A 56,569-nucleotide genomic window follows, 5' to 3' on the forward strand; every position below is an offset into this window, starting at 1 on the left:
GGGTGCCGGGGTGGATCTCGATCCAGTCGGGGCCGGTGTGGACGGTGATGCCCAGGCGCCGGAGGTTCTCGGCACAGGCGTCGAGCCGGTCGCACTCCTTGACCCGGGTGTTGGCGACGTCCTCGATGCGGACCGGGCCGTCGGCGAAGGGGGCGATCGCGGCGAGGGTCGGCATGGTGTCGGAGATGTCCCGCATGTTGACGGTGAGGCCGCGCAGGGTGCCGGTGGAGCGGACGGTGGTGCCGGTGGCGGTGGTCTCGACCTCGGCGCCCATCCGGCGCAGCACGTCGACGAAGGCCAGGTCGCCCTGGAGGGCTCCGGTGCCGAGGCCGGGGACCGTGACGGAGCGCCCCGGTTCGAGGGCCGCGGCGGCGAAGAAGTAGCTGGCGGTGGAGGCGTCGGGCTCGATCGCGTAGGTGTGCGCGCGGTAGCCGGTGGGGGCGACGCGGTAGGTCCGTCCGTCCCGGGTGACCTCGGCCCCGAAGGACCGCATCATCGCGAGGGTGATCTCGACGTACGGCTCCGAGACCAGGTCGGTGACGGTGATGTCGAGGCCCTCGGCGGTGAGCGGCCCCAGCATGAGCAGGGCGGTCAGGTACTGGGAGGACTGTCCGGCGTCGAGGGTGAGCGAGCCGCCCTTCACCCCGTCGGCGTGGACGGTGAGCGGGTGGTGGCCGTCCTTCTCGCCGTGCCGGAGGTCCACGCCGAGCTCGCGCAGGGCGGTGCTGAGCGGGCCGAGGGGACGGCGGCGCATCTGGGCGGAGGCGTCGAAGCGGTAGGTGCCGTGGCCGGCGGCCACCAGGGTGGGCAGGAAACGGGCGGTGGTGGCGCCGTCCCGGCAGTAGACCTCGGCACCGTCCGTGCCGGGACCGGCGGGGCGGCCTTCGACGTGCCAGGCGTCGGGCTCTCGCCGGATCGCGTAACCGAGGGAGGCGAGGCCCTCGGCGAAGCCCTCGGTGTCGTCGGAGACGAGCGGGCGCACGAGGGTCGTGGTGCCTCCGGCCGCTGCGGCGAGGAAGAGCGCCCGGGCGGTGACGGACTTGGAGCCGGGGATGTCGATGACGGTCACGGCCCCATCCTGCCGCTTCGTCCGGCCGTGCGGGTCGGCGGTCCGGCACGTGGACGGCACGTCCGGTCCCGGTGCGGGGACCGGACGTGCCGCGCCCTACGGGATCGTGCGGTGGACGTCCTCCCGCTCGGACGGTCCGGGCGTCGCGTCCGCGATCCAGGGACCTTCGCCGCTCGGGTCCACGATGCCGGCCTCCAGCCAGGTGTGGCGGCCGGCGAGCACCGCGTCGACGACCCGGCGGTCCAGGTCGTCCGTGTTGGACCAGAGGCGGTCGAAGAGCTCCTCGGTCCGCAGTCGGGCCTGCCGGCAGAAGGCGTCCGCCAGCTGGTGGGCCTCACGGCCGTGGTCCGTGGTGGTGCGCAGCAGTTCGGCCCGGACGCACGCGGCGCTCATCGCGAAGAGTTCGGCCCCGATGTCGACGATCCGCCCGAGGAAGGCCTGTTTGAGCTCCATGCGGCCCTGCCAGCGGGACATCGCGTAGAAGGTGGAGCGGGCCAGCCTGCGGGAGGTCCGCTCGACGTACCGGAGGTGGCCGGCGAGCCCACCGAACTCCCGGTACGCGCCCGGTAGCTGGCCGGGGCCGGTGACGAGTCCCGGTAGCCAGCGGGCGTAGAAGCCGCCGGCCCGGGCGCCGGCCTTCGCCTTGTCGGCGAGCGACGCCTCGGGGTCGATGAGGTCCCCGGCGACGGAGAGGTGGGCGTCGACGGCCTCCCGGGCGATCAACAGGTGCATGATCTCGGTGGAGCCCTCGAAGATCCGGTTGATCCGCAGGTCGCGCAGGACCTGCTCGGCGGGAACGGCGCGTTCGCCCCGCGCGGCGAGCGAGTCGGCGGTCTCGTAACCGCGACCGCCGCGGATCTGGACGAGTTCGTCGGCGATCAACCAGGCCTTCTCGGAGCCGTACAACTTGGCGAGGGCGGCCTCGATGCGGATGTCGTTGCGGTCCTCGTCGGCCAGCTGCGAAGCCAGGTCGACGACGGCCTCCAGGGCGAAGGCGGTGGCGGCGATGAAGGAGAGCTTGGTCCCGACGGCCTCGTGACGGGCGACCGGCCGGCCCCACTGCTCGCGTGCCCCGGACCATTCGCGGGCGGTCTTCAGGCACCACTTGGCGGCGCCCGCGCAGGCCGCGGGGAGCGAGAGCCGGCCGGTGTTGAGCGTGGTGAGGGCGATCTTCAGGCCGGCGCCCTCGGGGCCGATGCGGTGGCCGGCCGGGACCCGCACCCGGTGGAAGCGGGTGACCCCGTTCTCCAGGCCGCGCAGTCCCATGAAGGCGTTGCGGTGCTCGACGGTGATGCCGGGCGAGTCGGCCTCGACGACGAAGGCGGTGATGCCTCCGGGGTGGCCCTCGGAGGCGGGGACGCGGGCCATCACGACGAGGAGGTCGGCGATGACCCCGTTGGTGGTCCAGAGCTTGACGCCGTCGAGGACGTACGCGTCCCCGTCCGGTGCGGCGGTGGTCGCCAGACGGGCCGGGTCGGAGCCGACGTCGGGCTCGGTCAGCAGGAAGGCGGACAGGTCGGTGCGGGCGAGCCGGGGCAGGAAGGCTTCCTTCTGCTCCCGGGTGCCGAAGAGCTTCAGCGGTTGCGGCACCCCGATCGACTGGTGTGCGGAGAGCAGGGCGCCGACGGCGGGGCTGGCGGAACCGACGAGGGCCAGGGCGCGGTTGTAGTACAGCTGGGTGAGGCCGAGACCGCCGTACTCCGGGTCGATCTTCATGCCGAGCGCGCCGAGCTCCTTGAGCCCGGCGACCGTCTCGTCGGGGATGCGGGCCTCGCGTTCGATGCGGGCGCCGTCGATCCGGGTCTCGCAGAACTCGCGCAGGACGGCGAGGAAGGCCTCGCCGCGGCGGACATCCTCGGCGGCGGGGAGGGGGTGGGGATGGACCAGGTCGAGGCGGAATCGGCCGAGGAACAGCTCCTTGGCGAAGCTGGGCTTGTGCCAGTCCCGCTCGCGCGCGGCCTCGGCGACCTGCCGGGCCTCGCGCTCGGTGACCTGGGGCCGCGGGGCGGGTGCGGACATGGACACCTCCTTGGGCTTCCCGTCCGTCGTACCCGATTTCGGCGGGTCCGGAAAGGCGGCGGGTCCGGAAAGGCGAAAGGCGGCCCGAGCCCCCGCACAGTGGGCGCTCCTCACCCCCGCTGACCTGCGGCCTTTCCCCGACCAGCACCGGAGCAGAAAAAGTCAGCCCCGTTCAGCCGGTCCTGGGGAACTCTAGGGCCCCATGGGCTACCTCCGTGTTCCCACGGGAACATCCGAGGGAACGCGTATCTCCCAGGGATACGAGCCGTCCGGGAGACGTTCCCGACCGTCGACACGCCACTGCCCCGGCACCCGGTCACCTGGCCGTCGGGGCAGCGACCCGTCCAGGACCGGGATCGGCCTGGGGGACGTCGTGCGGCAGGCTGCTAGCCGCCGGGCCTCGGGTTCCAGAAGGGTTCTGTGGGGCGCCACGGCTCGGGACGCGGGGGCAGCTTGCTGACGGACTCAGCTCGCCGGGGCCGACACGGCGGCGTGCAGCTCCCGGACACCGGCGGCACGGGGGTGCCGCTGCGCGAGCTGCGTGACGATGCTGCGGATCGCGGGCCGGTCCCGTACCTCGCCGGGGCTCGCGCGGTGAGCGTCGAGCAGGGCGCGGGCGGTCTGCTCCCGACGGCCCCACGCCCACCAGGCACGGGCCATGTCCGTGCCCAGGCGTGCCTTCCGCTCGGCCGTGGGGAAATGCTCGGGCCGAAGCTTCCGCCCGGCCTCCAGCGCCGCGCCTGCGTCCCCCAGGGCCCAGTGGACCCCAACGGTGTAGAGGTCCACGGCCGCCGGGTTGATCGGGAAGAGACGGCCGGCGGGCGCGATGACCGGCAGTCGGCGGGCAGCGTGCCGGGCCTCCTCTGCCATGGCCAGGGCCTCGGCGCGTCGGCCGCCTCGGGCGGCGGTGTAGGCCAGGGTGCACAGCATCTGCGCGTAGGCCGAGGACGCCGCGTCGGTCCGGAGCCCTGTCGCCTCCACCCGAGCCGCGGCCGACTCCATGAGGGTCTGGGCTTCCTCGCCCCGGTCCTGGTGGCGCAGCACGATCGCGAGCTCGCGGGAGGCAGCGGCAGCGGCGAGCGGGGAACCGGACACCTCGGCCCAGGTGTGCGCGCGGTCGGCGGTGAGGCGGGCCTGCTCGTACGAGCCGAGCTTGATCAGCAGGGCGGCGCTCAGACTGTAGACGGAGGACAGCCGGGCCTGATCCAGCCCGCGGCGCGAGGAGGCAGCGGCGTGCCCGTCGGCGAGGAGGCCCGGCAGCAGCCCGAGGAGCTGCGTGTGAGCCCCTTTGTCGTACAGGTCCCGGGCGGAGGCCACACGGGCGTCCAGGGCGCCCCTGCCCGTGGGCGGCGGGGTGTCGGCCAAAGCCCGGTCCATGCCGAGCAGCATGGCGGCCGGGACGGTCGCCGTGGCGGCGAGCAACGAGCGGCGGCGCATCGGGTCCTCCTCGGCGTGCGGACTGGCCGACACTCTAGTGCTGGCCCGTCCGGAAGGGGCCGGGGGCGCCAGAGAACTCACCAGGACGTGTCGAGGAACGCCCACCGTGGACGCGGCCCGGTGAATGAGCGTCAGGTCGGTGACCTGGGCGCGGCGTTCCATCCGCGAGACCGTCGCCGCCGAGCACCCCAGGTGCTCGGCGAGTTCCGCGAGCGTCCATCCTCGGTACTCACGGCCCAGCCGTACGAGTCCGCCCGGTTGACGCCGAGCGACTAACTCCCTGACCTTCGCACTGTTCCAGAGCGGGTCACCGGGCATTGGCCCCTCCCCTGCTACATGACCGGGGGCCACCACGGTACGGGCGCGGTGCGGCACCCGTCGAGACCGCTTGCAGAATGCGCAAACGCCTTGCACAGCAAGCTAGTTGATCACTGTCGGGGTGCCGGGTGCGGTGTTCTCGTTACATCGCCCCGCACCTCGTGGGGCACCATCCAAGGGAGGCACCATGGCAACCGCAGCCGACACCCCCGTCACCACCAACCCGATGACCGGCCTGGCCCGCTCCCCCCGTGACATCGTGCCGGCGGACCTCTGGGAGAAGCAGGTCGGCCTGCTGATGCGGGACTACCCGTACGACTCCGTCATGGCCACCCGCGTCCTCGGCCAGGGCTACGCCTACCTGCTCACCGCCATGTCCCTCCGGGGCCAGGGCCTGGGACTCGCCCCGAGCAAGCTGGTCGACATCGGTGCCCACACGATCATCCTGGACACCGTCGCCTACGCCGAGCTGTGCGACAAGTACAACGGCGGGCACTTCCTGCACCACGTGCCCAAGGTCGAGATGAAGAACGACGGGTCGGTCATCAAGACCGCCCACCTCGTCACCCGCGCCGGATGGGAGGTGGACCTCCCGCTGTGGGAGGACGCCGCCGACTGCGGCCCCTGCCACCCGGGCAACGACTCGCACTGACCCCCACGTGACCATCTCGGCGGTCCGGGCCCACGGCTCGGGCCGCCGAGGCACGCCCGGGTGACTTTCGCCCGAACAGGCAGCAGCCCCCGCGCGGTGCCGCCAGGATGACCCGGGTGACGACCACGACCACAGACCTATGGCACCACTACGGCCGGACCCGCGCCGCGCAGGACCACGCCGTCCCCGACTCCTTCCACTGGGTCTGGAGCCAGCAGGACGGGCCGGGCCCGGAAGTCCTCGGCAACCTCACCGGCAAGGCCCTGGCCGACCTCGGCGCCGGCACCGCCCGCCACGCCGCGCACCTGGCCGTGCACCACACCCCGGACCGGGTCGATGCCGTGGACGCCTCCCCGGCACAGCACGGCATGGCGACCACCCTCTACGCCTCGCTCGCCCCGCGCCTGAACCTCGTCCACCAGGACGTGGTCACCCACCTTCGCGCGCACCCAGACGCCTACGACGTGCTCTACAGCGTCTTCGGGGCGGTGGACTTCACCGACCCCCGCGAACTGCTCCCGGCCGCGGCCTGCGCGCTACGCCCCGGCGGGCGCCTGGTCTTCTCCACTCTCGCCCACTACCTGTCCGGCGCCCCCGCGCAGCCGGACGTCACGGCCGCCGAGGTACCGGCGAAGACCCCGGAGGGCGAGAGCGCCACCATGCACCGGTGGGTGTTGCAGGAGCACGTGTGGACCAAGGTTCTGGACGGGGCCGGGTTCACCGACATCCGCGTCGAGGAGCTGCCCGCCGGTGACGGCCCCCGGTCCGCCGCCACCCTCCTCGTCACGGCCGAGCTCACCGCCTCCTGAGCCCAGACGTACCGCTGCCCCGGCCTCGGTCTCCTGGGTGCCGGGGCAGCGGTACGTCGAAACGGTGTGGTCGGTCAGGCGGCGTCCCGGAGGCTGCCGCCGTCGTTGGGGTGGAGTTCGTGCTCGACGCCGCCCAGCCGGGTGGCCAGTTGTTCCCGGACTCCTCGACTGCGGCCTTGAACACCTTCGCCGCGTCCTCGTCGTCGAAGCGCTCGACCTGCCATCCGGCACCGCCGGGTCTCGCCACTTCACCTGGTGGCTGGCGATCTCCCCGGCCTTGTCTGTACGCAGAACTACGCTCGCCACGTGCGGAGCGTGTCCCTTCGTGTCCCCAGCGTGTTCCCGCGACCTCGCGGGAAGCGAGCTGGGGTCGACTGTCTCCGCAGTTCAGGCCAGGTAAAAGAGAAGGCGGCCCGAGCCCCCGCACAGTGGGCTCGGACCGCCTGGTCCGGTGGGACCTGCGCCTCAGAGGGCGAGGCCCGTCAGGACGAGCACCCGCTCGTACGTGTAGTCGTCCATGGCGTACTTGACGCCCTCGCGGCCGACGCCGGAGCGCTTGGCCCCGCCGTACGGCATCTGGTCGGCGCGGTAGGAGGGGACGTCGCCGACGATCACGCCGCCGACCTCCAGGGCGCGGTGGGCGCGGAAGGCGGTCTGCAGGTCATGGGTGAAGACACCGGCCTGGAGGCCGAAGTCGGAGTCGTTGACCGCGGCGAAGGCCTCGGCCTCGCCGTCGACCTTGGCGACGGTCAGGACCGGACCGAAGACCTCGGCACGGGCCAGGGTGACCTCGGCCGGGAGGTCGGTGAGCACGGTGGGGGCGTACGTGGCGCCCTCGCGCTTGCCGCCGGCGAGGAGCTTCGCGCCGGCCGCGACGGCCTCGTCGACCCAGGACTCGACGCGCTTGGCGGCGTTCTCGTCGACGAGCGGGCCGACGTCGGTGGCGTCCTCGGCCGGGTCACCGGTGACCTGGGCCTCGACGGCGGCGACGATCTTCGGCAGCAGGCGGTCGTAGACGGAGGCGTCGGCGATGACCCGCTGCACGGAGATGCAGGACTGGCCGCCCTGGTAGTTGGAGAAGGTCGCGATGCGGGTCGCGGCCCAGTCGAGGTCGGCCTCGGAGGACCAGTCGGGCAGGACGACGGCCGCGGCGTTGCCGCCGAGCTCCAGGGTGCAGTGCTTGTGCGGCACGGACTCCTGGATGGCGTAGCCGACCTTGTCGGAGCCGGTGAAGGAGATGACCGGGAGGCGCTCGTCCTGGACCAGGGCGGGCATGCGGTCGTTCGGCACGGTCAGGATCGACCAGGAGCCGGCCGGCAGGTCGGTCTCGGCCAGGATCTCGCCCAGGACCAGGGAGGAGATCGGGGTCGACGGGGCCGGCTTGAGGATGATGGGGGCGCCGACGGCGATGGCCGGGGCCACCTTGTGGGCGCTGAGGTTCAGCGGGAAGTTGAACGGCGCGATGCCGAGGACGACGCCCTTGGGGATGCGGCGGGTGAGGGCGAGGCGGCCCGCGCCACCGGCCTCGGTGTCCAGGCGCTGGGCCTCGCCGGCGTTCCAGCGGCGGGCCTCCTCGGCGGCGAAGCGGAAGACGGAGACGGCACGGCCGACCTCGCCGCGGGCCCACTTGATGGGCTTGCCGTTCTCGGCGGAGATCAGCTGGGCGATCTCCTCGGTGCGCTCGGCGAGTCGCTTCGAGACGTGGTCGAGGGCGGCGGCGCGGACGTGCGCCGGGGTAGCGGCGAACTCGTCGACCACGGCGTGCGCGGCGGCGACGGCCTCCTCGACCTGGGCCTCGGTGGGCACGCTGACCTTGCCGACCAGACGTCCGTCGTACGAGTTCGTGACGTCGAAGGTGGCCTCGCCGGTGGCCTCGCGGCCGGCGAGCCAGAAGGCGTGGGTGGTCGTCATTGCGTCCCGGCCCTTTCCGTTTCGGGGAGCGAGCGATTGCTCTCGTGACACGTTAGGGCCGAGCGGGCGGCCGTGGGTTTGTCCGGTGTGGAGTGGTGACCCCGGGGCTGCTGTCCGATTTGGCCCAAGCGGACGGGTGAGGGCGGGAGGCCGGTACCCGTGCGGCGGTCGGGGCCGTCGTGCGGCGGTCGGCAGGACGGCGCCGGTCGGGTGCGCCGGCGCCGGTCGGGTCGCGTGCGCCGGTGCCCGGATTCCGTTCCCGCTCCGCACGCCGGGGGCCGCCGGCGGAGCGGGAACGGAATCCGGGGCGGGAACGGCCAACGGGGCGGGAACGGCAGGTCATCCGCGCCGCTCGGTCGACACGATCAGACAGACGGCGCCGACGACGATCACACCGCCGAGGGCGATGGGCCAGGTCAGGGCCTCGTTCAGGACGAGGGCGCCGAGCAGGACGGCGACGATCGGATTGACGTAGGCGTAGGTGGCGGCGAGGGAGACCGGGGCGGTCTGGAGGAGCCAGGCGTACGCGGTGAAGGCGATGAGCGAGCCGAAGACGATCAGATACGCGAGGGCGGCCCAGGACCGGCCGGAGACCGCCGCCGGGTCCAGGTCGTGGTGCTCGCCGCGCAGCAGGGCCACGGCGAGGGCGGCGAGGCCGCCGGCCAGCATCTCGTAGGCGCTCGCGGTGAAGGGATTGGCGGGCAGCGTCAGCCGGGCGGAGGAGACGGAGCCGATGGACCAGGACAGCGCCGCGACGAGGACCAGCAGCACACCGCCGATCTTCACCTCGCCGCTCAGACCGGGGAGGGTGAGGACGCCGAGGCCGGCGAAGCCGAGCAGGACGCCGCCGACCGCACCGGGGCCGGGGCGTTCCCCGAGGGTCGCGCGGAGCAGGACGACCCAGATGGGGACGGCCGCGATGAGCAGCGCGGCGAGGCCGGAGGGGACGGAGGTCTCGGCGAGGACGACGAGTCCGTTGCCGCCGAGGACGAGGAGCAGGCCGACCAGGGCGGCGGAGCCGAGTTCCCGACGGTTCGCCTTGAGGGCGCTGACGCCTTGGCGCCAGGCGACGACCGCGGCGAGGAGCAGGCCCGCGGTGACGAAGCGGGCACCGCCGGAGAGGAAGGGCGGAAGGGTCTCGACCACGATGCGGATGCCGAGGTAGGTGGATCCCCAGACCACGTACACGATGCCGAGCGCGGCCCAGACGGCGCCGGTGATGCGACGGGCGGGGACGGCGCCGGTGCGGGACGCGGGGGCGACCGGGGCCGCGTCGGGGGCCGGATCGACGGCAGGGCTTGTCATGAGCAGGAGACTAGGGAGCGCGCGCCCGAACGGCCAGGGAAATTGCCCGGATCCGGGCAGGGTACGGCGCCTTTCGGGGCGGCAGGCCTCCTCGACCCGCCCCGGGAGAACGGGCGACGCTCGGGAGCGCGACGCCGGCGGTCGGGTGGTGGAAGCCACCCGACCCGATCCGCCGCGCCCCGACCCGCTGCTATCCGGCGTCCTCGCCCGTCGCCTTCAGCGCGAGCCACAGCTCCATCCGGACGTCCGGATCGTCCAGGGACCGGCCCAGGATCTCCTCCACCCGGCGCATCCGGTAGCGCAGGGTGTGCCGGTGCACCCCCAGGTCCGCCGCCGCCGCGTCCCACTGGCCGTGCCGGGACAGCCAGGCGCGCAGCGAAGCGACCAGATCACCGCGACCGGTCGCGTCGTGGTCCCGGAGGGCACGGAGCATCCCGTCGGCGAAGGCCCGGACGGCGTCGTCGGCCAGGAGCGGGAGGACCGAGCCCGCCGCCAGGTCCTCGTGCTCGACCAGGGCCCTGCCGCGCCGCCGGGCGACCGAGAGGGCCTGCTCGGCCTGCTTGTACGCGGCTGCCGCGGCGCTCGGTCCGGCCGGCGCGGAGAGCCCGACGACGACGCCGGCCTCCTCCGCCTCCCGGTCCGCGTACCTCCCGCACGCGGCGACGACCGCGCCCCCGTCCCCGGCGAGGGCGACGAGTCGCTGCGGGGTCTCGGCGACGGTGAGCACGGCCTCGCCCGCACGGGCGGCAGCTGCCTCCAGTGCCTCGGCGAGCACCGGCAGGGGCGGCTCGGCGGGCTCCTCTCCCCCGGCGGACTCGGCGACGAGCAGCCGGAAGGGGGCGTCGAGCACCCCCCCGTAGAGCTCCCCGGCCACCGTGCGGGCGTGCTCCGGCTGGCCCGCGAGCATCAGGCGGAGCACCGCGGCACCGAGCCGGTGCTCCGCGGCCTGGAGCGACCGGGAACGTTCCGTCGTGAGCGTGAGCAGGGCGATCGCCGAGTGGACCGCGTACCGCTCGGCGGTCCCGAGGGGCGCCCCGGTACCGACGGCGAGGGCACCGCGCACCCGCCGCCCGGTGCCGAGCGACTGGAGTTCGACCCGGTCGTCCGTGTTGCCGACGACGGCACTGGCGGGCGCGGGCCGCTCGCGCAGCCGCTCCACGTCGGGGGTGAGCCGGGCGGCCCGGCGCGCCGCCCACTCGGGCGACACCGCGACGACCGTCCCGGAGGCGTCGTACAGGGCGGCCCAGCCGTCGACGTGCGCGGCGAGCCGGTCGACGACGGCCTCGGGCCCTTCGGCGAGCGCGGCGCGGGTCAGCTCCCGCTGGGCTTCGAAGCCAGCGGTGACGGCCCGGTACTGGTCGGCGGAGATGGCGGCCGACACGGCCTTGCTGATGGCCAGGAACGGAGTTCTGCGCGGCACTTCCAGGAGCGGCAGGTGCTCCTCGCGCGCCGCGGAGAGCAGGGCCGACGGGATCTCCTCGTAGTTGACGCCCACGGCGAACCCCAGCCCGACCACCCCGGCACCGAGCAGGCGCCGCACGTAGCGGCGCATCGCCTCCGGGTCCTCGGCGTCGAGCGTGAGGGCGGTGGTGAGGAGGAGTTCGCCGCCCTCCATGTACGGGACGGGGTCGGCGAGCTCGCTGACGTGGGCCCAGCGGACCGGAGTGTCGAGGCGATCCTCACCTGCGCGGACGACGAGCTTGAGGGCGGAGTGTTGGACGAGCGAGGCGAGGGTGGGCGGCATGGGGAACCGTCGGACCTTTGGGCGAGGACCGCGCCCGGGGGGAGCCGTGCACGGCGGCGGAGAGGCGCCGCCCAGCCGGGCGGCGCTCCCCGATTGTGCCAGGGCCGCCGGGCGTCCGCTCAGCCGAGCGGCACGGGGTCCCGTTCCGTCCGGCGGAGGCCGGCCGTGGCGGACCCGTGACGGGCGGGAGCGCTGCCGGCGGGGCGGCGCCGGCACGCGGCGTCGCGCCGGCGCCGTCCCCGTTCAGCCCCGGAGGTCGACCAGTACCGGTGGCGTGTGCGTGCCCTGGGCCGTGGTCAGCGACACGACCGCGTGCCCGGGCGGCAGGGAGTGCGCGAGCTCCGAGGCGGACCACCGCTCCCGCTCGACCTTCCTCGTCGTGACCGCGTCCGTGGTGACCGCCCGTCCCGTGGCCTTCTTGCGCAGGTAGTGGATGAACCGGGTCATCGGCTGGTGGGCGAAGACCGTGTGGTGCGCGACCTCGGTGGTCTCCACCCACTCCTTGCCCCAGGTCTCCGCGAAGCCCCGGCCGTCCCAGGTGGAGATGCCGGCGAGCGCCACCCGGCAGCCGACGGCTCCGAGCAGCGGTCCGTGCAGCGCCTCGGGCACCTCTCCGAGGGTGCGGAGCCCCAGGACGACGCCGGCGTTGTGCGGGCGCAGCCGCTGGAGGGAGCGGACGGTGCCCCTGGTGAGCGCCCCGGTGGCGTCGTCGAGGACGAGGGAGACGAAGTGGGCGCGCTTGGTGCCCGTCCGGGCCGCCGACAGGAACTGGGCGAGCACCAGCCGGGCGAGGAGCCGCGAGGCCTCCTCGTGGCCGCTCGCGGGCAGCTTGATCCGGACCCGCAGCGGATGGTGGACGACGGACTTCAACGAGAAGGGCCGTACGCCGCTCCCGTCGGCGCCGAAGAACTCGGCGAACGCCGGACGGTCGAGGAGCGACAGGCGGTCCGCCAGGACCGGCCCCGCGTCGGCGGCGGTGCCGGCCTGCCGGATGCGGGCCTCCAGTTCGCGCCGCATGACGGCGGCGCCGTCGACCGGCAGCCGGTCGAGGAGTGCCGCGAGGGTCTCCGGGCCCGCTTCGAGGAGTTCCCGGAGGACCGGCACCGAGGGGAAGCGGCCGTGCACGGCCCGGTAGGGGCCGATGAGCTGGGCGAGGGTGGTGGCGGCCCGCCGGGTGTCGAGGTTCTCGACGTCGCCGACCAGGCCCTCCGCGAGCAGTTCGGCCGCTTCGTCGGGGTCGGTGAGGCCTGCGTACGGGTCGAGGTCGTACGGCGAGGCCGGGTCGCCCGGGTGGACCACGACGTCGTACGCGGCGTCCGGCCCGAGCGGCGCGTCCGCCGTGCCGACGGCGACGACCGCGCAGGCGCCGGTGAGGGCCTGCAGGGCGAGCGACTCGACGACCGGGGCGCTCAGCCGGGCGGTCTTCCCCGCGCCGGAGGGGCCGACGACCAGCAACGAGGTGGCGAGTGCCGCCGGTTCGAGGGCGAGACCGACGCCCCGGTAAGCGGCCGGGTTCCGCGGCTCGGCGACGCAGCGGCCGATGCGGACCTGCCCGACGAGGAGGTCGTGCACGGCGGTGCGGCCCGGGAGGTCGCGATCGCCCGAGGGGTGTGCGCCGGTGGCGGCGCCCCGGCTCAGCACGGCATCGGCCAGGGCGGCGGGGCCTCCCGGGTGGGTGCGGCCCGGTTCCAGGGCCCGCCGGATCCGTGCGCAGTCCACGTCGTTCATGCGTCCGGCCCAGAGCTCGGCGGTGAGCAGGTCCGCCGCCGGGCCGTGCCCGGCCGCCCTGAGCTCGGGCCACTGCGAGAGCGGCGGGGGCGCCGCCGGGTCGAGGGGCGGGCGGGTTCCGGCCGCCGTGGCGGCCCTGCGGGCCCCGAGCCGGGCGCGCAGGAGTGCGCCCCAGCCCCCGAGGCGGGCGAAGGGCCAGAGCACGGCGGCCGTGATCAGGGCGTACAGGGGATAGACGAGGGCGGGTGAGGCGAGGACGTCGTATCCGCCGCCGAGCAGCACCACGAGGGAGAGCAGCGGGGCGACGAGCGGCAGCGGCTCCCAACCGATGCCGGGGAAGGCGTCCGGCCAGACGAAGGTCAGGACGATCAGTGCGGCGCCCGCCGTGAGGGCGGCCCGGGCGGTCGGGCGGCGGTCGGCGAGGAGGTGGCGGGCGAGGTCGGACCACGCGCCGAGGCGGGCGATCGCGTAGACGAGCACGGCGAAGAAGAGCCCGTCGTAGACGACGTGGGCCTCGGCGCCGCGCCAGTCGCGGGGCGAGGTGGTTCCGGAGTACCACCAGTCGCCGGGGGTGAAGGTGGCGAGCGGGATCCACTGGTACGGGACGGCGCCGCGCCGCCAGGCGGACCAGATCAACAGCCCCAGCAGCAAGGGGATCAGCAGGCCTGCCACGGTGACGGGGGCGAGCTTCCGCGCCTCCCTGGGGGGTGGCGGCGGCACGTGCCTGAAGCGCCAGGTGCCGGGCGCGGCCTCGGGCCGGGGCGCGTCGATCCAGGCGACGGCGGGCGGGGTGGCGGGGGCCGGGGGCGCGGTCGCCGGGGGCTGCTGCGGCGGTGTCGACGGGCGCGGGGGCGCACCGGGCGGACCGCCCCCGGTCGGCCGGTGCGCACGGCCCGGTGGCAGGTGCGGCGGCGGGGTCGCCCCGCTGCGGCCGTCGGTCGGCGGCGCCGTCGGGCGCGGGACCGCGCCCCCCTTGGTGTCGCGTGACTCGTACGTGCCGTCGGTCTCCATGAACCCCTGCCCCCTGACCAGCCAGGTCGCCGCGTCTGTGCCACCGTCAATCTAGTGCGCCCGGGGCGCTCCGGAGGGGATTCGACCACCCGTACGGCCGAGGAGCCCTCCGGTACGGCCGAGGAGCACCGTGGGCCCGTGGAGCGGGCGGGCGGACGGACGGCACGGGGAGGGGCGGGGGGACGCGAAGGGCGACGGCGGGGTCGCCATGTCCATCTCGGACAACGACACGCCGCCACCACTCCCGATCGGCGCATGCTTCTCCCCCGTCGCCGCGCCTAGCCTGCGGAGGAAACCCACAAGTGCGTCCAGAACACCCCCAGGAGCCCCGCATGAACGCTGTCCCGCAGGAGCGGCGCATCGTCACCGCCATCCCCGGTCCGAAGTCGCAGGAGCTTCAGGCCCGCCGTCTCGACGCGGTCGCCGGCGGCGTGGGTTCCACGCTGCCGGTCTTCACCCGGCGGGCCGGCGGCGGGATCATCGAGGACGTCGACGGCAACCGTCTGATCGACTTCGGCTCCGGCATCGCCGTGACCTCGGTCGGCGCCTCCGCCGAGGCCGTCGTGCGCCGCGCCTCCGCGCAGCTGCAGGACTTCACCCACACCTGCTTCATGGTGACGCCGTACGAGGGTTACGTGGAGGTCTGCGAGGCGCTGGCCGAGCTGACCCCGGGCGACCACGCCAAGAAGTCCGCGCTCTTCAACTCGGGCGCCGAGGCGGTCGAGAACGCGGTGAAGATCGCCCGTTCGTACACCAAGCGCCAGGCCGTCGTCGTCTTCGACCACGGCTACCACGGCCGGACGAACCTCACGATGGCGCTGACGGCGAAGAACATGCCGTACAAGCAGGGCTTCGGCCCGTTCGCGCCCGAGGTCTACCGCGTGCCGGTGGCCTACGGCTACCGCTGGCCCACCGGTGCCGAGAACTGCGGTCCCGAGGCCGCCGCCCAGGCGATCGACCAGATCAGCAAGCAGATCGGCGCCGACAACGTCGCCGCGATCATCATCGAGCCGGTGCTCGGCGAGGGCGGCTTCATCGAGCCGGCCAAGGGCTTCCTGCCGGCGATCGTGAAGTTCGCCAACGACAACGGCATCGTCTTCGTCGCGGACGAGATCCAGGCCGGCTTCTGCCGCACCGGCCAGTGGTTCGCCTGTGAGGACGAGGGCATCGTCCCGGACCTCATCACGACCGCCAAGGGCATCGCGGGCGGTCTGCCGCTCGCCGCCGTCACCGGCCGCGCCGAGATCATGGACTCCGTCCACGGCGGCGGCCTGGGCGGCACCTACGGCGGCAACCCGGTGGCCTGCGCCGGTGCGCTCGGCGCCATCGAGACGATGAAGGAGCTCGACCTCAACGGCAAGGCCAAGCGCATCGAGGAGGTCATGAAGGCCCGCCTCACCGCGATGCAGGAGAAGTTCCCGATCATCGGTGACATCCGTGGCCGCGGCGCCATGATCGCCATCGAGCTGGTGAAGGACCCGGCGACGAAGGAGCCGTACGCGGAGGCCGCCGGCGCGCTGGCGAAGGCCTGCCACGCGGAGGGCCTGCTGGTCCTGACCTGCGGCACCTACGGCAACGTGCTGCGCTTCCTGCCGCCGCTGGTCATCGGCGAGGACCTGCTGAACGAGGGCCTCGACATCATCGAGAACGCGTTCGCGGGCGTCTGAGGGCCGATCCGGCGCACGGTGTGAAGACTCTGTGGGGGGCCGATGGCGGGACGCGTGTCCTGCTGTCGGCCCCCCGCTTCCGTACCGTACGGTCGTCCCGGATGAGAGAAACCTCCGGGGCGGAGCCTCCCCGGACCCGCCCGCTGCGTGCCGTCGCGCACACCGCAGGACCCTCGGGCTCCGGAACTCCTCACCGATCGGATGGCCGCCCGCCCTACACCCCCCGGGGCGCGCGGCAGCCCGCTCTGCCCGGCCGCCCCGGAACGCTCCCGCCCGTTCCCCGGCGGCCGGTCCTCTTCTCCGCGTTCGTCGCCCTCGCCGTCGTGACCTGGCAGGTCCTCGTCCACGGCCCGCTGATCGGGATCGACGAGCGGCTGTCCCGGGCCCTGCTGGACGCGGTCCCCCGCTCGCTGAGCGAGCGCGCCTCCGACCTCGGCAACCTGACGGTCGCCCTGCCGGTCCTGGCCTGTGCGATGGGGTACGCGCTGTGGCGGGGCCGCCGCGCCGCCGCCCTGCACGCGGGCCTGGCGATGGCCGTGGTGCCGCTCCTGGTGATCCCCCTGAAGGAGTGGACGGCGCGCCCGGGCCCCCTGGAGCCCTGGGCCCAGGGCTATTACCCCTCGGGACACACGGCCACGGCCGCCGTCGCCTACTTCGGGGCGGCCTTCCTGGTCTCGAAGCGCCTGGTCCCCGTCGCCGCCCTGCTGACGGCGGTGACGGGGACCGGACTGGTCCTGCGGGGCTTCCACTGGCCCTTGGACGTGTTCGCCAGCCTCTGCCTCTCGCTGCTGGTGCTGGGGGTCAGCTCCAGTCGTACGCGTCGAAGTTCCGGCTGAACCCCCACTGGTTGTAGCGGTCCCAGTTGATCGACCAGGTCATCAGGCCGCGCAGGGACGGCCAGGTGCCGTGGGTCTGGTACGCGCCGCAGTTCTGCTTCTTGGTCAGGCAGTCCAGGGCCTTGTTCACCTCGGCCGGACTGGTGTGGCCGTTGCCCGCCTGGGTGGAGGCGGGGAGGCCGATGGCGACCTGCTCGGGGCGGAGGGCCGGGAAGAAGCGGTCCGCGTTGCCGGCGACCGGGAAGCCCGTGAGGAGCATGTCGGTCATGGCGATGTGGAAGTCGGCGCCGCCCATCGAGTGGTACTGGTTGTCGAGGCCCATGATGGAGCCCGAGTTGTAGTCCTGGACGTGGAGCAGGGTCAGGTCGTCGCGCAGGGCGTGGATGACCGGGAGGTAGGCACCGGCGCGCGGGTCCTGGCCGCCCCAGGGGCCGGAGCCGTAGTACTGGTAGCCGAGCTGGACGAAGAAGGTCTCCGGCGCCATGGTCAGGACGAAGTCGGCGCCGTACTTGGCCTTGAGGGACTTGACCGCCTGGATCAGGTGGACGATGACCGGGCTGGTCGGGTTCCGGAAGTCGGTGTCACCGGTCTGCAGCGACAGCGAGTGTCCCTCGAAGTCGATGTCCAGGCCGTCGAGGCCGTACTCGTCGATGATCTTCGAGACCGAGGTGACGAAGGCGTCGCGGGCGGCGGTGGTGGCGAGTTGGACCTGTCCGTTCTGGCCGCCGATGGAGATGAGGACCTTCTTGCCCGCGGCCTGCTTGGCCTTGATCGCGGCCTTGAAGTCGGCGGCCGATTCGACGCCGGGGCATTCCGTCACGGGGCAGAGGCTGAAGCGGATGTCGCCCGAGGTGACCGACGTGGGTTCGCCGAAGGCGAGGTTGATGACGTCCCACGAGTCGGGGACGTCCGCCATGCGGGTGTAGCCGGAGCCGTTGGCGAAGCTGGTGTGGAGGTAGCCGACGAGGGCGTGCGGGGGCAGCCCGCCGCCCCCGCCGCCGCCCGAGGTGGTCGTCGCGGTCACGGCGGTCGATTTCGGGGACTCGCCGGCGCTGTTGGCGGCGGTGACCTGGAAGGTGTACGGGGTGGAGGGCGTGAGCCCGGAGACGGTGGCCGAGGGCGCGGTGACCGTGAGGACCTTCGTGCCGCCCCGGTAGACGTGGTACGAGGTGGCGCCGGGGACGGCGGCCCAGCCGAGCGGTACGGAGGTGGAGGTCGGCGAACCCGCCGTGAGGCCGGTGGGGGCGGCCGGAAGCTGGACCGGGTCGCCGCCGGGCCCGTAGAGGGAGAGGTCGTCGGCCTGGTAGGCGGGGGTGCCGTACCAGCCGTGGGTGTAGATCGTGACGGCGGTGGTCGAGGCACCGGTGGTGAACGAGGTGGTGAGCTTCTGCCAGTCGGGCGCGGAGGCCGTCCAGGTGGAGACGTCGGTGGTGCCGGTGCCGGTGGCGCCGAGGTAGACGTAGCTCCCGCGCACCCAACCGCTGAGCACGTAGCTGGAGTTCGGCTTGACGGTGAGGGTCTGGGAGCAGCGGGCGTTGTCGCTGCCGGCGGGAACGGCCTGGAGGGCCTTGGTCCCGCCGTGGACGGGTGAGGTGACGGCGGTGCCGCTGCCCGCCGTACAGGTCCAGCCGTCGAGGCCGGCCTCGAAGCCGCCGTTGCGGGCGAGTTCGGTGTCGGCGGCCTGGGCCGCGGGGGTCAGGGCGAGGAGCCCGCCGGCAGCGAGGGCGCCCGCCAACAGCAGGGTGAGGGGTCTGGTGCGGTCCACAACTGCCTCCGGGAGTGGGGGAATCGAGGTGGAGCGCGCCACAGCATGGTCCAGACCAATCAAGTGGTCAAGACCTCTATTCGCTTCGAGACCGGGGGCGGGGACCGGCGCGGAGCCGGCTCGGCGTCCGGTTCAGGCACCACCCCCTTCCCCCTCGCCCCTGGCCAGCCGGCCCGCCGCCTCGTGCATCGCCAACTCCAGGAGCGAGGCGTCGGTGAGGGTGCCCAGACCGTCCGGCGCCACCAGCCAACGCACCCCGCCGGTCACCCGGCCCGGGTACGGGACCACGACCCAGGTCCCGACGCCCGCACCGCGCACCCCGGTGCCCAGCCAGCGGGCCACGGTCCCCGGCGGGACGAAGAAGCCCATGCGGGCGTCCCCGAAGTCGGCCAGGACCGGGCCCGGCCGGTCCACGAGCCGGGTCAGCACGTCGAGGGTGGGGTGACCGAGCTCCCCCGGCAGGATCAGCACGTCCCACCGCTTCCCGGCGGGCAACAGCACGACCCCGTGGGAGTTGCGCTCCCACTCCCACCGGCAGGCGTCGGGATCCGGTGCGACCGAGGTCAGCCACGCCACCGCAGCCCTGACGCCAGAAGCCCCCGTACCAGTCATCGCGACGATCTCCTCTCCACGTGGACTCGATGTCCACGGGGAGAGAGCGGGTACGGGGGCTCCTCTTACGCGACTCCGACCGCACGTCACCTGTGACGTGCGTCACAGGCGATCAGCTGTCGAAACCGAGGCCGAGCCGGTCCATGGCCTTCAGCCACAGGTTGCGCCGGCCGCCGTTCGCATCGGCACGGGCGAGCGACCACTTGGTGATCCCGATGCCGGCCCAGGCGACCGGCTCGGGCGGGAAGGGCAGCGGCTTGGAGCGGACCATCTCCAGGTCGGTGCGCTCGGTGCGCTCCCCCGCGAGCAGGTCCAGCATCACGTCCCCGCCGAAGCGGGTGGCGCCGACGCCGAGGCCGGTGAAGCCGGCCGCGTACGCCACCTTCCCCTGGTACGCCGTGCCGAAGAAGGCGGAGAAGCGCGAGCAGGTGTCGATCGCGCCGCCCCAGGCATGGCTGAAGCGGAGCCCCTCCAGCTGGGGGAAGCAGCGGAAGAAGTGCTCGGCGAGCTTGAGGTACGTCTCCGGCCGGTGGTCCATCTCGGCGCTGACCTTGCCGCCGTACGGGTACACCGCGTCGTAGCCGCCCCACAGGATGCGGTGGTCGGCGGTGATCCGGAAGTAGTGGAACTGGTTGGCGGAGTCGCCGAGGCCCTGCCGGTTCTTCCAGCCGATCGAGGCGAGCTGCTCGGGGCTGAGCGGTTCGGTCATCAGGGCGTAGTCGTAGACCGGGACGGTGTACGACCGGACCCGCTTGACCAGCGAGGGGAAGACGTTGGTGCCGAGCGCGACCCGACGGGCCAGCACCTTGCCGTACGGGGTGCGGACGCCCATGCCGGCGCCCGCGGAGGCGAGCTGCAGGCCGGGCGTGTTCTCGTAGATCCGCACCCCCAGGTCGAGGCAGGCCCGCTTCAGGCCCCAGGCCAGCTTGGCGGGGTGCAGCATGGCGACCCCCCGCCTGTCCCACAGCCCGCCGAGGAAGGTCGGGGAGTCGACCTCGGCCCGCACGGCGTCCCGGTCCAGGAGCTCCAGGCCGTCCGCGAGGCCGAGCCGCTCGGCCTCCTCGTACCACTCGTGCAGCTCGTCGACCTGGTAGGGCTCGGTGGCCACGTCGATCTCGCCGGTGCGCTCGAACTCGCAGTCCAGCGCGTAGCGCGCGACCGCCTCCTCGATGGCGTCGAGGTTGCGCTCGCCGAGCCGTTCCAGCTTCGACAGTTCGCCCGGCCAGCGGGAGAGGCCGTTGCCGAAGCCGTGCGTGAGGGAGGCCGCGCAGAAGCCTCCGTTGCGGCCCGAGGCGGCCCAGCCCGCCTCGCGGCCCTCGATCAGCACCACGTCCCGGGAGGGGTCGCGCTCCTTGGCGAGGAGCGCGGTCCACAGGCCGCTGTATCCGCCGCCGACCACGAGGAGGTCGCACTTCTCGGTGCCGGTGAGGGCGGGCAGGGCTCCGGGCTTGCCGGGGTCTTCCAGCCAGAAGGGGACGGGCTGGGCGTCGGAGAGAGATTGTGCAGCGAGACGCATGGCGACTGGGGCCATGGTTTCCAACTCCTTCGGTGCCCGACCGGGGTTCGGTCAGGCCGTTGCTGTCTTCTTGCGCCGGTTCGTGATGATCTGACCGGCCACGACCACCAGTACCGCAAGGACGAACATCGCGGTGCCGATGACGTTGATCTGAACGGGGGTTCCGCGCTGCGCCGAGCCCCAGACGAACATGGGGAAGGTGACGGTGGAGCCCGCGTTGAAGTTGGTGATGATGAAGTCGTCGAACGAGAGCGCGAAGGCGAGCAGCCCACCGGCGGCGATGCCGGGCGCGGCGATCGGCAGGGTCACGCGCAGGAAGGTCTGCGCGGGCCCCGCGTAGAGGTCGCGGGCCGCCTCTTCGAGGCGCGGGTCCATCGACATGACCCGGGCCTTGACCGCCGTCACGACGAACGACAGGCAGAACATGATGTGGGCGATGAGGACCGTCCAGAAGCCCAGCTCGATCCCCATGTTGAGGAAGAGGGTGAGCAGCGAGGCGGCCATGACGACCTCGGGCATCGCCATCGGCAGGAAGATCAGCGAGTTGATCGCGCCGCGCGCCCGGAAGCGGTAGCGGACCAGCGCGAAGGCGATCATCGTGCCGAGGACGACCGAGCCGAGCGTCGCCCAGGCGGCGAGCTGGAGCGAGAGCGAGAGCGACTCGCACATGTCGGCGACGCCGCAGGGGTCCGTCCAGGCGTCGAACGAGAACTCCTGCCAGGAGTAGTTGAAGCGTCCCTTCGGCTTGTTGAAGGAGAACGCCATCACGACGAGGTTGGGCAGGATCATGTACGCGAGCGTCAACAGGCCCGCGATGACGACGAGGTTCTTCCGCAGCCAGCGCATCAGACCAGGTCCTCCGTTCCGGCACGGCGGATGTACACGGTGACCATGCCCAGCACGATCGCCATCAGGATGAACGAGAGCGCGGCCGCCGTCGGGTAGTCGAGGACGCGCAGGAACTGCGACTGGATGACGCTGCCGACCATCTTGGTGTCGGTCGAGCCGAGCAGTTCGGCGTTGACGTAGTCACCGCTGGCCGGGATGAAGGTGAGCAGGGTGCCGGAGACGACGCCGGGCATCGACAACGGGAAGGTCACCTTGCGGAAGGTGGTCACCGGGGAGGCGTACAGGTCCTGCGCGGCCTCGTGCAGACGGCCGTCGATCCGCTCCAGGGAGGTGTAGAGGGGCAGGATCATGAAGGGGAGGAAGTTGTACGTGAGGCCGCAGACGACCGCCATCGGGGTGGCGAGGACGCGGTCGCCCGCGGTCCAGCCGAGCCAGCTGGTGACGTCCAGGACGTGCAGCGCGTTCAGCGCGTCGACCACGAGGCTGTCGTCGGCCAGGATCGTCTTCCACGCGAGCGTGCGGATGAGGAAGCTGGTGAAGAAGGGCGCGATGACGAGGACGAGCAGCACGTTGCGCCAGCGACCGGCCCGGAAGGCGATCAGGTACGCCAGCGGGTAGCCGAGCAGCAGGCAGAGCAGGGTCGCGGTCCCGGCGTACAGCAGGGAGCGGACGAACTGCGGCCAGTACTCCCGGAAGGCCTCCCAGTAGGTCTGGAAGTGCCAGGTGACCTCGAAGCCCTGCTCCAGGGAGCCGGTCTGCACCGAGGTCGAGGCCTGGTAGACGAGCGGCAGCGCGAAGAAGACCAGCAGCCAGACGATGCCGGGCAGCAGCAGCCAGTAGGGGACGAGCCGCTTGCGGGTGGAAGGCTTGCGCAGAACCGGTTCTTCGACCGGCGCCGCGTCCGCCTTCGTCAGCGTGGGAGTGCTCATCCGGCGTCCTCCACCGTCTCCACGCCCGCGTCGATGTCCTGCGTCGCGTCGAGGCCGAAGGTGTGGGCCGGGTTCCAGTGGAGGACCACCTCGGCGCCGGGAACGAGGCGCGCGTCCCGCTCGATGTTCTGCTCGTAGACCTGGATCTCCTCACCGGCCGGCGAGTCCACCACGTACTGGGTGGAGACGCCGATGAAGGAGGAGTCGACGATCCGGCCGGTCACCCGGTTGCGACCGTCGGCGATCTTCCCCGCGTCGTCGACGTGCGCGAGCGAGATCTTCTCCGGACGGACGCCGAGGAGCACCGTGCCGCCCTGGCGGACGGCGGAGGCGCAGCGGTCCCCAGGGAGCTTCAGCTTGCCGCCGCCCGCGGTCACGACGACGTCGGTCCCGGTCTCCAGGACCTCGGCCGTGATCAGGTTGGAGGTGCCGAGGAAGTTGGCGACGAAGGTGGTCTGCGGGTTCTCGTAGAGGTCGGCGGGGGCGCCGAGCTGCTCCACCCGGCCGCCGTTCATCACCGCGACCTGGTCGGCCATCGTCATGGCCTCCTCCTGGTCGTGGGTGACGTGCACGAAGGTGATGCCGACCTCGGTCTGGATCCGCTTGAGCTCCAGCTGCATCTGGCGGCGCAGCTTGAGGTCGAGGGCGCCGAGCGGCTCGTCGAGGAGGAGCACCTGCGGGTGGTTGATGAGCGCGCGGGCCACGGCGACGCGCTGCTGCTGGCCGCCGGAGAGCTGGTGCGGCTTGTGCCGGGCCTTGTCGCCGAGCTGGACGAGCTCCAGCATGTCGTCGACCTGCTTCTTCACCGACTTGATGCCGCGCCGGCGGAGACCGAAGGCGATGTTCTCGGAGACGTCCATGTGCGGGAAGAGCGCATAGGACTGGAAGACGGTGTTGACCGGCCGCTTGTACGGCGGGAGGTCGGTGACGTCGGTGTCGCCGAGGAAGACGGAACCGGTGGTCGGGTCCTCCAGGCCGGCGATCATGCGCAGCGTGGTGGTCTTTCCACAGCCGGAGGCGCCGAGCAGGGCGAAGAAGGAGCCCTGCGGGACGGTCAGGTCGAGCGGGTGGACGGCGGTGAACGAGCCGTACGTCTTGCTGATCCCGGTGAGACGGACGTCGCCGCCGGTGTTCTTGTCAGTCATGGGTTGCGGTCCCAGGGGAGTGAGAGAGGTGGACGAGGCCGGACTCAGGCGCCGATGAGCTTGGCGAACTTCTCCTCGTACGCCGTCTCCTCCTCGCTGCTGAGCGAGCGGAAGGCGTGGGACTTCGCGGCCATGGCCTTGTCCGGGAGGATCAGCGTGTTGTCGGCGAGCTCGGGGTCGATCTTGGCGAGCTCGTCCTTCACCCCGTCGACGGGGCAGACGTAGTTGATGTACGCGGCGAGCTGGGCGGCGACGGGAAGCTCGTAGTAGTAGTCGATGAGCTTCTCGGCGTTGGCCTTGTGCCGGGACTGCGCGGGGACCAGCAGGTTGTCGCTGGAGGTGATGTATCCGGCGGACGGAACGGCGAACCTGATGTCCGGGTTGTCCGCCTGGAGCTGGATGACGTCGCCGGCCCAGGCCAGACAGGCGGCGATGTCGCCCTTGTCCAGGTCGGAGGTGTAGTCGTTGCCGGTGAAGCGGCGGATCTGCTTCTTGTCGACGCCCTTCTGGAGGCGCCCGATCGCCGTGTCGAAGTCGGCGTCCGTGAAGTTCCCGGGGTCCTTGCCCATGTCGAGCAGGGTCATGCCGACGGAGTCGCGCATCTCCGTGAGGAAGCCGACCCGGCCCTTGAGCGCGGGGTCGTCGAGGAGCTGGGTGACCGAGTCGACCTTCTTGCCGCCGGTCGCCTTGACGTTGTACGCGATGACGGTGGAGATGCCCGTCCACGGGTACGAGTAGGACCGGCCCGGGTCCCAGTCGGGGCGGCGGAACTGCGGGGACAGGTTCGCGTAGGCGTTGGGGAGGTTGGCCGGGTCGAGCTTCTGTGCCCAGCCGAGCCGGATGATGCGGGCGGCGAGCCAGTCGGTGACGCAGATCAGGTCACGGCCGGTGTCCTGGCCGGCCGCGAGCTGCGGCTTGATCTTGCCGAAGAACTCGACGTTGTCGTTGATGTCCTCGGTGTACTTGACCTTGATCCCGGTGCGTTTGGCGAACTCCTCCAGGGTCGGGCGGGACTTCCCGTCCTCACTGACGTCCATGTACTCGGTCCAGTTGGAGAAGGCGAGGCTCTTCTCCTTGTCCGAGACGTCGATGGACGCGGGCCCCTCGCCCTCCCGCTTGGCCGGCGGGATGCCGCAGGCGCTCAGACCGGCGAGTCCGCCGATCACGAGCGCACCGGCGCCGCCCGCGCGCAGCATCGAACGGCGGCTGAGCGCGCCCCGGCCGCTCGTCATGCTGCGCCGCATCGCCGCCAACTGCGCGGCGGACAGGCTGTCGGGCTCGTACTGCTCCATGCGCTGTGCCCTTTCGGGATGGTTGCGCCGCTGGTCGGGCGGCGGTGTCGGCTATCGGTCCCCGAAGATCGTGCGGTGCCAGTCCTTCTCGGCGACCGCAGTGTTGTCGAACATCACGTGCTTGACCTGCGTGTACTCCTCGAAGGAGTACACCGACATGTCCTTTCCGTATCCAGAGGCCTTGGTGCCGCCGTGGGGCATCTCACTGATGATCGGAATGTGGTCGTTGACCCACACGCAGCCGGCCTTGATCTCCCTCGTGGCGCGGTTGGTCCGGTACACGTCCCGGCTCCAGGCGGAGGCGGCGAGGCCGTAGGGGGTGTCATTGGCCAGTCGAATGCCCTCGTCATCGCTGTCGAAGGGCAGGGCCACCAGAACCGGGCCGAAGATCTCCGACTGCACGACCTCGCTGTCCTGCGCGGCGTCGACGATCAGGGTGGGACGGTAGTACGCGCCGTTCTCCAGCTCTCCACCAGGGGCTTCGCCCCCGGTGACGACCCTGGCGTAGCCGCGGGCGCGCTCGACGAAGCCGGCGACGGCGTCGCGGTGGCGGTGGCTGACCAGCGGACCGAGGTCGGTGCCCGGCTTGAAGGGGTCTCCGACCCGGACGGTCTCCATGAGCTCGGCGACCCGGGCGACGAAGGCCTCGTAGAGCGGGCGCTGGACGTAGGCGCGGGTCGCCGCGGTGCAGTCCTGGCCGCTGTTGATGAGGGAGGCCGCGACCGCACCCTGGGCGGCGGCCTCCAGGTCGGCGTCGTCGAAGACGAGGAAGGGGGCCTTGCCGCCGAGTTCGAGGTGGAGTCGCTTCACGGTGGCGGTGGCCACCTCGGCGACCCGCTTGCCGACCGGGGTGGAACCGGTGAAGGAGGTCATGACGACGTCGGGGTGGCCGACGAGGTGCTCGCCGACGACCCGCCCGGAACCGCTGACGATGTTGATCACACCGTCCGGAATGCCCGCTTCCTTCGCCGCCTGCGCAAACATCAGGGAGGTCAGCGGGGTGAGCTCGGCCGGCTTGAGGACGATCGTGTTGCCGGCGGCGATCGCCGGGAGGATCTTCCAGGCAGCCATCTGGAGCGGGTAGTTCCAGGGAGCGATGGAACCCACCACGCCGATCGGCTCGCGCCGGACGTACGAGGTGTGGTCACCGCTGTACTCGGCGGCCGACTGGCCCTGGAGGTGACGGGCGGCCCCCGCGAAGAAGGCCGTGTTGTCGATCGTGCCGGGCACGTCGAACTCGGTGGTCAGCTTCAGGGGCTTGCCGCACTGGAGCGACTCGACCTCGGCGATGTCCCGGGCCCACTCGGCGAGCACGCCGGCGAGCCGGTGCAGCGCGTCGGAGCGCTCGCCGGGGGTGGCCGCGGCCCAGCCGGGGAAGGCCGCCTTGGCGGCGGCCACCGCCTCGTCGACGTCTGCGGTGGAGGCGAGCGCATACGTGTACGCACTCTCGCCCGTCGCCGGATCGATCACGCTGTGTGACCGGTCCGAGGTTCCCGCGCGGAGCCTTCCGCCGATGTACTGCGCGCCGTCCGCGAAGCGGTCCGTCACCTGGAAGCGGTTGCCCATGACGCTCTCCGTTGTCCCAGCTCGAATTGAGTGCCGATCCTGACAGAGGGACGGCCCGTCAACAAGTGATTCCGTTGTTGCCTTTTGGTTACGCGACGGAATCGGTCGACCATGTGTCGAGGTGGCCGGAAAATCTCCGTACGGAGTGTCCGTGGCGCCTGCCAGACTCGCATGCATGAGTAAGCTCGAAGAGCTGACACAGCAGGTCAGCAGGGGTGACCGAGTGAAGTGGCTGCACTTCTGGGGACACCGCCCACACCCCGGGGGACGACTCTCGGCCAGCTGTCTGAGCCAGTGGTGGCCGGCGCCCTTCACCGTCGACGGCGTGACCTACGCGACCGCCGAACACTGGATGATGGCGGCCAAGGCACGGCTCTTCCGGGACGCCGGAGCGGAGCGGGCGGCGGTGGAAGCCCGCACGCCCGCGGAGGCCAAGAAGGCGGGGCGGCTGGTGCGGGGATTCGACGAGGCCACCTGGGAGCGGGAGCGCTTCGAGATCGTCGTCACCGGCAGCGTCCACAAGTTCTCCTCGGACGAGGCCCTGCGCGCGTACCTCCTGGGGACGGGCGAGCGGGTGCTGGTCGAGGCCAGTCCGCTCGATCGCATCTGGGGCATCGGACTCGCCGCGGACGCCCCCGGGGCCGGTGACCCGGCCCGCTGGCGGGGCCTCAACCTCCTGGGTTTCGCCCTGATGGAGGCACGGGACCGGCTCCGGGCCGACTGACGCAGGAGGGCCCCGCACCGAGAACGGTGCGGGGCCCTCCGTGTTCGTGCGGGGTCAGCGCTCGATCTCCAGCACGACGTCCGACTCGGACGACCCCTCGTCGTACCCGGTTTCCACCCCGTCCTGGGCGACCGCCCAGATCACCAGGCCCAGGAAGGCCGCACTCACCACGGTGCCGATCGCCCCGAGCACGATGCCCGCGATCGCCATGCCCCGGTTCGTCGCCTCGCCCCGTCCGACCTTCTTCAGGCCGATGACGCCGAAGATCAAGGCCAGGATGCCGAGGATCATTCCCAGGCCGTACAGGCAGAAGCCCGCGACCGCGACGATGCCGAGCACCATCGCGGCCGTGCCCATGCCGTTGGAGGGCTGCTGCTGCCAACCGGGCTGCCCGTAGCCGGGCTGTGCGTAACCGGGGTATCCGTACCCCGGCGCGGTGGGGGCCGAAGCCGCCGGAGGGTAGCCGTAACCACCGGAAGCGTCCGCAGGATAGCCGTAGGCCCCGGGCGCGGTCGCCGGGCCGCCCGGGGCGACCGGCGGCGGCGGGACGTCCTCGCCCGGCACTCCCGGCATGGCCGCCATCGTGGGCTGGTCGTGCACCGGCGGGGACGACGGGGCCACCGGCTTGCTCAGTTCCACCCCGTCGCGGTTCGGCGGAGCCCAAGGGTCCGCCGGGTCGTACCCGCCCTGCGACTGGTCTCGATTATCGGACATGTGCCTCCCCCATCGTGGTCACGCCATGCTACGGCCTCCCCTCCGGGGGAGAACCGCCCGGCCTACGATGATCCGATGACCGATCTCCACCCCTTCATCGCCGGGCTCCCCAAAGCCGAGCTGCACGTCCACCACGTCGGCTCGGCCTCCCCCCGGATCGTCGCCGAGCTCGCGGCCCGGCACCCCGACTCCAAGGTCCCCACGGACCCGGAGGCGCTGGCCGACTACTTCACCTTCACGGACTTCGCCCACTTCATCGACGTCTACCTGTCGGTCGTCGACCTGGTCCGCACGCCCGAGGACGTCCGCCTGCTGACCTTCGAGGTCGCCCGCGACATGGCCCGGCAGAACATCCGCTACGCCGAGCTGACCATCACCCCGTACTCCTCCACCCGCCGGGGCATCGACGAGTGCGCCTTCATGGAGGCCATCGAGGACGCCCGCAAGGCCGCCGAAGCCGAGTTCGGCACCGTCCTGCGCTGGTGCTTCGACATCCCCGGCGAGGCCGGCCTCGTCTCCGCCGAGGAGACCGCGCGGCTCGCGACCACCGAGGGGCTGCGCCCCGAGGGCCTGGTGTCCTTCGGGCTCGGCGGCCCGGAGATCGGAGTGCCGCGCCCCCAGTTCAAGCCCTACTTCGACGTGGCCCGCGCGGCCGGCCTGCACTCCGTTCCGCACGCGGGCGAGACGACCGGGCCGCAGACCGTCTGGGACGCGCTGCGCGACCTGGGCGCCGAGCGCATCGGGCACGGCACCAGCTCCGTCCGGGACCCGGCCCTCCTGGCCCACCTCGCCGAGCACCGCATCGCCCTGGAAGTCTGCCCGACGTCCAACATCGCCACCCGGGCCGTCGCCACCCTGGACGAGCACCCGATCCGGCAGATGGTGGAGGCGGGCGTGCTGGTCACGGTCAACAGCGACGACCCGCCGATGTTCGGCACGGACCTCAACAACGAGTACGCGGTCGCCGCACGCCTCCTCGACCTCGACGAGCGCGGCACCGCCGCGCTCGCGAAGAACGCGGTGGAGGCCTCCTTCCTCGACCCCGCGGGCAAGGCCCGGATCGCCGCGGAGATCGACGCGTACACGGACGCCTGGTTGGCGCGCTGACGGCAGCGGGAGCCGACAATGGGCCCATGCGTCCTGTCACTGCCGTGGGCCATCGCGGCGACCCGTACCGAGTCCGCGAGAACACGCTCCCCTCGATCGCCTCGGCGATCGAGCAGGGGGCGGACGCGGTCGAGATCGACGTCCGACTGACCGGGGACGGCGTGCCCGTTCTCCTCCACGACGACACCCTCAAGCGGCTGTGGGGCCACGACCGGCCGCTCTCCTCGCTCACCCACGCGCAGGTGCGCGAGCTGACGCACGACGGGGTGCCGACCCTTCGCGACGCGCTGCTCACCGCCGGGGAACACCGGCTGATGCTGGACCTGCCGGGCGGCGACGGGGACTCGGTCCGCACGATCGTCCGCACGGTCCACGAGTGCGGGGCCGGGGACCGCGTCTACTACTGCGCGGGGGCCACCGCCATGCTCCGGGTGCGGGCCGCCGACCCGGCCGCCGAGATCGCCCTGACCTGGACCACCCTGGCCCCGCCCCGCCCCGTGCTGCTCGACGCGGTACGCCCCCGCTGGCTCAACTACCGCTTCGGGCTGGTGAGTCGGGCCCTGGCCGAGCGGGTCCACCGGGACGGTTACCTGGTCTCGGCATGGACGGCCGACACCGCACGCACCATGCGTAAGCTGATCTTGAACGGGGTGGACTCGGTCACCACGAACCGGGTCGACACACTCGCCGCCCTGCTACGAAAGGCCCGGCCTTGAACGACAGGATCCGCACCGACATCGCCCACAACGCCCGGGTCTGGAACTACTGGTTGGGCGGCAAGGACAACTACCCGGTGGACCGTCAGGTCGGCGACGCCGTCACCGGTTTCTACCCGAGCATCGGCGAAGTGGCCCGCGCGGACCGGGCGTTCCTCGGTCGGGCAGTGACCCACTTGGCCTCAGAGGCGGGCGTGCGCCAGTTCCTGGACATCGGCACCGGCCTGCCGACCGCCGACAACACCCACGAAGTGGCGCAGCGGATCGCCCCGGACTCCCGGATCGTCTACGTCGACAACGACCCGATCGTCCTCGCCCACGCCCGCGCGCTCCTGACGAGCGCCCCGGAGGGGGTCACCGAGTACGTCGACGCCGATGCCCACGCCCCGGAACGGATCGTGACGGCAGCCGCCGCGACCCTCGACCTGTCCCGGCCGGTCGCGGTCATGATGCTCGGCATCCTCAACTTCGTCCAGGACACCGACGAGGCCCGGTCGATCGTGCGGACCCTGATGGCCGCCGTTCCCTCCGGCAGCCACCTGGTCCTGACCCACCCGACCCTCGAACCGGAGCTCGGCGGCGAGGGCAACGAGGCCGCGATGGCCTTCTGGAACGAGAACGCGACCCCGCCGATCACCGCGCGCACCCAGGAGGAGTTCGCCTCCTTCCTGGACGGCCTCGACCTCCTGGAGCCGGGCATCGTGTCCTGCGCCCGTTGGCGCTCCGCGGAGGGGGCCGTGGTGGCGCAGTTCGGCGCGGTGGGACGCAAGCCGTAGCGGGCCCGCGGGCGGCGGCCTACGCCCCGTTCGCCCGGACCGCTTCCGGGCGGGTGCCGTTCGGCCGGCCGGCTTCCGGTGGAACGGCACCCCGCTGGAGCGCTTCCAGCCGCTTGGTCAACCGGCGCACGTGGAGCAGCGGCAGGATGCCGATGACGCCGAAGGACATGTCGACGACCGACCACCAGAAGGGGATGCCCCGGAGGGGGCCGCAGATCAGGGCGAGCGGAATGACGCCGACACAGGCGATCATGCCGAACTCGATGACCCAGACGTTGCGGACCGGGTCGCGGTAGGGGCCGTAGAAGGCGACCGCGATGACGAGGTGGGCGAAGGCCAGCCAGTCGTAGCCGTAGAGCAGGTACGGAGCCTGCTCGTCGGCGGCCCGGAGACTGCCCTCCACGCGGTCGATCCAGTCGGCGAACCTCGGCAGGAGCTCGCCGACCGGTGCGGCCCAACCGTCCAACGAGGAGTCGAGGAGGCGGAGTTCGGTGACGAGCGGGAAGGCGGTGGCCCCGCTCAGGACCAGACAGATGACGAAGACGACCAGCCAGGCGCGGATGCGCGCGAGAAGGGCCTGAGACCCGTTCGTGTCGCTCATGGGCCTACCGTACGCCACTCTTGAACACGTTCAGAAATGGGGGGGCGGTCCGCTCCTCCCGGTGACGCGCGGGACCGCTGCCGAACCCTTCGTCCTCCCCCGGCCCGGCCCCGCGCCCCCTCACAGCCCGACGATCGAGTTCCACTTCTTCGCGAAGGCCTGGCGCTCCTCCGCGGTGATGTCCCGGGCGATGGCGAGCCGGCTCCTCATGTCGGCGTCCGGGAAGATCAGCGGGTCCTCCGCGAGCGCCACGAGCTCCTCGTCCCCGGAATCGGCGAGGACGTCCTGGGCGGCCGGAACCGGGCAGACGTAGTTGACCCAGGCGGCCAGCTCGGCGGCGACCTCGGGCTCGTAGTAGTAGTCGACCAGCTTCTCGGCGTTGGACTTGTGCTGGGCGAGGTTGGGCACCATCAGCGACTCGGCCCACAGTTCGGCGCCCTCCTCGGGAACGACGAACTCGATGTCCGGGTTGTCGGCCTGGAGCTGGAGGACGTCGCCGGAGTACGCCTGGCAGGCGAGCACGTCACCGCTGGAGAGGTCCTTGATGTAGTCGTTCCCGGTGAAGCGCCGGATGTGCTTCGTCGCGACGAGCTCCTCGACCTGTTCGCACAGGGCGTGGAAGTCGTCGCCGGTCCACCGGGTCACGTCGACGCCGTTGCCCATCATGAGCAGGGCGAAGGACTCGTCGAGGCCGGAGAGCAGGGTCACCTTGCCGCGCAGGTCATCGGCCCACAGCTCCCGGGTGGACCGCAGCTCGCGGCCGAGCTTCCGGCGGTTGTAGGCGATGCCGGTGATCCCGGACTGCCAGGGCACGCTGTGCAGTCGACCGGGGTCGAAGGCCGGCTCGCGCAGCTGGGGGTCGAGGTGTCGGGCGACGTTCGGCTGGACGGCGCGGTCCATCTCCTGGACCCAGCCGAGGCGGACGAAGCGGGCGGCCATCCAGTCGCTGACGACGATCAGGTCCCGTCCGGTCTCCTGGTGGTTCATCAGGGACGGGCTGATCTTGCCGAAGAACTCGTCGTTGTCGTTGATCTCTTCGGTGTAGTGGACGGAGATTCCGGTCCGCTTCCGGAAGGCGTCCAGGGTCGGCCGCTTCGACGGGTCGTCGTCATCGGTGTCGATGTAGAGCGGCCAGTTCGCGAAGTCCAGCGTCCGGTCCCGCGCCGAGAGGTCCCTGCCCGCCCGGTCGCCCGCGTCGATGTAGGCGGCGGGGACCCCGCAGCCGGCGAGCAGGGCTCCGGCCCCGGCGGCGCCGAAGCCGCGCAGCAGGGACCGACGGGACATGTGTTTCCTGGCTGTCGCTCTCACCGGAGCAGCATCCCGGCCCGCCGCCACCTGCGGCAATGGACGGTCCGTCGAGCGACGGAGCGCGGCCCCGACACCCTGTCGACCAAGGGTGCCGGGGCCGCGCGGGGCTCGGGTCGATCAGCCGAGGGAGGTCATGACGTGCTTGATGCGCGTGTAGTCCTCGAAGCCGTAGGCGGAGAGGTCCTTGCCGTAGCCGGACTTCTTGTAGCCGCCGTGGGGCATCTCGGCGACCAGCGGGATGTGGGTGTTGATCCACACGCAGCCGAAGTCGAGGGCCTTGGACATGCGCATCGCGCGCGCGTGGTCCTTGGTCCAGACGGAGGAGGCGAGGGCGTACTCGACGCCGTTCGCGAACTCCAGGGCCTGGGCCTCGTCCGTGAAGGACTGGACGGTGATGACCGGGCCGAAGACCTCGTTCTGCACGATCTCGTCGTCCTGCTGGAGACCGGAGACGACGGTCGGGGCGTAGAAGTACCCCTTCTCGCCGACGCGGTGACCGCCGGCCTCGACCTTGGCGTGGGCCGGGAGGCGGTCGATGAAGCCGGCGACCTGCTTCAGCTGGTTGGCGTTGTTGAGCGGGCCGTAGAGCACGTCCTCGTCGTCGGGCTGACCGGTCTTGGTGTCGGCGGCGGCCTTGGCGAGGGCGGCGACGAACTCGTCGTGGATGGACTCGTGCACGAGCACGCGGGTCGCGGCCGTGCAGTCCTGGCCGGCGTTGAAGAAACCGGCGACCGAGATGTCCTCGACGGCCTTCTCGATGTCGGTGTCCTCGAAGACCACGACCGGGGCCTTGCCGCCCAGCTCCAGGTGAACGCGCTTGACGTCCTTGGCCGCCGACTCGGCGACCTGCATGCCGGCGCGGACCGAACCGGTGATGGAGGCCATCGCCGGGGTCGGGTGCTCGACCATGGCCTTGCCCGTCTCGCGGTCGCCGCAGACGACGTTGAAGACGCCCTTGGGGACGATCTGGCCGATGATCTCGGCCATCAGGACCGTCGACGCGGGGGTCGTGTCCGAGGGCTTCAGGACGACGGTGTTGCCCGCGGCGAGGGCCGGGGCGAACTTCCAGACGGCCATCATCATCGGGTAGTTCCACGGCGCGACCTGCGCGCAGACGCCGACCGGCTCGCGCCGGACGATGGAGGTCATGCCCTCCATGTACTCGCCGGCCGAGCGGCCTTCGAGCATGCGGGCGGCACCGGCGAAGAAGCGGATCTGGTCCACCATCGGCGGGACCTCTTCGCTGGCGGTGAGGGCGACCGGCTTGCCGGTGTTCTGGACCTCGGCCGCGATCAGCTCCTCGGCACGCTCCTCGAAGGCGTCGGCGATCTTGAGGAGCACCTTCTGGCGCTCGGCGGGCGTGCTGTCGCGCCAGGCGGGGAACGCCGCGGCGGCGGCCTCCATGGCGGCGTCGACGTCGGCCTGGCCGGAGAGCGGGGAGGTGGCGTACACCTCGCCGGTCGCCGGGTTGACCACGTCGATGGTGCGGCCGTCGGCCGCGTCGCGGAACTCCCCGTTGATGTAGTTACGCAGCCGGCGCAGCTCGGTGGTCACTTGCCACCCCTCCTGTCACGTTCTGTCTTCGCACATCCTTGTGCGGCGTCCCGATGGGCGAGACACCCCAGCCTAATCGTTCGACTGACGCTTTCAACAGCCCCGACCCCCCGTAACTTCGGATTCAGTGAGATCTGAAGCCGATCGCAACGAATTACATCGCTTCGGGCTTGCATGACTGCCCATCTCGGTGCACAGTGAAGCCGTGGCCAGTCGAAGCACAGACCCAAGAACCGGAACCGGTTCGTCCCCGACGATCGACGCCGTCTCCCTGGCGATCATCGAACAGCTCCAGGAGGACGGTCGCCGTCCCTACGCGGCGATCGGAAAGGCCGTGGGCCTCTCCGAAGCCGCCGTGCGCCAGCGCGTCCAGAAGCTGCTCGACCAGGGCGTCATGCAGATCGTCGCCGTCACCGACCCCCTCACCGTGGGTTTCCGACGGCAGGCGATGGTCGGCATCAACGTCGAGGGTGACCTGGATCCGGTCGCGGAAGCACTGACGGCCATGGCCGAGTGCGAGTACGTGGTGATGACCGCGGGCTCCTTCGACCTCATGGTGGAGGTCGTCTGCGAGGACGACGACCACCTCCTGGATGTGATCAACAAGCGCATCCGCACCCTCCCCGGGGTGCGCTCCACCGAGAGCTTCGTCTACCTCAAGCTCAAGAAGCAGACCTATATGTGGGGAACCCGATAACCGTGACCCAGGACCTCTCCAAGACCGCCTACGACCACCTGTGGATGCACTTCACCCGCATGTCGTCGTACGAGAACTCGCCCGTCCCCACCATCGTGCGTGGCGAAGGCACCTACATCTTCGACGACAAGGGCAAGCGCTACCTCGACGGTCTCGCCGGTCTCTTCGTGGTCAACGCCGGACACGGCCGCCAGGAACTGGCCGAGGTCGCGTACAAGCAGGCCCAGGAACTCGCGTTCTTCCCCGTGTGGTCGTACGCGCACCCCAAGGCCGTCGAGCTCGCCGAGCGCCTCGCGGACTACGCTCCGGGCGACCTCAACAAGGTCTTCTTCACCACCGGCGGCGGCGAGGCCGTCGAGACCGCCTGGAAGCTCGCCAAGCAGTACTTCAAGCTGCAGGGCAAGCACACCAAGTACAAGGTCATCTCGCGTGCGGTCGCCTACCACGGCACCCCGCAGGGCGCCCTGTCCATCACCGGCCTGCCGGCCCTGAAGGCCCCCTTCGAGCCGCTGGTCCCCGGCGCGCACAAGGTGCCGAACACCAACATCTACCGCGCCCCGATCCACGGCGACGACCCCGAGGCCTTCGGCCGCTGGGCCGCCGACCAGATCGAGCAGCAGATCCTCTTCGAGGGCCCCGACACCGTCGCGGCCGTCTTCCTGGAGCCGGTGCAGAACGCCGGCGGCTGCTTCCCGCCGCCGCCCGGCTACTTCCAGCGCGTCCGCGAGATCTGCGACCAGTACGACGTGCTGCTCGTCTCCGACGAGACGATCTGCGCCTTCGGCCGCCTCGGCACCATGTTCGCCTGCGACAAGTTCGGCTACGTGCCGGACATGATCACCTGCGCCAAGGGCATGACCTCGGGCTACTCCCCGATCGGTGCCTGCATCGTCTCCGACCGCATCGCCGAGCCCTTCTACAAGGGCGACAACACCTTCCTGCACGGCTACACCTTCGGTGGCCACCCGGTGTCCTCGGCGGTCGCGATCGCCAACCTCGACATCTTCGACAAGGAAGGCCTGAACCAGCACGTCCTCGACCAGGAGGGCAACTTCTTCGACACCCTGAAGAAGCTGCACGACCTCCCGATCGTCGGCGACGTCCGCGGCAACGGCTTCTTCTACGGCATCGAGCTCGTCAAGGACAAGGTCACCAAGGAGTCCTTCACGGACGAGGAGACCGAGCGCGTCCTCTACGGCTTCCTGTCGAAGGCGCTGTTCGACAACGGCCTGTACTGCCGTGCCGACGACCGTGGCGACCCGGTCATCCAGCTGGCCCCGCCGCTGATCGCCGACCAGGGCACCTTCGACGAGATCGAGGGCATCCTGCGCACGGTGCTCACCGAGGCCTGGACCAAGCTCTAGGAGCCCCCGGCATCACGCCGCCCTCACGGCGTGACCCCGGCCCGGGTCTGCGGCCATCCGAGTGGATGGCGGCGGCCCGGGCCGTGTGCTGTCCGTATGAGCGGATCTGAATCCTTACGGTGCCCAGTGACCGACAGGCCCGTCCTTCGTTCCCCCGGACGGGGGAACACAGATCGGATCCGACATCGAGGTGAACGCGATGGCCCCACCGGACAACGACGTGCTCTGGGCGCGTTCCCTGCACTGCTCCCTGGACGGTGCGGAGGCCCTCAGCGGCGTCTCCCTCGACGTCCGTGCGGGCGAGGTCCTCGCCCTCACGGGCCCGCGCGGCAGCGGCAAGACCACCCTCATGCGCTGCCTCTCCGGCCAGCTCGTCGCCCAGCAGGGCGAGGTCTGGTTCGACGGAGGCCCCGTGCACGCCCTGAGCCCTCTCCAGCGCGAACGGCTCCGCCGCGACCGGTTCGGGTGGATCGACCCCGAGCCCGGCCTCGTCCCCGAACTCACCGGTTGGGAGAACGCCGCCCTGCCGCTGCTGCTCCGCGGCACCCCCCACCGGGCCGCGCGGACCGCCGCCCTGGAGTGGCTGGAGCGGCTCGACATCGGCGGTTGCGCCCGCAAGCGACCGCACGCCCTCACCCGGTCCGAACGCCAGCGGATCGCCCTCGCCCGCGCCCTCGTCAGCACCCCGTCGGTCCTCTTCGCCGACGAACCCACCGCAGCCCTGCACCGCGCCGACGGTGCCCAGCTCCTGCGCACCCTGACGGCCGCGGCCCGCTCCCACGGCATCACCCTGCTCCTCGCCACCCACGACACCGAGGTGGCGGCGCTCGCCGACCGCACGGTCGCCCTCCTCGACGGACGCCTGGTCGGCACCGTGCCCCCGGCCTCAGGGGCGGAGGGCGTCGCCGCGTGCTCGCTCTCCGTCTAGCCCGCGGGACCCACCCCCTCGTCCTGACGCGCCGGCTGCTCGTCGCCGCCGCGGCTGCCGGGGTGGGTTTCCTCCTGCTCTGCACCCTCGGGTACGCCGTCGGGCACCCGGCACAGTCCTCGACCTCGCTGCTGCGGCTGCTGTGGTGCGTCCTCCCGCTCGCCGCCACCGTCCAGTTCGCCGTCGCCGTGGCCCGCACCGACCCCAGCACCCGGCCCCGGCCCGGTCTCTCCGCGGTCGGTCTCGGACCGGCCCGGTTGACCGCGATCGCCGCCGCCTCGACGGCCATCGCCTGCGCCCTCGGCTCCGCCGTCGCGCTCCTCTCCTACCTGCACCTGCGCGGCGACGTCACCGGCCTCCCCTTCGACGGGGCGGCAGCCGAGCTCCTCGCCGCCGACCGGCCGGTGCCGCTGGCAGCCGCCCTCACCCTGCTCGCCGTGCTCCCGGTCGTCGCCGCCGTGGCAGCCGGTCTGGCGCTGCGCCCCCGGACCGCGCCCACCGCAGCGGAGGGTGCGGAGAAGAAGACGCCGTCCGGGCTGCCCTGGGGCGTCACCCTGGTCGCGGTCGGCCTCGCGATCGAGACGTACGCGAGCCGGAGCGGCGCCCCGAGCGCCGGGGGCGGCCTTCCCCTGCCGGGGCGCTTCGACGGCAACCCGGCGGGCGTCCTCCTCGGCTGGGTGCTCACCACGGTGGGCCTCGCCCTGGCGGGCCCCGGGCTCGCCCACGGCTGCGGCCGGCTCCTCCAAGCGGCCCGACCGGGCGCCGTCCGCCTGCTCGCCGGTCGCGTGCTGATGGACGAGTCCCGCCGCATCGGCCGGCCGCTCGGAGTGGTCAGCGCCGTGGTCTCCGGAACCCTCGCGGCGGCGGCGCTGTACGACGCGAAGGGGGGCTCCGGCGCCTTCGGCCCGCTCACGGGCCTCGGTGCGGCCCTGATCCTGGCCTGCACCACGGCCACCCTGCTGACCGCGGCGCTGGAATCCCGACAGGGCCGCGCCCACACCACCGCGGCCCTCCTCCGCATCGGCGCCCCGACCACGGTCCTGCGCTCCGCGGCCCTGCTGCGCGCCGGCGCCCTGCTGGCCGTCTTCGCGCCGCTGACCTGGGCGGTCGCCGAACTGGCAGCACTACCGCTGACCGGCTGAGACGCCCTCACGAGGGGCCGCCGTGCCCGGCGGCCCCTATCGTGGGCCCATGGCGACGCACCCCCCTGCCCACCGCCCGCCCGGCCCGCGCGGGCGCGGACGCGAAATCGACACGCTCGCCGAGTTCGACGCCGTCGTCGCCCGACCGGGCTCACTGGCCGGTCAGCGGATCCAGTCGATCGACCTCACCGACCGGACCTTCGCCCTGCTCACCGCGATCACCACCGGTGCCGTCTTCCTCGGCTGCCCGATGCAGCCGGAGGCGGCGGCAAAGGTCCGCGCCGACGGGGCACTCGTCTTCCCGCCCGTCCCCGAGCTTCCCTTCGACCCGTACCGGGCACGGCTCTACACCCCGGAGGAACTCTTCGAGGGGATCGCCCACGCCGACTACGAGGAGACCCCGGACGCACGGGCGTACGCCTGGTTCGGCCGGACCAAGGCCGACGGCGACATCTTCTCCTCGATGCTCCGCTCCCTCCACGACGACGCCGTCTCCGACGCCCTCGACGAGCTGCTCGACGGACAGCGGGTCGTCGGCGTCATGGGCGGCCACGCCATGGGCCGGGGCACGAAGGCCTACGCGGGCGCCGCGCGGCTCGGCAGGACCCTGGCCCGCTCCGGACTGACCGTGGCGACCGGCGGCGGTCCCGGCGCGATGGAGGCCGCCCACCTCGGCGCCTACCTCGCCCCCTTCCGGGACGAGGTCCTCGCCGAAGCGCTCGCCCTCCTCTCGCAGACCCCGTCCTTCCTCCCCTCGGTGACCGACTGGGCCCGCGCCGCCTTCGCGGTACGGGCGCTGTGGCCGCACGGCGGGGACTCGGTCGGCATTCCCACCTGGTTCTACGGCCACGAACCGCCCAACCCCTTCGCCGGCCACATCGCCAAGTACTTCGCCAACGCGACCCGGGAGGACGGCCTCCTCGCCCGCTCCACGGCGGGCGTGGTCTTCCTGCCGGGCGCGGCGGGCACGGTCCAGGAGGTCTTCGACAACGCGACCCCGAACTACTACGGGTCCCGCGGCGCCCCGACCCCGATGGTCCTGGTGAACCGCGCCCACTGGACCGCCCGGCTGCCGGCCTGGCCCCTCCTGGAGAGCCTGGCCGCGGGCCGCCCGATGGCAGCGCGGATCGCCCTGGTGGAGTCGATCGACGAGGCCCCGGACGCGCTGGAACGGCTGGCTCGCGCCCCGCTGCCCCCGGACGCCTAGGGAGCACGCCGACGGTTCGGTTCCGCCCGTGCGGGCGGTGCGCCACCGAACCGCCGGGCCGGGCACGACGTCGCGGTGGAAGCGGTCGAGCAGCTCTACGGGGTGTCGCCGGCCAACACCACGACGTCCTCCGCCCGGAACTCCACCGCGACCCCGGCGCCCTCCTCCGGAGCCTCCCCGAACGGGAGCTCGGCCTCCAGTACGGGCCCGTCGGCCGGACGCAGCCGTACGAGGACCCGGCTGCCCCGGAAGGTACGGGACTCGACCGTCCAGACCGGTCCCTCCGGCACGATCCGCACCCCGCCCGGGCGGACCAGGAGCCGCCGCTCCCCCTCCGGGGAACCGTCCGGCACCGGTACCTTCCCCCACACGGTCTGCGCGACCGGGCCGGTCACCCGGGCCGCCACCACGTTGTCGAAGCCGAGGAACCGGGCCACGAACTCCGACGCGGGCCGCTGCCACACCTCGGCCGGCGCACCCGACTGGGCGATCCGCCCGTCCTGCATGACCACGACCCGGTCGGCGAGCGCGAACGCCTCGCCCTGGTCGTGGGTGACGGCGAGGACCGTGGTCCCGAGCCGCCCGAAGAGCTGTCGCAGTTCGACGACGAGCCGCTCCCGCAACCCCCGGTCGAGCTGGCCGAGCGGCTCGTCGAGCATCAGCAGCCGGGGCCGGGGCGCCAGCGCCCGGGCCAGTGCGACCCGCTGCTGCTCACCGCCGGAGAGCGCGCCGACGGATCGTCGCTCGGCACCCGGGAGGCCGACGAGGTCGAGCAGTTCCCGCACCCGCTCCGCCTGCTCCGCCTTCCCGGCCCCGCGCATCCGCAGCCCGAAGGCGACGTTGCCGCCGACGTCCCGCTGCGGGAAGAGCTGGTGGTCCTGGAACATCAGTCCGACGCCCCGCCGGTGCACCGGGACCCCGTCCTGGTCGGCATCGCCGAGCAGGACCCGGCCCCCGTCGAGGTGCTGGAGCCCGGCAACGACCCGGAGCATCGTGGACTTGCCGCTGCCGCTCGGGCCGAGCACGCACACGATCTCGTGCTCGGCGACCTCCAGGTCCACCGCGTCGAGCACGACCCGCTCCCCGAACCGTACGGTCGCCCCGTCGAGCCTCAACATCAGAACTCCCCGGAGGTCCGGTCGGTGCGGAGCCGTTCGAGCAGCAACAGGGACACCGCGCACACCACCATCAGGATCGTCGAGAGGGCCATGGCCTGGCCGTAGTTGAGCTCGCCGGGGCGGCCGAGCAACCGGGCCACCGCCACCGGAAGGGTCGGGCTGTCGGGCCGGGCGATGAAGACGGTCGCCCCGAACTCGCCGAGAGACACCGCGAACGCGAAGCCGGCCGCGATCAGCAGCGCCCGCCGCACCAGGGGCAGGTCGACCTCCCGCCAGGCCCGCCACGGCGAGGCCCCGAGCACGGCCGCCGCCTCCCGCAGGCGCTCGTCCACCGCACGCAGGACGGGCAGCATCGTCCGCACCACGAAGGGAACGCCCACCAGGGCCTGTGCGAGCGGGACGAGGATCCAGCTGGCCCTCAGGTCGAGCGGCGGCTCGTCCAGCGTGATGAGGAAACCGAAGCCGACGGTGACCGCGGAGACCCCGAGCGGCAGCATCAGCAGGGCGTCGAAGCCCCGCACCAGCCTCCCGGCCCGCCGGGTGAGGGCCGCCGCGGCGAGCCCGCCGATCAGCACCGCCAGGGCGGTGGCGGCCACCGCGTACCGCAGCGAGTTCCCGATCGCCTCCAAGGGCGGGACGAGGAAGGTGCCGGCCTCGTCGAGGGAGCCGAGCGCCCGGTAGTAGCGCGTGCCGTAGCCGTCGGGCCCGGCGAAGGACCGCTCGACGAGCACGCCCAGCGGCAACAGGATCAGCAGCGCCACGGAGAGCAGCACGCCCGCGAGCAGCGCCCACTGCCCGACACCGCTCGGCCTGCGCGCCGTGCGCTCCGGCGGGACGAGCCGCAGTGCGCTCTCCCGGCGCCGCACCACCCCTGCGTGCACGGCGAGGATCGTTCCCACCGCCACGAACTGCACCAGCGTCAGGACGGCGGCCGTGGGCAGGTCGAGCAGCCGTGCGGTCTGCCGGTAGATCTCCGACTCCAAGGTGGAGTAGGCGTTCCCGCCGAGGATCTGGACGACGCCGAAGGAGGTGAAGGTGAAGAGGAAGACCATCAGTGCGGCAGCCGCCACCGCCGGCACGAGCGCGGGCAGCGTCACGGCCCGCCAGGCCGTCCAGCGGGAGGCCCCGAGCACCCGGGCGGCCTCCTCCTGGCGGGGGTCGAGCTGGGACCAGAGGCCGCCGACGGTCCGCACGACGACCGCGTAGTTGAAGAAGACGTGCGCCAGCAGGATCGCCCACACCGTCGTGTCGAGCCGCAGCCCCCACAGGTCGTCGGTGAGCCCGCCCCGCCCGACGAGCGCCAGGAACGCCGTGCCGACCAGGACGGTCGGCAGCACGAACGGCACCGTGACGACGGCCCGCAGCACGCCCTTGCCGGGGAAGTCGAAGCGGGCGAAGACGTACGCCCCCGGCAGGGCGACGAGCAGGGTGAGTCCGGTGGAGGCGAACGCCTGCCACACGGTGAAGCCGAGCACGTCGAGGACGTCCGGTCGGCTCAGGGTCTCGCCGATCCGTCCGAGCCGCCAGACGCCGTCGGGGCGCAGTCCGCGGTCCACGATGGACACGACGGGCCAGGCGAAGAAGACCCCGAAGAACGCGACGGGAAGGGCCATCAGCCCCAGCCGCGCCGCGTTCCCCCGGACGGCCCGTCCTACTTCAGGACGAGCGACGACCACTGCTGGATCCACGGGTCACGCTTCTCGGCGATCTTCTCGGGCGCCATGGTCTCCGGCTTCTCGACGACCACGCCGTGCTGGGTGAAGAGCTCCGGCAGCGCCGCGTCCTGCACCACCGGGTTGACGAACATCTGGAGCGGCATGTCCTCCTGGAACTCCTTCGAGATCAGGAAGTCGATCAGCGCCTTGCCGCCCTCGGGGTTCTTGGCCCCGTTCAGCAGGCCCGCGAACTCGGTCTGCCGGAAGCAGGTGCCGGTGGAGACCCCGGTGGGGGCCACCTTCGGCTGCGGCTCGCCGTAGAGCACCTCGACCGGCGGGCTGGAGGCGTACGACACGACGAGCGGCCGGTCGCCCTTGGCCTGCTTGCCGCCGGCCGAGCCGGAGAACTCCTGGTTGTAGGCGAGCTCCCAGCTGTCGACGGTCTTCACGCCGTTGGCCTTGAGCTTCTTCCAGTACTCGGGCCAGCCCTCGTCGCCGTAGGCGGCGGCCGTGCCGAGGAGGAAGCCCAGGCCCGGGGAGGACCGCTCGGGGTTCTCGACCACCAGCAGGTCCTTGTACTCCGGCTTCGCCAGGTCGTCGAAGGTCACCGGCGGCGCCAGCTTCTTGCCCTCGAAGTACGCCTTGTCGTAGTTGACGCAGATGTCACCGGAGTCGATCGGGGTGACCCGGTGCTCCTCGTCGAGCCGGTACACCGCCGGCACCCGGTCCAGGCCCTTCGCCTCGTACGGGACGAAGATCCCGTTGTCGAGGGCGCGGGACAGCAGCGTGTTGTCGACGCCGAAGAAGACGTCGCCCTGCGGGGACCCCTTGGTCAGGATCTCCTTGTTGACGGCCTCGCCCGCGTCACCGCTCTTGAGGACCTTGACCTTGAAGCCGGTCCGCTTCGTGAACTCCGCCAGCACCTCCTCGGAGGCGTTGAAGGAGTCGTGGCTGACGAGGGTGACGGTCTTGGGCGCGGGCGCCTCGGTCTTGCCCGCCGTGCTCCCCGCGTCCTCGGCGCCGCACGCGGCGAGGCTGGTGACGCCGAGCGCCGCGACGAACGCGACGGCAGCGGCCTTCTTGATGCTCACTGGTTTTCCTCCTGGGCATGACCAGGAAGAGACGCGGCCCCGCCCGCACCCGGCGGAGGCCGGACGCGGGCAGGGCGCAACAGCTTGAGTTACGACCGAACTTCCTACCCAGAATGACCTGGGCGAGGTTCAGAGGGTCTGCGGTCCTACGGTGACCGCACTCTCAGCGCTGTGGCGCTCCCCTGTCGGAATATGGAGATGTGTTCGAGCTCAGACTACAAGGTCAGCGCTCGGCGGCCGCGAGCTGTCCACAGGCACCGTCGATCTCCTGTCCCCGGGTGTCCCGAACGGTCACCGGAACCCCGTGGCGGGCGATGGCCTCGACGAAGGCCTTCTCGTCCTCCGGCCGCGACGCCGTCCACTTCGACCCGGGCGTCGGGTTCAGCGGGATCAGGTTGACGTGCACCCGCTTGCCCTTGAGCAGCCGGCCGAGCAGGTCGCCCCTCCACGCCTGGTCGTTGATGTCCCGGATGAGGGCGTACTCGATGGAGATCCGGCGCCCGGACTTCTCGGCGTACTCCCAGGCCGCGTCCAGGACCTCCCGCACCTTCCACCGCGTGTTGACGGGCACGAGGGTGTCGCGCAGCTCGTCGTCCGGGGCGTGCAGCGACACCGCGAGGCGGCACTTGAAGCCTTCGTCGGCGAAGCGGAGCATCGCCGGCACGAGGCCGACGGTGGAGACGGTGATGCCGCGCTGCGACAGCCCGAGCCCGTCCGGCTCGGGGTCCGTGAGCCGGCGGATCGCCCCGACCACGCGCTTGTAGTTGGCGAGCGGCTCGCCCATGCCCATGAAGACGATGTTGGAGAGCCGCGCCGGGCCACCGGGCACCTCGCCGTCGCGCAGGGCCCGCATCCCGTCCACGATCTGGTGCACGATCTCGGCGGTCGACAGGTTCCGGTCGAGGCCGGCCTGTCCGGTCGCGCAGAACGGACAGTTCATGCCGCAGCCGGCCTGCGAGGAGATGCACATGGTCACCCGGTCCGGGTAGCGCATGAGCACCGACTCCACGAGCGTGCCGTCGTGCAGTCGCCACAGGGTCTTGCGGGTGGTGTCGTCGTCGCACGAGATGTGTCGCACCACGGACATCAGATCGGGCAGCAGCTCCCCGGCCAGCTTCTCCCGCGAGGCGGCCGGGATGTCGGTCCACTCGGCGGGGTCGTGCGCGTAGCGCGCGAAGTAGTGCGTGGACAGCTGCTTGGCGCGGAACGGCTTCTCGCCGATCGCGGCGACGGCCTCCTTCCGCTCGGCGGGCGTGAGGTCGGCCAGGTGCCGCGGCGGCTTCTTGGCTCCGCGGGGGGCGACGAAAGTGAGTTCTCCGGGCTTGGGCATGGTGCTACCAGTGTCGCAGACACTTCCCGGTCCCCAGGGGCTCCGGCCTCCGGCGGTGGTCCTCCTGGGCCGTCCGGGGCCGCCGGGGACGGCCCCGGAGACGGCCCGGAGACGGCCCGGAGACGGCCCGGAGACGGCCCGGAGACGGCCCCGCAGCAGGGTCGGCGGCGTCATCGCCGCACGGCCCGGCCGCCCGAGAGGCTCGGGTTTCCCTCGATCCCTCCCCACGGGGAACCCCGTCCGCGCGCAGCTCCATGACGGCCTCGGGCGTCAGGTGCCCCCTCGCTCCGGGCCTGTCGGAGGGGTCGCCGGCGATCTCCTCGTCGCTCCAGGTCGACGGCGCCTTGAGGCCGTGTGCAGGCTGCCGGACGTAGGCGGCCACCGGTCGACGCACCTCGACGTCCGCCATGCGCCACGGGGCCGTGAAGGTCGGGACCGGCAAGCCGTCCAGGGCCCCGGGGCAGACGAGCGTCTCATAGCGTCCGGGCCCCCGCTCCGACCGTCCGGTGGCCAGGACTTCGGTCAGTTCGACGTCCTGGCCAGGCTCGCGGTACGTCTCCTGGGCCACCACGTCCGCGAACTGCTGGACCGTGATGAGGTGCGCGCCCCCCACGCCACGCCGTCCGCCGTGGGGTCGCAGAACCCGCGCCCGCCCGTCCACACGGGGGATTCGGTGGCGAAGGAGACCTGTCCGGGCAGGGTGACCGCGACCGACCTCTCGGGAGGGCTCCCGTCGCGGCACCCCGGGTAGACGCGCGGGGAACCCGGCAATCGCCCTCCTGCGAGGTAGCGGCCGAACCGTTCCGCGTCCGTGTGGGAGCCGTAGGAGGCGTACCAGACCCGTTGCGGCCGGACGTCACTCGTCCGGAGCGGTTCCAGGGGGCGGGCGGTGGACACGATCACTCCGCAGGCGCGTCGTCGCGGACCGCACGTCGCGGTCCTCCGGCAGGACCGTGACCGTCGTCCGGAGCGGTTCGCCGTCCCCGCCCCGTCCGTGCGCCTCGTACCACCCGCGGGCTCGGGCACGGTGCCACCCGTGTGGCAGGCGCCGGTGCCCGGTGCGGTCAGCCCTCCGGGGCTCCGGGGGGCACGGCGGGGATGCGGGAGGTGAAGAACAGGGCGAGGACGGAAGCACCCGCGAGGACGGCGAGCGCGGCCCGCAGGCCGTCGAGGCGTGCGGCGGCATTGGCCTCCAGCGCGGCCTCGGTCACCGCGGGGGCGGTGCCGGCCTCGTCGAGGGCCGTTTGGAGCTGCTCGTCCGACAGGAAGGGAACTCCGCTCTGCAGCTTGGTGGCGGCCTGGTTGCTGATGTCGGGAGGGACCGCGGGGTTCTGCGCGATGCTGGTCAGGAAGGAGGAGGTGAGCGCAGCGATCATGATCGATCCGGCCAGTGCGGTGCCGACGGAAGCGCCGAGGTTGGTCACGGCGTTCTGGATGCCGCCCACTTCCGCGCTCTGCCGGTCCGGTACGGCGGAGACGGTGACGGCACCGAGCTGGGAGGCCAGTGCCCCCATGCCGAGGCCGACCAGCAGGAGCGGCAGGGTGACGATCTCCGCACCGGCGTCGGCGTCGAGCGCGGCCATCAGGACGATCGCGCCGGCGAGCAGCGCGAAGACGCCGAGCCGGACCACCCGGCGTGGTGAGGCCTTCGGGAAGAACCGGGGGACGAGGAGCGCGGCAGCGAGCAGGGCCAGGGAGAGCGGCAGGATGTGGGCGCCGGTCGACAGGGCGGACAGCCCCAGGGCGACCGAGAGGTAGAGCGGGACGACGAAGAAGACGCCCATCTGGACCAGGTACTGGAAGAAGAACATGGTCAGCCCACCGTTCAACTGCCGGTTGCGCAGCATGGCGGGGTCGATGAGCGGTTCCCGGCCGCGGGTGACGAGCCGCGCCTCCCAGCGGAGGAAGAGCCAGACCAACAGCAGTCCCGCCGTCACCGTCCAGACGACCAGGGACACCCCGAGCCAGTCGGGGGCCCCCGGCTTGGGCCTGACCCAGCCCCACTCGCCGGAGCGGAGGACTCCGTAGACGGCGGTCCCGAGGCCGGCGGCGGAGAGCAGGGCGCCGACGAGGTCGATGCGCGGGCGCTGCTCGCTCACGGCGTCGGTGATGCGGCGGGCGAGGACGATGATGACGAGCACCAACAGCACTTCGCCGGCGAAGACCCACCGCCAGGAGAAGTAGGTCGTGGCCAGGCCGCCGATCAGCGGACCGACCGCGACCGCGATGGCACCGGCGGCGGCCACGGCGCCGTAGGCGGCCGCACGCCGTTGGGAGGGGAAGTTTCCTGCGACCAGGGCCACGATCGCGGGCATGATGAGCGCCGCTCCGGTGCCTTCCAGGAGCGACCAGCCGAGCAGCAGGACGGGCAGGTTCGGGGCGAGGGCCGTGGTGAACGAGCCGACCCCGTAGACACAGGCACCGATGAGGAACGCCCGCTTGCGTCCGATCAACGCCCCGATCTTGCCCCCGGGGATCATGAGCATCGCCATCACCAGGGTGTACGCGGTGATGGCGCCCTGGATCCCGGTGACCGTCGTGTTCACGTCGTCGGCGACGGTCGCGATGGACACGTTCATGACGGAGCTGTCCAGCGCCATCAAGAACTGGCCGGCCGCGAGGGTCAGCAACACGAGACCCGCACGGGCGGGTTTCTCCTCACGGCGCGCCCCAGGAACCATGGGTGCATCCTGCACGGGCGGCCCGCGAGGACCGCCCGACGCGCCGCGGGCGTCCACCGCTCGGCCCAGTCGCAGCCGCCCGTGGACCCGGGACGGGGAGTCCGTGGGCCCGGGACGGGGAGGCTTCCGTGCAGGGAACGGCCGGCATGCGAGAGGGCCCGCCGCCCCTCGTCCCGGGGCGTCGGACCCTCGTGCTGCGCTGCGGCCGTGTCGGCCGGTGTCGACGGAGGGTCTCAGCCGGTACCGACGAAGAGCGCGAGGAGCAGCCACACCACCGGCGCCGTCGGCAGCAGGGAGTCGAGCCGGTCCATGATGCCGCCGTGCCCCGGCAGCAGCGTGCCCATGTCCTTGATGCCCAGGTCGCGCTTGATCATCGACTCGCCGAGATCGCCGAGCGTCGCGCTCGCCGCCACCGCGAGGCCGAGGAGCAACCCCTGCCACCAGGCACCGTCGTCGATCATGAACTGCATACACAGTGCGCCCGCGGCCATCGCGAACGCCACCGCGCCGAACAGGCCCTCCCGGGTCTTTCCGGGGCTGATCCGCGGGGCGAGCTTGTGCTTGCCGAAGCGCCAACCGACGGCGTACGCCCCGGTGTCGCTGACCACGGTCAGGATCAGGAAGGTCAGCACCCGCTGCGGTCCGTCGTCCGCGGTCAGCAGCAGCGCCACGAAGGTCGCCAGGAACGGCACGTAGAAGGCGGCGAAGACTCCCGCCGTGACGTCCTTGAGATAGCCCTCGGGAGGCTCCGTCATCCGCCAGACGAGCACCGCGAGCGCCGTGAGGGCCATGGCCACCCAGGCCCCTTCGGCGCCCCGGACGTAGCCGGCGACCACCATCGCCGCGCCACCGACCGCGAGCGGGACCAGCGGGGCCTTGATCTCCTTGCGCTCCTGGAGGCGGGAGGTGAGCTCCCACAGTCCGACGACCACCGCGACCGCTACGACTCCGACGAACGCCGGCTTCCAGATGAACAGCGACGCGATGATGACGGCTCCGAGGCCGACCCCGACCCCTATGGCCGCACCCAGGTCGCGGCCCGCGCTCTTCTTCTGCCGCGGCGCCATCGGGGCGGGCGGCGGAGGCGGGGTGGGGCTGGACATGGGCTCCTGTGGGTGCTCGTGCGGCGTGTCGTCACGGAACAGGGGACCGCTCTGGTGAGCGGCCCCCCGGCCGTGACCGTCCTGGAATCCGCCGGCGGGAACGTCGGGCACGATGGGCATGGGCCGAGTCTGCGCCGCCTGATGCCGATCGTATGCGGGACCCGCCGGGGCAGGCCCCTGGTCGGGTCCCCCGCGGCCTGAAACGGCCGGGGCACCCCAGGAAGAGTCGTTCATCAGACCTCGAGCAGCTCGGCTTCCTTGTGCTTGAGCAGCTCGTCCACCTGCGCGACGTACTTCGCGGTGGTGTCGTCGAGCTCCTTCTCGGCGCGGCGGCCCTCGTCCTCGCCGACCTCGCCGTCCTTGACGAGCTTGTCGATGGACTCCTTGGCCTTGCGACGCACCGAGCGGATCGAGATCTTCGAGTCCTCGGCCTTGCCCTTGGCGACCTTGATGTACTCCCGGCGGCGTTCCTCGGTCAGCTCCGGGAACACCACGCGGATGATGTTGCCGTCGTTGCTCGGGTTGACGCCGAGGTCCGAGTCCCGGATCGCCTGCTCGATGTTGCGCAGGGCGCTCTTGTCGAACGGCGTCACCACGGCCATGCGCGGCTCCGGGACGGAGAAGGACGCCAGCTGGTTGATGGGGGTGATGGCGCCGTAGTAGTCAGCCACGATCTTGTTGAACATCGCCGGGTGCGCACGGCCGGTGCGGATCGCGGCGAAGTCCTCCTTGGCGACCACGACGGCCTTCTCCATCTTCTCCTCGGCCTCGAGGAGGGTCTCTTCGATCACCACTTGCTCCTGCGTGTCGTCGCGTTGTGTCCTGCACGGTGTACGACCGGCAGGGCTCTGTCCATCCCCTTGCGGGGCGGTTCCCCGGTTCGGGTCAGGCCCGGGTGCCCTGGTCGCTCACGAGCGTGCCGATCTTCTCACCCTTCACCGCGCGCGCGATATTGCCCTCGGCGAGCAGTTCGAAGACGAGGATCGGGAGGCTGTTGTCCCGGCACAGGGTGATGGCGGTGGCGTCGGCGACCTTGAGGTCGCGGGAGATCACCTCGCCGTACCCGAGCGCGTCGAACTTGACCGCGTCGGGGTTGGTCTTCGGGTCGGAGTCGTAGACGCCGTCGACTCCGTTCTTGCCCATGAGGAGGGCCTCGGCGTCGATCTCCAGGGCCCGCTGGGCGGCGGTGGTGTCCGTGGAGAAGTACGGCATGCCCATGCCCGCACCGAAGATGACCACACGGCCCTTCTCCAGGTGGCGCACGGCGCGCAGCGGAATGTACGGCTCGGCGACCTGGCCCATGGTGATGGCCGTCTGGACGCGCGAGTCGATGCCCTCCTTCTCCAGGAAGTCCTGCAGGGCGAGGCAGTTCATCACCGTGCCGAGCATGCCCATGTAGTCGGAGCGGGCCCGGTCCATGCCGCGCTGCTGAAGCTCGGCGCCGCGGAAGAAGTTGCCGCCGCCGATGACCACCGCGATCTCCGCGCCGTCGCGGACGACCGCCGCGATCTCACGCGCGATGGCGTGCACGACATCGGGGTCGACGCCCAGGCCGGTACCGCCGGAGAAAGCCTCTCCGGACAGCTTCAGCATGTAGCGGCCGGCCTTTTTGCCGTTGTTGTCGTCGCCCTGTACGGCGCGCTGGTTCATGGATGTCTCCTCGTGCACATACGAAGGAGGCCATTGCCCTGGGTCCTCTCGGTATCCCGTACGGCAATGGCCTCCTCGTCAGATCTGCGATCGTCCTGCGCGTGCGCGGACGACTGCCTCAGACCCTACCGGGGTCCGGTGCCCGTCGCGTTCGCGTACGGACTCAGATGCCGACCTTGATGCGGCTGAAGCGCTTCAGGGTGACACCGGCCTCGTCCAGGATCTGCTGGACGGACTTCTTGTTGTCAAGGGCGTACGGCTGGCCGAGCAGCGTGGCGTCCTTGAAGAAGCCGTTGACGCGACCCTCGACGATCTTGGCGATCGCGGCCTCGGGCTTGCCCTCGGCGCGGGTGGTCTCCTCGGCGATGCGACGCTCGGACTCGACGACCTCGGCCGGGACGTCCTCGCGGGTGAGGTACTTCGGCGCGAAGGCGGCGATGTGCTGCGCGACGCCCTTGGCGACCTCGGCGTTCTCCTTGTCGAACTCGACGAGGACACCGATCTGCGGCGGCAGGTCAGGCATGGTGCGGTGCATGTACGCGCTGACGAAGCCGTCGGCGTACTGCGCGAAGCGGTCGAGGACGATCTTCTCGCCGAGGTTGGCGTTGGCCTCGTCCACGAACGCCTGGACGGTCTTGCCGGCCTCGATCTCGGAGGCGAGCAGGGCCTCCAGGTCGGCCGGGGAGGTCGCGGCCACGTGGGCGGCGAGCGCGTTGGCGACGGCGAGGAACTTGTCGCCCTTGGCGACGAAGTCCGTCTCGCACTTCAGCTCGACGAGGACGCCGGAGGTGTTGTCGTCGGCGATGAGGGAGACGACGGCGCCGTTCTCGGCGGAGCGGCCCTCGCGCTTGGCGACACCCTTCTGGCCCTTGATGCGCAGGGCCTCAACGGCCTTGTCGACGTCGCCGTCGGCCTCGTCCAGGGCCTTCTTGCAGTCCATCATGCCGGCGCCGGTGAGCTCGCGGAGCTTCTTGACGTCAGCGGCGGTGTAGTTCGCCATGAGTCTGTTTCTCTCTCGAAGTCTGAAAGATCGGGCGGGTCCACGGGTGGACGGCGGGAGCTTCGTGGGCCCCCGCCGTCGTCACCCGAAGGTCCTGAGGGACCGGAAGGGTCAGGCCTGCTCGGCGTCGGCGGCCGGAGCCTCGGCGGCCGGAGCCTCGGCAGCCGGAGCCTCGGTGGCCGGGGCGTCGGCAGCCGGAGCCTCGGTGGCCGGGGCGTCGGCGGCCGGAGCCTCGTCAGCCTTCTTCTCACCCTCGAGCAGGTCGCGCTCCCACTCGGCGAGCGGCTCGCCGGCAGCCTTCTCGCCCGGCTTCGAGTCGCCGGTCGCGGCGCCGGAGCGGGCGATGAGGCCCTCGGCGACGGCGTCGGCGATCACACGGGTGAGCAGGGTGACGGAGCGGATCGCGTCGTCGTTGCCCGGAATCTTGTAGTCGACCTCGTCGGGGTCGCAGTTGGTGTCGAGGATCGCGACGACCGGGATGTGGAGCTTGCGCGCCTCACCGACGGCGATGTGCTCCTTCTTGGTGTCGACGATCCAGACGGCGCTCGGCACCTTCTGCATCTCGCGGATACCACCGAGGGTCTTCTCCAGCTTGGCCTTCTCGCGGGAGAGGACCAGGAGCTCCTTCTTGGTGAGACCCGAGGCGGCGACGTCCTCGAAGTCGATCTGCTCGAGCTCCTTGAGGCGCTGCAGACGCTTGTAGACGGTGGAGAAGTTGGTGAGCATGCCACCGAGCCAACGCTGGTTGACGTACGGCATGCCGACACGCGTCGCCTGCTCGGCGATGGCCTCCTGGGCCTGCTTCTTCGTACCGACGAACATGATGGAGCCGCCGTGCGCGACGGTCTCCTTGACGAACTCGTAGGCGCGGTCGATGTACGACAGCGACTGGAGCAGGTCGATGATGTAGATGCCGTTGCGCTCGGTGAAGATGAAGCGCTTCATCTTCGGGTTCCAGCGACGGGTCTGGTGACCGAAGTGGACGCCGCTCTCCAGCAGCTCCCGCATCGTGACGACGGCCATGGCCGTATCTCCTTGGGTTTCTCGGTTGTGTTCCTGACACCCCGGCGCGCCATGCCGCGAAGGACCGAAAGGCGCTACCGCCCGTTTCGAAGACGAGTGGCGGGGCGTGCGAAGTCGACTCGGTGACCCGAGTCGCCATAGGAAGTGTACGGGACCCCAGGAGCCGTGGGTGACGAGCTTCTCCACAAGCGTCGATCAGTCCACAGAAAACGTCCGATGCCGTCATGAACCAGACGTGCCGGGGAACCTTCCTCCATGAACCTGATCAGCCTGCTCACGGCCCTGGCCGTCTTGTGGCCGGTGGGCCCTCCCCCACCGGAGGTCCTCCGCGGCTGGCGACCGCCCCCCGGCCCGTATGCCGCCGGCCACCGCGGCATCGACCTCGCCGCCTCCCCGGGCACTCCGGTCCTGGCCCCGACAGCGGGGACGATCACCTTCGCCGGCCCGGTGGGGGGTCGTGGGGTCCTCACCCTCACCCTGCCCCGCTCGGGCGCTCCGCCCCTGCGGACGACCTTCACCCCGGTGAGGCCCCTGCTCCCCGCCGGGAGCCGGGTGGCAGCGGGCGCCCGGATCGCCGAGGTCACCGCGGGTTCCCACTGCCCCCGCGCCTGTCTCCACTGGGGACTCCTGCGGGGCTCCCGGTACCTGAACCCGCTGCTCCTGATGGGACGGGCCCCGTCGCGCCTCCTGCCCCCGGTCGATCCGGAGCGACCGGAAGGGGGGCCCGGCGCCGCCGGGCGCCCGCGGGGCTCTCCGCCCTGAGGGGAACCGGCGGGACGCACGGGTCCGCGGAAGGGGCGGCGCCCGCGGCGGGCCGGGGGACGGGGCACAGGAGAGGAGCGCTCCGCAGGCATCCGCACGGGCGACGGTCCGCCGGAAGGGTCAGGCCGGGGGGCCGCCGACGCCGTGGAGGGCCATGCTCACGGCGGCCTCCGCGATGTCCGTGGGATCCTCGGCCGCACCGAGCTCGATGCGTCGGACGGCGGCGTCGACGACCCCCTGGAGGAGCATGGCGCCCAGACGGGGCTGGGGCTGGCCCAGGGCGGCCAGGACTTCCACGACCATGGTGACGAGTCCGCCGTGCGCGGCGCGGATCTTCTCACGGGCAGCGGCATCGAGTTCGCTCGCCGAGATGGCGACCACCGCGCGGTGGCGCCGGTCCCCCACCAGTTCCAGCTGGGTGCGGACGTACGCCTCGACCTTGTCCTCCGGACCGTCGGCGGCGGCCATGGCGGCCTCGACCTCAGCTGCCCAGACGGGGAAGTCGACGGCGCAGAGCTCCTCGACGACGGCGGCGCGCGATCGGAAGTACTCGTACACCGACGAACGGGCGAGGCCCGTGCGCTCGGCGAGGGCGGGGAAGGTCAGCGCCTCCGTTCCGCCCTCGGACAGCAGGGATCGGGCGGCATCCAGCAGGGCGCCGCGCTGCATCGTCCGGTGCTCGGCCACCGAGGCCGCTCGAATCCTGGGCACCGCTCCACTGTACGACCGCCCCGTGGCGGTCAGCGCCCGACGTCGGCGAGCTTGGCACGGAGCTGGAGGACGGACTTGGTGTGGATCTGGCTCACACGGCTCTCGGTGACGCCGAGGACGTGACCGATCTCGGCCAGGGTCAGGCCCTCGTAGTAGTAGAGCGTGACGACGGTCTTCTCCCTCTCGGGGAGGGTGTTGATGGCGCGGGCGAGCAACCGGCGGAGCTCGCGGTCCTCGGCGACCTCGACGGGGTTGTCGGCGGCCGTGTCCTCCAGGGTGTCCATGAGCGAGAGCCGGTCACCGCCCTCGCCACCGACGTGCAGCAGCTCTTCCAGGGCCACCACGTTCGCCAAGGACAACTGGCTGAAGACCGCATGCAGTTCCTCCAGCGTGACGTCCATCTCCGCGGCGACCTCGCTCTCGGAGGGGGTACGACGGAGACGGGCCTCCAAGGTCGCATAGGCGCGTTCGACGTTGCGCGCCTTCTGGCGGACCGAGCGCGGGATCCAGTCCAGGGCGCGGAGTTCGTCGATCATGGCGCCGCGGATGCGGGTGATGGCGTAGGTCTCGAACTTGATCGCCCGCTCGACGTCGAACTTCTCGATGGCGTCGATGAGGCCGAAGACCCCGGAGGAGACGAAGTCGGCCTGCTCCACGTTGGACGGCAGCCCGACGCTGACCCGCCCGGCGACGTACTTGACGAGCGGCGAGTAGTGCAGGATCAACTGCTCCCGCAGTCGCTCGTCGCCCGTGTCCTTGTACGAGCGCCACAGCTCGTCGAGCGAGGTCGGTGCGGGCGGTCGCACGGCGCCCCGGGCTGCTGGGGGCACCGCAGCGCGGTCAGACCCGGAGGTGTGCTGGGGCATGCGTTGCCTTGAGCCGTTCTGCTGTCGGGTGTGTCGGTGGGGGTGTCCTGGAGGGAATTCTGGTGAGCGTAGCGTGAGTGGGCCGTCGCGGTACGCGAACATCGGCGGATCGCGCCGCTCCGAGTGGACGCGGTCGATCGCATCTTCGAACCCGGGCCACGGCACACGTCGGCCCCCCGGATGCGGCCGAGAGAACTCGATTGTTCATCCCCGTCACCCTTTCACCCGAATGCTCCAGGTCAAGTACCGCCTCGCCGCGCGTTCGACGGTTCTGTGGCGGTGTTCGTCAATCGCCAGCCTTCCCCGTACCGCACGACGAAGCCGAGCGAATGGAGTTCGTACAGCTTGGCAAGGGTGTCATCGGGTGTGGTCCCTGCCCGGCGGGCAATGACGGTGGCGGGGGTCGGACCTCCGGCGGGAATCGCTTCGAGGACGCGTGCGGTCGAGGCTGCGAGGAGGTCGCGGGGCAGGACGGGACCCCGCCGGACGGGGGCGAGCTCGCCGATGTCGCCGATGAGTTCGACGATCTCCTCGACGTCGGTGACGAGGGTGGCGTCGCCGCGCAGGAGTTCGTGGACGCCTGCGGAGAGCGCACTGGTCACGGGGCCGGGGACGCCCATGGTGTGGCGGCCGAGCCGTGCGGCTGCACGCGCGGTCACGAGGGAGCCGCTGCGGTGTTGCGCCTCGACGACGACGGTACCGCGGGTGAGGGCGGCGATGACCCGGTTGCGGAGGATGAAGCGGCTCGGGGTGGGATGGCTGCCGGGCGGCAACTCCCCGAGGACGAGTCCTTGTTCCGCGATGCGCTGGATGAGCTGGTCATGGCCGCGGGGGTAGGGGTTGTCGACGCCGCTGGCCAGGACGGCAACGGTGGCGCCGGAGGCCGCGAGGGCACCCCGGTGTGCGGCTCCGTCAATGCCGTAGGCGGCACCGGAGACGACGGCCCAACCCTTCTGGGTGAGACCCGCGGCGAGCTCGGCGGCGGTGTGCGCACCGTACGGGGTACAGGCCCGGGCCCCCACGAGCGCGACGGAGCGCAGGGCCCAGGTGCGCAGGTCGGCGGGGCCGCGGACCCAGAGGCCGAGGGGTCGGGCGTCACCGAGGTCGTCGAGTTGACCCGGCCACTCGAGGTCACTGGGGACGAGGAAACGGCCGCCGAGCGCATGGACGGCGTCGAGGTCGTGTGCGGGGCGGGCGGAAGCGGCACGGAGGCGCCAGGAGGCGATGCGCTTCGGTCCGGTGCCGGGGAAGGGCGCGGAGGGATTGCCGTCGCCCTCCGCAAGGAGGCGGCCGAGGAAGTCGGCGGCGCCGTACTGGCGGAGCCACCGCCCGGCGTGTTCGTCGCCGGGCTCGACCGCGTGGCTGAGGGCGGCGCGGGCCAGCCGCTCATCGGCGAGGGCGGTGACGGTGGGGGTGGTCATGCGCGCTCCCCCGCTCCGCAGGACGCTCCGCGGGCAACACCGGTGCGGAGTTCGAGGGCGAGGGCCACGTCCTGGCTTCGGGGTCGGTCGTGCCCGGTCAGATCGGCGACGGTCCAGGCGACGCGGAGGACGCGGTCGAGACCACGGGCGGTGAGGAGGCCGCGCTCGACATCGTGCTCGGCAGCGGCGAGCGCTCCGGGTGCGGCGAGGTAACGGGTGCGGAGCTCGTGCCCGGGGATCTCGCCGTTCACCCGCCAGGGCGTGTCGGCGAGACGGGTCACGGCTCGGGCGCGGGCCTCGCGGACGCGGTCGGCGACGGTGGCGGTGCGCTCGCCCGGGCCGGTGCGGCCGAGGAGGTCGGCACGGCTGACGGGTTCCACTTCGACGCGGAGGTCGACGCGGTCGAGCAGGGGTCCGGAAAGGCGCGCCTGGTAGCGGCGGACGAGGGAGGCGGGGCACTCACAGCCCGCGCCGTACCGGCCGTGTCGACCGCAGGGACAGGGGTTTGCGGCGAGCGCGAGGAGGAAGCGGGCGGGGAGACGGACGACGCCGGCGGCGCGGGCGATGACGACGTGCCCGGATTCGAGGGGTTGGCGGAGCGCGTCGAGTGCCTTGCCGGAGAACTCGGGGGCCTCGTCGAGGAACAGGACGCCCCGGTGGGCCAGGGAGACGGCACCGGGCCGGGGAAGCCCGTTCCCCCCGCCGACGAGGGACTGCATGGTGGCGGAGTGGTGGGGTGCGCAGTAAGGAGCACGGCGGACGAGGGGTTCCCCGGGCGGCAGGATGCCGGCGACGGAGTGGACCGCCGTGGCCTCCAGGGACTCCTGCCGGGTGAGGGGCGGGAGGATGCCGGGGAGCCGCTCGGCCAGCATGGTCTTCCCGGCGCCCGGCGGCCCGGAGAGGAACAGGTGGTGGCCGCCGGCGGCGGCGACCTCCAGGGCGAGGCGGGCACGGCGCTGGCCGGCGACGTCGGCCAGGTCGGGCCCTTCGGTGTCGGTCGGATCGGTCACGAGTCCGCTGCCGAGGCCGGCACCGGGGGCGAGGAGCCCGTTGAGCACGACGTCGGTCCGGCTGTCGGCGATGTCCTCCTCCGGGACGGGCTCGCCGCTGAGGACGGCGATCAACTGGCGGAGGCTGCGG

At 71.9% G+C, this 56,569-nt stretch carries 48 protein-coding genes and 1 riboswitch (1 of these 49 cut by a window edge); of the genes, 14 read left to right on the plus strand and 34 right to left on the minus strand.

Annotation, left to right across the window (positions count from 1 at the left end; all coding sequences use genetic code 11):
* The 3 genes from aroA to ACFW22_RS22420 form a co-directional block, all read right to left on the minus strand.
* On the minus strand, nucleotides 1-1,069 hold a 1,069-nt coding region (gene aroA, locus ACFW22_RS22410; RefSeq protein WP_386407440.1), incomplete at its 3' end, for a 3-phosphoshikimate 1-carboxyvinyltransferase.
* 96 nt (nucleotides 1,070-1,165) lie between these two features.
* Nucleotides 1,166-3,088, minus strand: coding sequence for an acyl-CoA dehydrogenase family protein (locus ACFW22_RS22415; RefSeq protein WP_386407443.1), 1,923 nt, complete (start codon nucleotides 3,086-3,088; stop codon nucleotides 1,166-1,168).
* Between the two features lie 465 nt (nucleotides 3,089-3,553).
* The gene (locus ACFW22_RS22420) at nucleotides 3,554-4,843 is read right to left on the minus strand and encodes a multiprotein-bridging factor 1 family protein (RefSeq protein WP_386407446.1); all 1,290 of its coding nucleotides are present in this window, start codon (nucleotides 4,841-4,843) and stop codon (nucleotides 3,554-3,556) included.
* Nucleotides 4,844-5,030: 187 nt separating this feature from the next.
* Between ACFW22_RS22420 and ACFW22_RS22425 the strand changes: the two genes are divergently transcribed.
* Both ACFW22_RS22425 and ACFW22_RS22430 read left to right on the plus strand, forming a co-directional pair.
* Nucleotides 5,031-5,495 carry a glycine-rich domain-containing protein gene (locus ACFW22_RS22425; RefSeq protein ID WP_386407449.1) on the plus strand — a complete coding sequence of 155 codons (465 nt, stop codon included), beginning with the start codon at nucleotides 5,031-5,033 and terminating at the stop codon, nucleotides 5,493-5,495.
* Between the two features lie 107 nt (nucleotides 5,496-5,602).
* Nucleotides 5,603-6,304, plus strand: a complete 702-nt coding sequence (locus ACFW22_RS22430; RefSeq protein WP_386407452.1) for a class I SAM-dependent methyltransferase — start codon at nucleotides 5,603-5,605, stop codon at nucleotides 6,302-6,304.
* A 465-nt stretch (nucleotides 6,305-6,769) separates the two neighbouring features.
* Here the strand turns inward: ACFW22_RS22430 and ACFW22_RS22435 are convergent, their stop codons facing one another.
* From ACFW22_RS22435 to ACFW22_RS22450, 4 genes are all read right to left on the minus strand, one after another.
* A complete protein-coding gene (locus tag ACFW22_RS22435) occupies nucleotides 6,770-8,215 on the minus strand; it encodes an aldehyde dehydrogenase family protein (protein ID WP_386407455.1) in 1,446 nt (481 codons plus the stop codon).
* A gap of 339 nt (nucleotides 8,216-8,554) precedes the next feature.
* Complete coding sequence (locus tag ACFW22_RS22440; protein WP_386407458.1) at nucleotides 8,555-9,520, minus strand: EamA family transporter; 966 nt, start codon at nucleotides 9,518-9,520, stop codon at nucleotides 8,555-8,557.
* Between the two features lie 190 nt (nucleotides 9,521-9,710).
* A complete protein-coding gene (locus tag ACFW22_RS22445) occupies nucleotides 9,711-11,264 on the minus strand; it encodes a PucR family transcriptional regulator (protein WP_386407461.1) in 1,554 nt (517 codons plus the stop codon).
* A 243-nt stretch (nucleotides 11,265-11,507) separates the two neighbouring features.
* Complete coding sequence (locus ACFW22_RS22450) at nucleotides 11,508-14,003, minus strand: ATP/GTP-binding protein (RefSeq protein ID WP_386407464.1); 2,496 nt, start codon at nucleotides 14,001-14,003, stop codon at nucleotides 11,508-11,510.
* Between the two features lie 332 nt (nucleotides 14,004-14,335).
* Between ACFW22_RS22450 and gabT the strand changes: the two genes are divergently transcribed.
* Entirely contained in the window at nucleotides 14,336-15,670 is a 1,335-nt protein-coding gene (gene gabT / locus ACFW22_RS22455) for a 4-aminobutyrate--2-oxoglutarate transaminase (protein ID WP_386407467.1), read from the plus strand.
* 323 nt (nucleotides 15,671-15,993) lie between these two features.
* Nucleotides 15,994-16,506 (plus strand): phosphatase PAP2 family protein, encoded by a 513-nt coding sequence (locus ACFW22_RS22460; RefSeq protein ID WP_386407470.1) that lies wholly within the window; start codon nucleotides 15,994-15,996, stop codon nucleotides 16,504-16,506.
* On the opposite strand, the gene ACFW22_RS22465 is transcribed toward ACFW22_RS22460, so the two are convergent.
* The 8 genes from ACFW22_RS22465 to ACFW22_RS22500 all read right to left on the minus strand — a co-directional run bounded on the left by ACFW22_RS22465 (nucleotide 16,472) and on the right by ACFW22_RS22500 (nucleotide 26,180).
* Nucleotides 16,472-18,271 carry a chitinase gene (locus ACFW22_RS22465; RefSeq protein WP_386407473.1) on the minus strand — a complete coding sequence of 600 codons (1,800 nt, stop codon included), beginning with the start codon at nucleotides 18,269-18,271 and terminating at the stop codon, nucleotides 16,472-16,474. The two genes, ACFW22_RS22460 and ACFW22_RS22465, sit on opposite strands and share 35 nt — an antisense overlap.
* A 132-nt stretch (nucleotides 18,272-18,403) precedes the next feature.
* Complete coding sequence (locus ACFW22_RS22470) at nucleotides 18,404-18,883, minus strand: hypothetical protein (RefSeq protein ID WP_386407476.1); 480 nt, start codon at nucleotides 18,881-18,883, stop codon at nucleotides 18,404-18,406.
* Nucleotides 18,884-18,995: 112 nt separating this feature from the next.
* Nucleotides 18,996-20,414, minus strand: coding sequence for an NAD(P)/FAD-dependent oxidoreductase (locus ACFW22_RS22475; protein ID WP_386407479.1), 1,419 nt, complete (start codon nucleotides 20,412-20,414; stop codon nucleotides 18,996-18,998).
* A 36-nt stretch (nucleotides 20,415-20,450) separates the two neighbouring features.
* Nucleotides 20,451-21,245, minus strand: a complete 795-nt coding sequence (locus tag ACFW22_RS22480) for an ABC transporter permease (RefSeq protein WP_384881863.1) — start codon at nucleotides 21,243-21,245, stop codon at nucleotides 20,451-20,453.
* Nucleotides 21,245-22,177, minus strand: coding sequence for an ABC transporter permease (locus ACFW22_RS22485; RefSeq protein ID WP_386407483.1), 933 nt, complete (start codon nucleotides 22,175-22,177; stop codon nucleotides 21,245-21,247). The genes ACFW22_RS22480 and ACFW22_RS22485 overlap by 1 nt, the downstream gene beginning before the upstream one ends.
* A complete protein-coding gene (locus ACFW22_RS22490) occupies nucleotides 22,174-23,322 on the minus strand; it encodes an ABC transporter ATP-binding protein (RefSeq protein WP_386407486.1) in 1,149 nt (382 codons plus the stop codon). The genes ACFW22_RS22485 and ACFW22_RS22490 overlap by 4 nt, the downstream gene beginning before the upstream one ends.
* A gap of 44 nt (nucleotides 23,323-23,366) precedes the next feature.
* Entirely contained in the window at nucleotides 23,367-24,614 is a 1,248-nt protein-coding gene (locus tag ACFW22_RS22495; RefSeq protein ID WP_386407489.1) for a PotD/PotF family extracellular solute-binding protein, read from the minus strand.
* Between the two features lie 51 nt (nucleotides 24,615-24,665).
* Nucleotides 24,666-26,180 (minus strand): gamma-aminobutyraldehyde dehydrogenase, encoded by a 1,515-nt coding sequence (locus ACFW22_RS22500; protein WP_386407492.1) that lies wholly within the window; start codon nucleotides 26,178-26,180, stop codon nucleotides 24,666-24,668.
* A 175-nt stretch (nucleotides 26,181-26,355) separates the two neighbouring features.
* Between ACFW22_RS22500 and ACFW22_RS22505 the strand changes: the two genes are divergently transcribed.
* Nucleotides 26,356-26,904, plus strand: coding sequence for an NADAR family protein (locus ACFW22_RS22505; RefSeq protein ID WP_386407495.1), 549 nt, complete (start codon nucleotides 26,356-26,358; stop codon nucleotides 26,902-26,904).
* Nucleotides 26,905-26,958: 54 nt separating this feature from the next.
* Here the strand turns inward: ACFW22_RS22505 and ACFW22_RS22510 are convergent, their stop codons facing one another.
* Nucleotides 26,959-27,618: a DUF4190 domain-containing protein gene (locus ACFW22_RS22510; RefSeq protein ID WP_386407498.1), complete on the minus strand. Its 660-nt coding sequence runs from the start codon at nucleotides 27,616-27,618 to the stop codon at nucleotides 26,959-26,961.
* Nucleotides 27,619-27,693: 75 nt separating this feature from the next.
* Here ACFW22_RS22510 and ACFW22_RS22515 point away from each other — a divergent pair, with 75 nt between their 5' ends.
* From ACFW22_RS22515 to ACFW22_RS22525, 3 genes are read left to right on the plus strand one after another with little or no spacing between them, the layout of a single operon-like run.
* Entirely contained in the window at nucleotides 27,694-28,725 is a 1,032-nt protein-coding gene (locus ACFW22_RS22515; RefSeq protein ID WP_386407501.1) for an adenosine deaminase, read from the plus strand.
* Nucleotides 28,726-28,751: 26 nt separating this feature from the next.
* Complete coding sequence (locus ACFW22_RS22520; RefSeq protein ID WP_386407504.1) at nucleotides 28,752-29,441, plus strand: glycerophosphodiester phosphodiesterase; 690 nt, start codon at nucleotides 28,752-28,754, stop codon at nucleotides 29,439-29,441.
* Nucleotides 29,438-30,217, plus strand: coding sequence for an SAM-dependent methyltransferase (locus ACFW22_RS22525; RefSeq protein WP_386407507.1), 780 nt, complete (start codon nucleotides 29,438-29,440; stop codon nucleotides 30,215-30,217). Before ACFW22_RS22520 ends, ACFW22_RS22525 begins: the two co-directional genes overlap by 4 nt.
* 19 nt (nucleotides 30,218-30,236) lie before the next feature.
* Here ACFW22_RS22525 and ACFW22_RS22530 read toward each other — a convergent pair whose 3' ends face one another.
* The 3 genes from ACFW22_RS22530 to ACFW22_RS22540 all read right to left on the minus strand — a co-directional run bounded on the left by ACFW22_RS22530 (nucleotide 30,237) and on the right by ACFW22_RS22540 (nucleotide 33,680).
* Nucleotides 30,237-30,818: a hypothetical protein gene (locus ACFW22_RS22530; RefSeq protein ID WP_386407510.1), complete on the minus strand. Its 582-nt coding sequence runs from the start codon at nucleotides 30,816-30,818 to the stop codon at nucleotides 30,237-30,239.
* A gap of 120 nt (nucleotides 30,819-30,938) precedes the next feature.
* Entirely contained in the window at nucleotides 30,939-32,102 is a 1,164-nt protein-coding gene (locus ACFW22_RS22535) for a spermidine/putrescine ABC transporter substrate-binding protein (protein WP_386407513.1), read from the minus strand.
* A gap of 141 nt (nucleotides 32,103-32,243) precedes the next feature.
* Nucleotides 32,244-33,680 carry a gamma-aminobutyraldehyde dehydrogenase gene (locus ACFW22_RS22540; RefSeq protein WP_386407517.1) on the minus strand — a complete coding sequence of 479 codons (1,437 nt, stop codon included), beginning with the start codon at nucleotides 33,678-33,680 and terminating at the stop codon, nucleotides 32,244-32,246.
* 205 nt (nucleotides 33,681-33,885) lie between these two features.
* Between ACFW22_RS22540 and ACFW22_RS22545 the strand changes: the two genes are divergently transcribed.
* The 5 genes from ACFW22_RS22545 to ACFW22_RS22565 all read left to right on the plus strand — a co-directional run bounded on the left by ACFW22_RS22545 (nucleotide 33,886) and on the right by ACFW22_RS22565 (nucleotide 39,018).
* Nucleotides 33,886-34,377 (plus strand): Lrp/AsnC family transcriptional regulator, encoded by a 492-nt coding sequence (locus ACFW22_RS22545; RefSeq protein WP_384883078.1) that lies wholly within the window; start codon nucleotides 33,886-33,888, stop codon nucleotides 34,375-34,377.
* Complete coding sequence (locus tag ACFW22_RS22550; protein ID WP_386407521.1) at nucleotides 34,362-35,741, plus strand: aspartate aminotransferase family protein; 1,380 nt, start codon at nucleotides 34,362-34,364, stop codon at nucleotides 35,739-35,741. Before ACFW22_RS22545 ends, ACFW22_RS22550 begins: the two co-directional genes overlap by 16 nt.
* A 199-nt stretch (nucleotides 35,742-35,940) precedes the next feature.
* Nucleotides 35,941-36,669, plus strand: coding sequence for an ABC transporter ATP-binding protein (locus ACFW22_RS22555; RefSeq protein ID WP_386407524.1), 729 nt, complete (start codon nucleotides 35,941-35,943; stop codon nucleotides 36,667-36,669).
* On the plus strand, nucleotides 36,651-37,811 hold the full coding sequence (locus ACFW22_RS22560) for a hypothetical protein (protein WP_386407527.1): 1,161 nt from the start codon (nucleotides 36,651-36,653) through the stop codon (nucleotides 37,809-37,811). The genes ACFW22_RS22555 and ACFW22_RS22560 overlap by 19 nt, the downstream gene beginning before the upstream one ends.
* Before the next feature lie 49 nt (nucleotides 37,812-37,860).
* Entirely contained in the window at nucleotides 37,861-39,018 is a 1,158-nt protein-coding gene (locus tag ACFW22_RS22565; protein ID WP_386407530.1) for an LOG family protein, read from the plus strand.
* A 95-nt stretch (nucleotides 39,019-39,113) separates the two neighbouring features.
* Here ACFW22_RS22565 and ACFW22_RS22570 read toward each other — a convergent pair whose 3' ends face one another.
* From ACFW22_RS22570 to rpsB, 11 genes are all read right to left on the minus strand, one after another.
* A complete protein-coding gene (locus ACFW22_RS22570; RefSeq protein ID WP_386407533.1) occupies nucleotides 39,114-40,136 on the minus strand; it encodes an ABC transporter ATP-binding protein in 1,023 nt (340 codons plus the stop codon).
* Entirely contained in the window at nucleotides 40,136-41,749 is a 1,614-nt protein-coding gene (locus tag ACFW22_RS22575; RefSeq protein WP_386407536.1) for an ABC transporter permease, read from the minus strand. The genes ACFW22_RS22570 and ACFW22_RS22575 overlap by 1 nt, the downstream gene beginning before the upstream one ends.
* A gap of 38 nt (nucleotides 41,750-41,787) precedes the next feature.
* On the minus strand, nucleotides 41,788-42,882 hold the full coding sequence (locus ACFW22_RS22580; protein WP_386407539.1) for a thiamine ABC transporter substrate binding subunit: 1,095 nt from the start codon (nucleotides 42,880-42,882) through the stop codon (nucleotides 41,788-41,790).
* Nucleotides 42,883-42,965: 83 nt separating this feature from the next.
* A riboswitch (TPP riboswitch) is annotated at nucleotides 42,966-43,076 on the minus strand.
* Nucleotides 43,077-43,105: 29 nt separating this feature from the next.
* Nucleotides 43,106-44,212 (minus strand): 23S rRNA (adenine(2503)-C(2))-methyltransferase RlmN, encoded by a 1,107-nt coding sequence (gene rlmN, locus ACFW22_RS22585; protein ID WP_125661713.1) that lies wholly within the window; start codon nucleotides 44,210-44,212, stop codon nucleotides 43,106-43,108.
* Nucleotides 44,213-44,216: 4 nt separating this feature from the next.
* Complete coding sequence (locus ACFW22_RS22590; RefSeq protein WP_386407543.1) at nucleotides 44,217-44,825, minus strand: hypothetical protein; 609 nt, start codon at nucleotides 44,823-44,825, stop codon at nucleotides 44,217-44,219.
* A 451-nt stretch (nucleotides 44,826-45,276) separates the two neighbouring features.
* Complete coding sequence (locus tag ACFW22_RS22595) at nucleotides 45,277-46,893, minus strand: MFS transporter (RefSeq protein WP_386407546.1); 1,617 nt, start codon at nucleotides 46,891-46,893, stop codon at nucleotides 45,277-45,279.
* 233 nt (nucleotides 46,894-47,126) lie between these two features.
* The gene (locus ACFW22_RS22600) at nucleotides 47,127-48,230 is read right to left on the minus strand and encodes a phosphatidate cytidylyltransferase (RefSeq protein ID WP_386407549.1); all 1,104 of its coding nucleotides are present in this window, start codon (nucleotides 48,228-48,230) and stop codon (nucleotides 47,127-47,129) included.
* Nucleotides 48,230-48,787, minus strand: coding sequence for a ribosome recycling factor (gene frr, locus ACFW22_RS22605; protein WP_055641105.1), 558 nt, complete (start codon nucleotides 48,785-48,787; stop codon nucleotides 48,230-48,232). The genes ACFW22_RS22600 and frr overlap by 1 nt, the downstream gene beginning before the upstream one ends.
* Before the next feature lie 94 nt (nucleotides 48,788-48,881).
* A complete protein-coding gene (gene pyrH / locus ACFW22_RS22610) occupies nucleotides 48,882-49,646 on the minus strand; it encodes a UMP kinase (protein WP_386407553.1) in 765 nt (254 codons plus the stop codon).
* Nucleotides 49,647-49,809: 163 nt separating this feature from the next.
* Complete coding sequence (gene tsf, locus ACFW22_RS22615; protein ID WP_386407556.1) at nucleotides 49,810-50,646, minus strand: translation elongation factor Ts; 837 nt, start codon at nucleotides 50,644-50,646, stop codon at nucleotides 49,810-49,812.
* 111 nt (nucleotides 50,647-50,757) lie between these two features.
* On the minus strand, nucleotides 50,758-51,669 hold the full coding sequence (gene rpsB, locus ACFW22_RS22620; protein WP_386407559.1) for a 30S ribosomal protein S2: 912 nt from the start codon (nucleotides 51,667-51,669) through the stop codon (nucleotides 50,758-50,760).
* Between the two features lie 255 nt (nucleotides 51,670-51,924).
* On the opposite strand from rpsB, the gene ACFW22_RS22625 reads away from it, so the two are divergent.
* Nucleotides 51,925-52,431, plus strand: coding sequence for a M23 family metallopeptidase (locus ACFW22_RS22625; RefSeq protein ID WP_386407561.1), 507 nt, complete (start codon nucleotides 51,925-51,927; stop codon nucleotides 52,429-52,431).
* A 120-nt stretch (nucleotides 52,432-52,551) separates the two neighbouring features.
* On the opposite strand, the gene ACFW22_RS22630 is transcribed toward ACFW22_RS22625, so the two are convergent.
* The 4 genes from ACFW22_RS22630 to ACFW22_RS22645 form a co-directional block, all read right to left on the minus strand.
* Nucleotides 52,552-53,118, minus strand: coding sequence for a TetR/AcrR family transcriptional regulator (locus tag ACFW22_RS22630; RefSeq protein WP_386407614.1), 567 nt, complete (start codon nucleotides 53,116-53,118; stop codon nucleotides 52,552-52,554).
* A 53-nt stretch (nucleotides 53,119-53,171) separates the two neighbouring features.
* Nucleotides 53,172-54,008: an RNA polymerase sigma factor WhiG gene (whiG, locus tag ACFW22_RS22635; protein ID WP_384882906.1), complete on the minus strand. Its 837-nt coding sequence runs from the start codon at nucleotides 54,006-54,008 to the stop codon at nucleotides 53,172-53,174.
* Between the two features lie 239 nt (nucleotides 54,009-54,247).
* A complete protein-coding gene (dprA, locus tag ACFW22_RS22640) occupies nucleotides 54,248-55,429 on the minus strand; it encodes a DNA-processing protein DprA (protein WP_386407564.1) in 1,182 nt (393 codons plus the stop codon).
* Nucleotides 55,426-56,569, minus strand: the 3' portion of a protein-coding gene (locus tag ACFW22_RS22645) for a YifB family Mg chelatase-like AAA ATPase (protein WP_386407567.1). 473 nt of this gene lie beyond the right edge of the window; only the last 1,144 of its 1,617 coding nucleotides appear in the window; the start codon falls outside the window, past its right edge; the stop codon is at nucleotides 55,426-55,428. Before ACFW22_RS22645 ends, dprA begins: the two co-directional genes overlap by 4 nt.

The organism is Streptomyces sp. NPDC058872 (assembly GCF_042743065.1).
GTDB lineage: Bacteria > Actinomycetota > Actinomycetes > Streptomycetales > Streptomycetaceae > Streptomyces.

Excerpts from the sequence above, each read along its gene's own strand:
- ACFW22_RS22415 (WP_386407443.1), bottom strand. The coding sequence starts at position 3,088 with ATGTCCGCACCCGCCCCGCGGCCCCAGGTCACCGAGCGCGAGGCCCGG.
- ACFW22_RS22420 (WP_386407446.1), bottom strand. The coding sequence starts at position 4,843 with ATGCCCGGTGACCCGCTCTGGAACAGTGCGAAGGTCAGGGAGTTAGTC.
- ACFW22_RS22425 (WP_386407449.1), top strand. The coding sequence starts at position 5,031 with ATGGCAACCGCAGCCGACACCCCCGTCACCACCAACCCGATGACCGGC.
- ACFW22_RS22430 (WP_386407452.1), top strand. The coding sequence starts at position 5,603 with ATGACCCGGGTGACGACCACGACCACAGACCTATGGCACCACTACGGC.
- ACFW22_RS22435 (WP_386407455.1), bottom strand. The coding sequence starts at position 8,215 with ATGACGACCACCCACGCCTTCTGGCTCGCCGGCCGCGAGGCCACCGGC.
- ACFW22_RS22440 (WP_386407458.1), bottom strand. The coding sequence starts at position 9,520 with ATGACAAGCCCTGCCGTCGATCCGGCCCCCGACGCGGCCCCGGTCGCC.
- ACFW22_RS22445 (WP_386407461.1), bottom strand. The coding sequence starts at position 11,264 with ATGCCGCCCACCCTCGCCTCGCTCGTCCAACACTCCGCCCTCAAGCTC.
- ACFW22_RS22450 (WP_386407464.1), bottom strand. The coding sequence starts at position 14,003 with ATGGAGACCGACGGCACGTACGAGTCACGCGACACCAAGGGGGGCGCG.
- gabT (WP_386407467.1), top strand. The coding sequence starts at position 14,336 with ATGAACGCTGTCCCGCAGGAGCGGCGCATCGTCACCGCCATCCCCGGT.
- ACFW22_RS22470 (WP_386407476.1), bottom strand. The coding sequence starts at position 18,883 with ATGACTGGTACGGGGGCTTCTGGCGTCAGGGCTGCGGTGGCGTGGCTG.
- ACFW22_RS22475 (WP_386407479.1), bottom strand. The coding sequence starts at position 20,414 with ATGGCCCCAGTCGCCATGCGTCTCGCTGCACAATCTCTCTCCGACGCC.
- ACFW22_RS22480 (WP_384881863.1), bottom strand. The coding sequence starts at position 21,245 with ATGCGCTGGCTGCGGAAGAACCTCGTCGTCATCGCGGGCCTGTTGACG.
- ACFW22_RS22485 (WP_386407483.1), bottom strand. The coding sequence starts at position 22,177 with ATGAGCACTCCCACGCTGACGAAGGCGGACGCGGCGCCGGTCGAAGAA.
- ACFW22_RS22490 (WP_386407486.1), bottom strand. The coding sequence starts at position 23,322 with ATGACTGACAAGAACACCGGCGGCGACGTCCGTCTCACCGGGATCAGC.
- ACFW22_RS22495 (WP_386407489.1), bottom strand. The coding sequence starts at position 24,614 with ATGGAGCAGTACGAGCCCGACAGCCTGTCCGCCGCGCAGTTGGCGGCG.
- ACFW22_RS22500 (WP_386407492.1), bottom strand. The coding sequence starts at position 26,180 with ATGGGCAACCGCTTCCAGGTGACGGACCGCTTCGCGGACGGCGCGCAG.
- ACFW22_RS22505 (WP_386407495.1), top strand. The coding sequence starts at position 26,356 with ATGAGTAAGCTCGAAGAGCTGACACAGCAGGTCAGCAGGGGTGACCGA.
- ACFW22_RS22510 (WP_386407498.1), bottom strand. The coding sequence starts at position 27,618 with ATGTCCGATAATCGAGACCAGTCGCAGGGCGGGTACGACCCGGCGGAC.
- ACFW22_RS22515 (WP_386407501.1), top strand. The coding sequence starts at position 27,694 with ATGACCGATCTCCACCCCTTCATCGCCGGGCTCCCCAAAGCCGAGCTG.
- ACFW22_RS22520 (WP_386407504.1), top strand. The coding sequence starts at position 28,752 with ATGCGTCCTGTCACTGCCGTGGGCCATCGCGGCGACCCGTACCGAGTC.
- ACFW22_RS22530 (WP_386407510.1), bottom strand. The coding sequence starts at position 30,818 with ATGAGCGACACGAACGGGTCTCAGGCCCTTCTCGCGCGCATCCGCGCC.
- ACFW22_RS22535 (WP_386407513.1), bottom strand. The coding sequence starts at position 32,102 with ATGTCCCGTCGGTCCCTGCTGCGCGGCTTCGGCGCCGCCGGGGCCGGA.
- ACFW22_RS22555 (WP_386407524.1), top strand. The coding sequence starts at position 35,941 with ATGGCCCCACCGGACAACGACGTGCTCTGGGCGCGTTCCCTGCACTGC.
- ACFW22_RS22565 (WP_386407530.1), top strand. The coding sequence starts at position 37,861 with ATGGCGACGCACCCCCCTGCCCACCGCCCGCCCGGCCCGCGCGGGCGC.
- ACFW22_RS22570 (WP_386407533.1), bottom strand. The coding sequence starts at position 40,136 with ATGTTGAGGCTCGACGGGGCGACCGTACGGTTCGGGGAGCGGGTCGTG.
- ACFW22_RS22575 (WP_386407536.1), bottom strand. The coding sequence starts at position 41,749 with ATGGCCCTTCCCGTCGCGTTCTTCGGGGTCTTCTTCGCCTGGCCCGTC.
- rlmN (WP_125661713.1), bottom strand. The coding sequence starts at position 44,212 with ATGCCCAAGCCCGGAGAACTCACTTTCGTCGCCCCCCGCGGAGCCAAG.
- ACFW22_RS22595 (WP_386407546.1), bottom strand. The coding sequence starts at position 46,893 with ATGGTTCCTGGGGCGCGCCGTGAGGAGAAACCCGCCCGTGCGGGTCTC.
- ACFW22_RS22600 (WP_386407549.1), bottom strand. The coding sequence starts at position 48,230 with ATGAACGACTCTTCCTGGGGTGCCCCGGCCGTTTCAGGCCGCGGGGGA.
- pyrH (WP_386407553.1), bottom strand. The coding sequence starts at position 49,646 with ATGAACCAGCGCGCCGTACAGGGCGACGACAACAACGGCAAAAAGGCC.
- tsf (WP_386407556.1), bottom strand. The coding sequence starts at position 50,646 with ATGGCGAACTACACCGCCGCTGACGTCAAGAAGCTCCGCGAGCTCACC.
- rpsB (WP_386407559.1), bottom strand. The coding sequence starts at position 51,669 with ATGGCCGTCGTCACGATGCGGGAGCTGCTGGAGAGCGGCGTCCACTTC.
- ACFW22_RS22625 (WP_386407561.1), top strand. The coding sequence starts at position 51,925 with ATGAACCTGATCAGCCTGCTCACGGCCCTGGCCGTCTTGTGGCCGGTG.
- whiG (WP_384882906.1), bottom strand. The coding sequence starts at position 54,008 with ATGCCCCAGCACACCTCCGGGTCTGACCGCGCTGCGGTGCCCCCAGCA.
- dprA (WP_386407564.1), bottom strand. The coding sequence starts at position 55,429 with ATGACCACCCCCACCGTCACCGCCCTCGCCGATGAGCGGCTGGCCCGC.